General features: G+C 61.0%; 55 protein-coding genes, 1 tRNA gene and 1 pseudogene (1 of these 57 only partly in view). 29 read left to right on the top strand and 28 right to left on the bottom strand.

The window, feature by feature from the left end:
- On the bottom strand, window positions 1-1,113 hold the 5' portion of the coding sequence (locus NKI54_RS12420; protein ID WP_352691727.1) for an ATP-binding cassette domain-containing protein. 531 nt of this gene lie to the left of the window's left edge; only the first 1,113 of its 1,644 coding nucleotides appear in the window; its start codon is at window positions 1,111-1,113; its stop codon lies beyond the left edge, outside the window.
- Between the two features lie 60 nt (window positions 1,114-1,173).
- Window positions 1,174-2,817 (bottom strand): hypothetical protein, encoded by a 1,644-nt coding sequence (locus NKI54_RS12415; protein ID WP_352634077.1) that lies wholly within the window; start codon window positions 2,815-2,817, stop codon window positions 1,174-1,176.
- Window positions 2,818-3,402: 585 nt separating this feature from the next.
- Between NKI54_RS12415 and NKI54_RS12410 the strand changes: the two genes are divergently transcribed.
- From NKI54_RS12410 to NKI54_RS12390, 5 genes are all read left to right on the top strand, one after another.
- A complete protein-coding gene (locus NKI54_RS12410; RefSeq protein WP_352574890.1) occupies window positions 3,403-5,553 on the top strand; it encodes an ATP-grasp domain-containing protein in 2,151 nt (716 codons plus the stop codon).
- Between the two features lie 46 nt (window positions 5,554-5,599).
- Window positions 5,600-6,064 carry a hypothetical protein gene (locus tag NKI54_RS12405; protein WP_352457629.1) on the top strand — a complete coding sequence of 155 codons (465 nt, stop codon included), beginning with the start codon at window positions 5,600-5,602 and terminating at the stop codon, window positions 6,062-6,064.
- A 311-nt stretch (window positions 6,065-6,375) separates the two neighbouring features.
- Entirely contained in the window at window positions 6,376-8,682 is a 2,307-nt protein-coding gene (locus NKI54_RS12400) for a CapA family protein (RefSeq protein ID WP_352634075.1), read from the top strand.
- Between the two features lie 720 nt (window positions 8,683-9,402).
- Window positions 9,403-9,828, top strand: a complete 426-nt coding sequence (locus NKI54_RS12395; RefSeq protein WP_352451186.1) for a hypothetical protein — start codon at window positions 9,403-9,405, stop codon at window positions 9,826-9,828.
- A 175-nt stretch (window positions 9,829-10,003) separates the two neighbouring features.
- Window positions 10,004-11,209, top strand: a complete 1,206-nt coding sequence (locus tag NKI54_RS12390; RefSeq protein ID WP_352574895.1) for a TadE/TadG family type IV pilus assembly protein — start codon at window positions 10,004-10,006, stop codon at window positions 11,207-11,209.
- A 373-nt stretch (window positions 11,210-11,582) separates the two neighbouring features.
- Here NKI54_RS12390 and NKI54_RS12385 read toward each other — a convergent pair whose 3' ends face one another.
- Both NKI54_RS12385 and NKI54_RS12380 read right to left on the bottom strand, forming a co-directional pair.
- Entirely contained in the window at window positions 11,583-12,974 is a 1,392-nt protein-coding gene (locus NKI54_RS12385) for a UDP-N-acetylmuramoyl-tripeptide--D-alanyl-D-alanine ligase (protein ID WP_352570596.1), read from the bottom strand.
- 1,176 nt (window positions 12,975-14,150) lie between these two features.
- A complete protein-coding gene (locus tag NKI54_RS12380) occupies window positions 14,151-15,401 on the bottom strand; it encodes a tyrosine-type recombinase/integrase (RefSeq protein WP_352691604.1) in 1,251 nt (416 codons plus the stop codon).
- A gap of 242 nt (window positions 15,402-15,643) precedes the next feature.
- Here NKI54_RS12380 and NKI54_RS12375 point away from each other — a divergent pair, with 242 nt between their 5' ends.
- On the top strand, window positions 15,644-16,114 hold the full coding sequence (locus NKI54_RS12375) for a hypothetical protein (protein ID WP_352691602.1): 471 nt from the start codon (window positions 15,644-15,646) through the stop codon (window positions 16,112-16,114).
- A gap of 92 nt (window positions 16,115-16,206) precedes the next feature.
- On the opposite strand, the gene NKI54_RS12370 is transcribed toward NKI54_RS12375, so the two are convergent.
- The gene (locus NKI54_RS12370) at window positions 16,207-17,010 is read right to left on the bottom strand and encodes a DUF3800 domain-containing protein (RefSeq protein ID WP_352691600.1); all 804 of its coding nucleotides are present in this window, start codon (window positions 17,008-17,010) and stop codon (window positions 16,207-16,209) included.
- A 461-nt stretch (window positions 17,011-17,471) separates the two neighbouring features.
- Here NKI54_RS12370 and NKI54_RS12365 point away from each other — a divergent pair, with 461 nt between their 5' ends.
- Complete coding sequence (locus NKI54_RS12365) at window positions 17,472-17,777, top strand: helix-turn-helix domain-containing protein (RefSeq protein WP_352691598.1); 306 nt, start codon at window positions 17,472-17,474, stop codon at window positions 17,775-17,777.
- Here the strand turns inward: NKI54_RS12365 and NKI54_RS12360 are convergent.
- The 10 genes from NKI54_RS12360 to NKI54_RS12315 all read right to left on the bottom strand — a co-directional run bounded on the left by NKI54_RS12360 (window position 17,740) and on the right by NKI54_RS12315 (window position 25,000).
- The gene (locus NKI54_RS12360; RefSeq protein ID WP_352691596.1) at window positions 17,740-18,330 is read right to left on the bottom strand and encodes a hypothetical protein; all 591 of its coding nucleotides are present in this window, start codon (window positions 18,328-18,330) and stop codon (window positions 17,740-17,742) included. The genes NKI54_RS12365 and NKI54_RS12360 overlap by 38 nt on opposite strands.
- A gap of 2 nt (window positions 18,331-18,332) precedes the next feature.
- Window positions 18,333-19,073, bottom strand: coding sequence for a hypothetical protein (locus tag NKI54_RS12355; protein ID WP_352691594.1), 741 nt, complete (start codon window positions 19,071-19,073; stop codon window positions 18,333-18,335).
- Window positions 19,074-19,085: 12 nt separating this feature from the next.
- Complete coding sequence (locus NKI54_RS12350) at window positions 19,086-19,457, bottom strand: hypothetical protein (RefSeq protein ID WP_352691592.1); 372 nt, start codon at window positions 19,455-19,457, stop codon at window positions 19,086-19,088.
- Window positions 19,457-19,981, bottom strand: a complete 525-nt coding sequence (locus NKI54_RS12345) for a hypothetical protein (RefSeq protein WP_352691590.1) — start codon at window positions 19,979-19,981, stop codon at window positions 19,457-19,459. The genes NKI54_RS12350 and NKI54_RS12345 overlap by 1 nt, the downstream gene beginning before the upstream one ends.
- Window positions 19,982-19,984: 3 nt before the next feature.
- On the bottom strand, window positions 19,985-20,572 hold the full coding sequence (locus tag NKI54_RS12340) for a hypothetical protein (RefSeq protein WP_352691588.1): 588 nt from the start codon (window positions 20,570-20,572) through the stop codon (window positions 19,985-19,987).
- 432 nt (window positions 20,573-21,004) lie between these two features.
- A complete protein-coding gene (locus tag NKI54_RS12335) occupies window positions 21,005-23,284 on the bottom strand; it encodes a phage/plasmid primase, P4 family (protein ID WP_352691586.1) in 2,280 nt (759 codons plus the stop codon).
- 115 nt (window positions 23,285-23,399) lie between these two features.
- Complete coding sequence (locus NKI54_RS12330; RefSeq protein ID WP_352691584.1) at window positions 23,400-23,585, bottom strand: hypothetical protein; 186 nt, start codon at window positions 23,583-23,585, stop codon at window positions 23,400-23,402.
- A gap of 1 nt (window position 23,586) precedes the next feature.
- Complete coding sequence (locus NKI54_RS12325; RefSeq protein ID WP_352691581.1) at window positions 23,587-23,787, bottom strand: DNA-binding protein; 201 nt, start codon at window positions 23,785-23,787, stop codon at window positions 23,587-23,589.
- A gap of 396 nt (window positions 23,788-24,183) precedes the next feature.
- Window positions 24,184-24,260: transfer RNA gene (locus NKI54_RS12320), tRNA-Arg, on the bottom strand.
- Between the two features lie 47 nt (window positions 24,261-24,307).
- Window positions 24,308-25,000: a winged helix-turn-helix transcriptional regulator gene (locus NKI54_RS12315; protein ID WP_023677872.1), complete on the bottom strand. Its 693-nt coding sequence runs from the start codon at window positions 24,998-25,000 to the stop codon at window positions 24,308-24,310.
- A 339-nt stretch (window positions 25,001-25,339) separates the two neighbouring features.
- On the opposite strand from NKI54_RS12315, the gene NKI54_RS12310 reads away from it, so the two are divergent.
- From NKI54_RS12310 to NKI54_RS12295, 4 genes are all read left to right on the top strand, one after another.
- A complete protein-coding gene (locus NKI54_RS12310) occupies window positions 25,340-25,666 on the top strand; it encodes a DUF1330 domain-containing protein (RefSeq protein WP_023677873.1) in 327 nt (108 codons plus the stop codon).
- A gap of 121 nt (window positions 25,667-25,787) precedes the next feature.
- A complete protein-coding gene (locus NKI54_RS12305; RefSeq protein ID WP_352570595.1) occupies window positions 25,788-26,318 on the top strand; it encodes a hypothetical protein in 531 nt (176 codons plus the stop codon).
- Between the two features lie 135 nt (window positions 26,319-26,453).
- On the top strand, window positions 26,454-26,744 hold the full coding sequence (locus tag NKI54_RS12300) for a hypothetical protein (RefSeq protein WP_352451191.1): 291 nt from the start codon (window positions 26,454-26,456) through the stop codon (window positions 26,742-26,744).
- 41 nt (window positions 26,745-26,785) lie between these two features.
- Window positions 26,786-26,929 carry a glycine zipper domain-containing protein gene (locus NKI54_RS12295; RefSeq protein ID WP_198023575.1) on the top strand — a complete coding sequence of 48 codons (144 nt, stop codon included), beginning with the start codon at window positions 26,786-26,788 and terminating at the stop codon, window positions 26,927-26,929.
- 72 nt (window positions 26,930-27,001) lie between these two features.
- Here NKI54_RS12295 and NKI54_RS12290 read toward each other — a convergent pair whose 3' ends face one another.
- Entirely contained in the window at window positions 27,002-28,165 is a 1,164-nt protein-coding gene (locus tag NKI54_RS12290) for a M20 aminoacylase family protein (protein WP_352691579.1), read from the bottom strand.
- A gap of 270 nt (window positions 28,166-28,435) precedes the next feature.
- On the opposite strand from NKI54_RS12290, the gene NKI54_RS12285 reads away from it, so the two are divergent.
- Complete coding sequence (locus tag NKI54_RS12285) at window positions 28,436-29,614, top strand: D-alanyl-D-alanine carboxypeptidase family protein (RefSeq protein WP_352634324.1); 1,179 nt, start codon at window positions 28,436-28,438, stop codon at window positions 29,612-29,614.
- A 4-nt stretch (window positions 29,615-29,618) separates the two neighbouring features.
- Window positions 29,619-30,746: a CobW family GTP-binding protein gene (locus NKI54_RS12280; RefSeq protein WP_352634071.1), complete on the top strand. Its 1,128-nt coding sequence runs from the start codon at window positions 29,619-29,621 to the stop codon at window positions 30,744-30,746.
- Between the two features lie 182 nt (window positions 30,747-30,928).
- Here the strand turns inward: NKI54_RS12280 and NKI54_RS12275 are convergent, their stop codons facing one another.
- The 5 genes from NKI54_RS12275 to NKI54_RS12255 form a co-directional block, all read right to left on the bottom strand.
- Window positions 30,929-31,216: a sulfurtransferase TusA family protein gene (locus NKI54_RS12275; RefSeq protein WP_352574904.1), complete on the bottom strand. Its 288-nt coding sequence runs from the start codon at window positions 31,214-31,216 to the stop codon at window positions 30,929-30,931.
- A gap of 5 nt (window positions 31,217-31,221) precedes the next feature.
- The gene (locus NKI54_RS12270) at window positions 31,222-32,547 is read right to left on the bottom strand and encodes a L,D-transpeptidase family protein (RefSeq protein ID WP_352593937.1); all 1,326 of its coding nucleotides are present in this window, start codon (window positions 32,545-32,547) and stop codon (window positions 31,222-31,224) included.
- A gap of 212 nt (window positions 32,548-32,759) precedes the next feature.
- Entirely contained in the window at window positions 32,760-33,710 is a 951-nt protein-coding gene (locus NKI54_RS12265) for an acetyl-CoA carboxylase carboxyltransferase subunit alpha (RefSeq protein WP_023677882.1), read from the bottom strand.
- A gap of 99 nt (window positions 33,711-33,809) precedes the next feature.
- Complete coding sequence (locus NKI54_RS12260; RefSeq protein WP_352634069.1) at window positions 33,810-34,727, bottom strand: site-specific tyrosine recombinase XerD; 918 nt, start codon at window positions 34,725-34,727, stop codon at window positions 33,810-33,812.
- Window positions 34,724-34,873: a hypothetical protein gene (locus NKI54_RS12255; protein ID WP_023677884.1), complete on the bottom strand. Its 150-nt coding sequence runs from the start codon at window positions 34,871-34,873 to the stop codon at window positions 34,724-34,726. Before NKI54_RS12255 ends, NKI54_RS12260 begins: the two co-directional genes overlap by 4 nt.
- Window positions 34,874-35,030: 157 nt before the next feature.
- On the opposite strand from NKI54_RS12255, the gene NKI54_RS12250 reads away from it, so the two are divergent.
- The 4 genes from NKI54_RS12250 to NKI54_RS12235 are packed head-to-tail and all read left to right on the top strand — an operon-like array spanning window position 35,031 to window position 38,512.
- Window positions 35,031-35,633, top strand: coding sequence for a shikimate kinase (locus tag NKI54_RS12250; protein WP_352634067.1), 603 nt, complete (start codon window positions 35,031-35,033; stop codon window positions 35,631-35,633).
- Window positions 35,630-36,772, top strand: coding sequence for a 3-dehydroquinate synthase (gene aroB / locus NKI54_RS12245; RefSeq protein WP_352570590.1), 1,143 nt, complete (start codon window positions 35,630-35,632; stop codon window positions 36,770-36,772). Before NKI54_RS12250 ends, aroB begins: the two co-directional genes overlap by 4 nt.
- On the top strand, window positions 36,769-37,665 hold the full coding sequence (locus NKI54_RS12240) for an HlyC/CorC family transporter (protein ID WP_023677887.1): 897 nt from the start codon (window positions 36,769-36,771) through the stop codon (window positions 37,663-37,665). Before aroB ends, NKI54_RS12240 begins: the two co-directional genes overlap by 4 nt.
- Before the next feature lie 40 nt (window positions 37,666-37,705).
- Entirely contained in the window at window positions 37,706-38,512 is an 807-nt protein-coding gene (locus tag NKI54_RS12235) for an alpha/beta hydrolase (RefSeq protein ID WP_352634064.1), read from the top strand.
- A 3-nt stretch (window positions 38,513-38,515) separates the two neighbouring features.
- Here the strand turns inward: NKI54_RS12235 and NKI54_RS12230 are convergent, their stop codons facing one another.
- On the bottom strand, window positions 38,516-38,818 hold the full coding sequence (locus NKI54_RS12230) for a BolA family protein (protein WP_023677889.1): 303 nt from the start codon (window positions 38,816-38,818) through the stop codon (window positions 38,516-38,518).
- Between the two features lie 133 nt (window positions 38,819-38,951).
- Between NKI54_RS12230 and NKI54_RS12225 the strand changes: the two genes are divergently transcribed.
- From NKI54_RS12225 to NKI54_RS12200, 6 genes are all read left to right on the top strand, one after another.
- On the top strand, window positions 38,952-39,581 hold the full coding sequence (locus tag NKI54_RS12225) for a J domain-containing protein (RefSeq protein WP_036238769.1): 630 nt from the start codon (window positions 38,952-38,954) through the stop codon (window positions 39,579-39,581).
- Window positions 39,582-39,704: 123 nt separating this feature from the next.
- Window positions 39,705-40,691 (top strand): cobaltochelatase subunit CobS, encoded by a 987-nt coding sequence (gene cobS, locus NKI54_RS12220; RefSeq protein ID WP_352451201.1) that lies wholly within the window; start codon window positions 39,705-39,707, stop codon window positions 40,689-40,691.
- Window positions 40,692-40,702: 11 nt separating this feature from the next.
- Entirely contained in the window at window positions 40,703-42,601 is a 1,899-nt protein-coding gene (cobT, locus tag NKI54_RS12215) for a cobaltochelatase subunit CobT (RefSeq protein ID WP_352634061.1), read from the top strand.
- Window positions 42,598-43,623: an esterase-like activity of phytase family protein gene (locus NKI54_RS12210; protein ID WP_352634059.1), complete on the top strand. Its 1,026-nt coding sequence runs from the start codon at window positions 42,598-42,600 to the stop codon at window positions 43,621-43,623. The genes cobT and NKI54_RS12210 overlap by 4 nt, the downstream gene beginning before the upstream one ends.
- 201 nt (window positions 43,624-43,824) lie before the next feature.
- A complete protein-coding gene (locus NKI54_RS12205; RefSeq protein ID WP_352621707.1) occupies window positions 43,825-44,193 on the top strand; it encodes an ArsR/SmtB family transcription factor in 369 nt (122 codons plus the stop codon).
- Window positions 44,190-44,675: an SRPBCC family protein gene (locus NKI54_RS12200; protein WP_352621603.1), complete on the top strand. Its 486-nt coding sequence runs from the start codon at window positions 44,190-44,192 to the stop codon at window positions 44,673-44,675. Before NKI54_RS12205 ends, NKI54_RS12200 begins: the two co-directional genes overlap by 4 nt.
- Before the next feature lie 57 nt (window positions 44,676-44,732).
- Here the strand turns inward: NKI54_RS12200 and NKI54_RS12195 are convergent, their stop codons facing one another.
- The 3 genes from NKI54_RS12195 to rpmB all read right to left on the bottom strand — a co-directional run bounded on the left by NKI54_RS12195 (window position 44,733) and on the right by rpmB (window position 46,468).
- Window positions 44,733-45,407: a spermidine synthase family protein gene (locus NKI54_RS12195; RefSeq protein WP_352634057.1), complete on the bottom strand. Its 675-nt coding sequence runs from the start codon at window positions 45,405-45,407 to the stop codon at window positions 44,733-44,735.
- Window positions 45,408-45,409: 2 nt separating this feature from the next.
- Entirely contained in the window at window positions 45,410-46,090 is a 681-nt protein-coding gene (locus tag NKI54_RS12190; protein ID WP_023677896.1) for a queuosine precursor transporter, read from the bottom strand.
- Window positions 46,091-46,171: 81 nt separating this feature from the next.
- A complete protein-coding gene (gene rpmB / locus NKI54_RS12185) occupies window positions 46,172-46,468 on the bottom strand; it encodes a 50S ribosomal protein L28 (RefSeq protein ID WP_006328411.1) in 297 nt (98 codons plus the stop codon).
- 695 nt (window positions 46,469-47,163) lie between these two features.
- Between rpmB and NKI54_RS12180 the strand changes: the two genes are divergently transcribed.
- The 3 genes and pseudogenes from NKI54_RS12180 (at window position 47,164) to NKI54_RS12170 (ending at window position 49,552) form a co-directional block, all read left to right on the top strand.
- A complete protein-coding gene (locus NKI54_RS12180; protein WP_352457610.1) occupies window positions 47,164-47,955 on the top strand; it encodes a DUF3108 domain-containing protein in 792 nt (263 codons plus the stop codon).
- Between the two features lie 42 nt (window positions 47,956-47,997).
- The gene (gene yddG / locus NKI54_RS12175) at window positions 47,998-48,885 is read left to right on the top strand and encodes an aromatic amino acid exporter YddG (RefSeq protein ID WP_352634054.1); all 888 of its coding nucleotides are present in this window, start codon (window positions 47,998-48,000) and stop codon (window positions 48,883-48,885) included.
- Window positions 48,882-49,552, top strand: a pseudogene (locus NKI54_RS12170) (lysoplasmalogenase family protein). The gene yddG and the pseudogene NKI54_RS12170 overlap by 4 nt, the downstream one beginning before the upstream one ends.
- 4 nt (window positions 49,553-49,556) lie before the next feature.
- Here NKI54_RS12170 and NKI54_RS12165 read toward each other — a convergent pair.
- Together NKI54_RS12165 and gloB are read right to left on the bottom strand one after the other, a co-directional pair.
- Complete coding sequence (locus NKI54_RS12165) at window positions 49,557-49,985, bottom strand: cupin domain-containing protein (protein WP_352570580.1); 429 nt, start codon at window positions 49,983-49,985, stop codon at window positions 49,557-49,559.
- A gap of 11 nt (window positions 49,986-49,996) precedes the next feature.
- Complete coding sequence (gloB, locus tag NKI54_RS12160; RefSeq protein WP_352570579.1) at window positions 49,997-50,764, bottom strand: hydroxyacylglutathione hydrolase; 768 nt, start codon at window positions 50,762-50,764, stop codon at window positions 49,997-49,999.
- Between the two features lie 98 nt (window positions 50,765-50,862).
- Here gloB and NKI54_RS12155 point away from each other — a divergent pair, with 98 nt between their 5' ends.
- From NKI54_RS12155 to NKI54_RS12145, 3 genes are all read left to right on the top strand, one after another.
- A complete protein-coding gene (locus NKI54_RS12155; protein WP_352570578.1) occupies window positions 50,863-51,633 on the top strand; it encodes a class I SAM-dependent methyltransferase in 771 nt (256 codons plus the stop codon).
- A 128-nt stretch (window positions 51,634-51,761) separates the two neighbouring features.
- Window positions 51,762-53,594, top strand: coding sequence for an ABC transporter ATP-binding protein/permease (locus NKI54_RS12150; protein ID WP_352634049.1), 1,833 nt, complete (start codon window positions 51,762-51,764; stop codon window positions 53,592-53,594).
- Window positions 53,595-53,670: 76 nt separating this feature from the next.
- Window positions 53,671-54,477, top strand: coding sequence for a DUF1194 domain-containing protein (locus NKI54_RS12145; RefSeq protein ID WP_352634047.1), 807 nt, complete (start codon window positions 53,671-53,673; stop codon window positions 54,475-54,477).
- 18 nt (window positions 54,478-54,495) lie between these two features.
- On the opposite strand, the gene NKI54_RS12140 is transcribed toward NKI54_RS12145, so the two are convergent.
- Entirely contained in the window at window positions 54,496-55,521 is a 1,026-nt protein-coding gene (locus NKI54_RS12140; protein WP_352691726.1) for an RNA polymerase subunit sigma-70, read from the bottom strand.
- Window positions 55,522-55,563 lie beyond the last annotated feature (42 nt).

Here is a 55,563-nt window from a genome sequence, read left to right as displayed (position 1 = left end):
GCGGATCTGACCGGTGCGGGGCTTGAGCAAACCAATGAGAAGACGAGAAAGCGTCGTCTTGCCGGTGGCTGCACGTCCTATGACCAGCAGCAATTCCCCAGGAGCCAGAGAAAGCGACAGTTTCCTAAATACGTCTGCTCGCGATCCAGCATGCCTGAATGTAACTTGATCGAGAACTAACGAGCCTTGCGGCGTTCCAGGAAGCAGAGACGGCTCTACGTCCAACGGTTTGGCAAGCTCCGCCTTGATCTGAGAGTATCCCTCCCGCGCTTCCCTGAGGCTTCTGAGCTCCCGAACTGCCTTTTCCACCATTCTGTAAGCAAATCTGGCAATGAGCCGGGCTGCAAATACGCCTCCGAGGGACGCCGAATCGTTCAGGAACAGCCAGATGCCCGATGCCAATAGAACTATGTAAACGCAACGGTTCAGCGCCCGGATCGCTGCATCAAGGCTCGATCCTCTGGCATTAAGCCGCTCCCGCTGCAAAAAGCCATCTACTCTGTTCCTACCCCAGCGACCGGCGATCGCGTCGGCCATTGCGAAGGCGCCGACTACGTCTTTGTGCCTTTCCGCTGAAATCAATACCTCTTTCGCCTGCTTGGCAGCTTCACGTTCAGCTTGGCGGGGCTCTTGTGTGATCTTTTCTTTGAGCAGGCTCATACCTGTCAGCAAAGCCATGCCTGCCAACGCGATCAGGCCGAGAACAGGATGGATCAAGTATACACATAACAGGAAAACGGGAGCCCAGACCACGTCCAGCCAAGCAGCTAGCCCTCGCTCAACAAAGCTGGAGACTTTCTCGATGCTGGTCAGAAGCGGCGGATTGGGGACGCCTGCCGTCAATCCGGCTTTCACGGACTGGCTGGTCAAGTGGTGCTCGATCCAAACGCTCCAGCGGGAAAGCATACGACGACGAATGGCTTCCAGCACGACGCCGGTTACCAGAGCGAGCAAGGCGGCCAAGGTCAGAATAACGAGGGTTTCCACGCTGCGGCTGGAAATGACCCGGTCGAATATTTGTATAAAATAAAGCGGCCCAGCAAATCGGAGCGCATTGATACAGACACCAAAACCCACAACCGCAGCAAGGCCAGGTATCGACCTTCGCCACATTTCGCTGAGGGGGGCGCTGTACCGCCGCCTACCTCGTGTTCTCAGCAAGGACACCGTCTTTCACGCCCGTCCAAGCGGGGCATGCTGGTCGGGGTCCTCGTTGAAAATTCCCGAGAAATTCATGATCATCCCATCCAAATCGTCATGAGGGCTCAAAGCAGGTCCCGCAAGAACATTTGGCTGAAGCCGATTTGCTGCCCAAAGGCGTTCATCGTGATCAACTGCCTCGAACATCGACCAAGCTCCGCTCACGAGGTTGTACATTTGGGTGGCGGACAGGGGAGGGCACCCGAGGGCTTGGACCAGGCTGCCCAGAGATGACTTGAGGGCTCCACGGGTTTTTGCCAGCACTGCCGCTTCTATCAACTCAGCGGGCGCCTGGATCGACATAAACGCGGGGTTCGAGCTTTGCGACAGCAACTCGGGTAAGGTGACCGAGACGCTCCCAAAGGGACTGGGCCATGTCGCCCTGCTGTCACTGGCAGGCCTTCCCGGACCAGGTGTTTCTCCCAACTCTGCCTGAATCAGTTCGTGCGCAAGCTTCCCCAAAAAATCAATTCGCAGCTGGGAAGAGTAGGCTCGACCTTGGTCGAGTGCCGTCATTGGATTTGGGGAATCAGCAATACGCCGTAGATATGGATTATTGCCCTGTCCGTTAGCCAGTTTTTCAGAAGCGCGAGCCTTTAGAACGGGGCTGAGTGCCCCATCCTGGAGCTCCCATGGGGAATAGACATGCAGGCCAGTGGCTTCTTCAGCCTCCCTCACACCGAGCGGCGATCGGCCGATCCTGCCACTAATTGCAAGTACCTTGTGGCCAGCAGCGCGGAGGGTATCAACTCCATACTTTGCTCCCATCGCGTCATAGGAAGCGAAAATCGCGCCAAGAGCCATGCTCCGAAAAGATTCAGCCAGAATTAGCTCGGAAGTTTCCTTCTGCTGCAGCCCATCGGCAATCTCAATAACAGCGACGTCACATCCATTTTCAGCGGCATGGTTCAGTAGGCGGAAAGCACCCTTCTCAATCAACTCTACCGGGGCTAAATACGTCGTTGCAAATCCGGCATCTGTGAAATCAAGAACGATGTCGGCTCCGGCATCCCGCACAATCCAGGTGTCGCCACCCGAGCCAGTTCCTGTAATTTTCAGTGCCGCGACCTTCAGTCCCGCCTTTTTGAACCCTCGGACCAATGACGTTGCCGTCAATGTCTTGCCGGCGTTCATTGACGTCCCAAGCGACAGAACAATCGGCAGAGAAGGGGGTAAATCGTCTGAGCTGACCTTGTAATCCCACACGTTTAGCCGGCGGCCGAACTTGTCGCCAATCAGGCCGAGCGGGGTGATCTTGGTTGGCGCCAGCATGCGAGCATGCCTGGAAAGCTCACATGCCGCGATGCCGCCCCCCGCTACCAAGTCGCACGGCCCCAGATCGGGGCCTATTACCGCCTCGAACTGGTCAGGAGCGTACCTGTTTCCATAACAGAGGATTATCTCATCTCCGCGAAACATGATCGCCTTTCGCCCGCAGATGAGCTCCAGTCTGCTGTGATTGCCGAGTTCATCAACGCGCGCCAAAACAAGATCGCCAGCGACGGGCTGTATAGGTCCGGTAACGAGTGTGCGCATGTGAGATGCGGCGACCCGGCGGGTGGCGAATGCTCGTTTAGCTCTCTTCAGGCGCCCGCGCTTAATTCTTGAAACGGACATGAACCCCCCAACTTACATTTGGATGGCATTTAGAAGTCTTTTCTGTTCTATGTATAAGATTAAGCCCTTTTCTATACTCCTCTCCGTTTGCAATCGATTATCCAATAACCAATATGATTGGATAAATATGATTAGATAAATAGCATTAGATGCCCAAAATACATACCCAAGCTGACGACTTTTAACGGCTATTAACACTATAATGTCTGGATCTCTGCCATTCGAATGCATGACGACATCTCCCCGCGAGGCCACATACCATCCAGCTGCATTGTCCGGATCAGGCCGGCGGGAAATCCACTGGTCTTTCAAGAGAATAAGAACGCGACTTCCGGATGCTGCGGCCGTAGCGTTTAGGCTGAACGCGGGGGATCAGAGATAAAGCGTGCTTAAATGTGGTGGAATGCGCCACATCTTCGCCCCTTCACATCGGGTCTTGCCGAAGCCGCTCATGCCCATCGATGCGATGCCCGTTTCGAGATGCATTTGAAGTGGCTGCAGCGGAAGCGTGGTCAGGAAGTCTGTATTGTGGGAGACGGTCGAAAAGCAGGCGGAGCGTGAACATCCGGGGTCAAAAGTGGGGTTATGGTCAGCCTATCTGAAGAGTTTGGACAAATTGAGATTGTCAGTTTTAAGGTGCTATCGGGACTTAACGTGCATAGCACGAACACGGTGGTCAAATTAACCCTGAATATCGGGCGGCTAGCGGTTTCTTGCATCTCCGATTTTACTGCGCTGGCTCGCTCAGCGCTGTCCGAAATGTTTCCCGGTTGTGCACAAAACGCTTTGGTCCCTCGCTACATTGCCGACGCAATCCTGTCCGCTGATCTTGAGCTTCGCCGCGCGATGAATTTCTATTCGTTTTCGCCGACGGCGTCGCTAATAGGCGATCCGTCCGAAAGCCATCTTGCAATCGTTTGGGAGTCGGATGACCCGCAGATGTCGCGCGCGGCTGCTTCGGCTGTCGTTGACGCGATTGGTGAGGCGGCGCGAGGCGAGGACGGGGCAGCGAAATACGCTCAGACTCGGGAGCTAAACCTGGAAAGGGCGAAGAGACGACGTCTTTCAAATTCGACCGCTGTGCTTGTAGCTGCAGCTAAGAGAAATCACATCCCGTTCGAATTCATTGCCCGTAACCACCTTCGCCTTGGCCAAGGCAAGCACCAGAAGCAGCTGTTCTCGACGATATCGGGTTCTACATCGTTTGCGTCGGCGAAGGTGGCCTTGGACAAAAGGCTGGGCAACAGACTTTTGGCGCAAGCGGGGATCCCAGTACCCCGTCAGATTACCGTTCGCACCAAACCTGAGGCCGTCGCTGCCGCCAAACAGCTGGGTAAGACCGTCGTGGTCAAACCGGTTCAGGGAAATCAGGGGCGGGGAGTCTCGGTTAAACTGCGGGGACGCCGTGCAGTTGAGGCTGCATTCGATATAGCGCACGACGTCACTCAGTCAGAGCGGTTTGGCGTCTTGGTTGAGCAGTTCATCGCCGGCCCGGAATTTCGAGCGACAGTCGTTGACTATCATCTCGTGGCGGCGGTCATGTGTTGCCCGCCCCAAGTCGTTGGCGACGGTGAAAAAACGATAGTTGACCTGATTCATGATTTGAACCGAGAACCCGACAGAGACGGGAGACGTCTTTCTCCTGTAGAGATTGACGATGAGCTGCTACGGCACCTAGCCTTGCGTCGTCTTACGCTGGAGTCCGTCCCAATTTCCGGGCAGCCTTTGGTTCTCCGGCCTACCGGCCACCTCGCCCGTGGAGGCGTCCCGGTCGATGTTACAAACTCCGTTCATCCAGATAACAGGCAACTGTGCGAGCGCATCGTGAGAGTCATCGGCCTTAACATTGCCGGGATAGATCTCATCATGCCCGATATTGCAAGATCATACAAAGAGGTCGGGTGTACTGTCATCGAGGTAAATGCACGGCCGGGGATCGAGTTTCATCTTTGGCCGCGAGCGGGGACCTCGAGAGATGTGAGTGAGATAATCCTGGCCAATATGTACAGTGAGCCCGGCTCTTCGGAAATTGCCACCGTACTCGTCATCGGCGATCGACACACTGGTGCGGTGGCGACAGCAATCGATCATCGGTTCCAGGCGGAAGGGCGAAGAGTTGGTCTCTTGTCGAAAAGAGGCGCTTACATCAACACTGTACCCCAGGAATTTGGGCGGCGGACAACCCCGCAAATGCTGGCCAGAGACCCGTTCCTGGAAGCCCTGGTTTATGCAGCCTCTCCGGACAGACTTTGGGCGAGCGGTCTTTGTCTGGGTGCTTGCCGTGCGGTCTCGATGACTCGAACGGATGCAGACAATGGTACAGTTCTCGAAGATCTCGCTCAGCGAGTGTTGCAGTGCGGAAACCAGGGCTATTTCATTGTCAACAGCGAAGATGAATGGCCCCGCCGTGCGCTGTCGACCTTGCCGACCACACGACTAATATTGGTCAGTTCCGAGCCTGATACTGATACCGACCTACGTCGGCACCTACAGAGTGGTGGTTTGGTTCTAACTTTGAGATGGAGCACTGACGGATCGGGTGCCAAAATGGCGCTTTTGTCGAGATCTGGTGAGCTAGCCGCGGAACCCCTCGCATCTATGTCTCAGTCGCGGCCACAGCAAATAAGGTCTGCCATGCACGCAATGGCAATGTCGTATTTGGCAAAAAAGGATGGCTGGTTCGATGAAGTGGCCCCGTTTCCTTCAGTTCGGCCCGAGACGAACGACGTTCGATAGCAGTGATGAGTTTATCGATTCTGCTCAAGCTAAGGAGAGTAAGGTTATGAACACTGTTTCGCCGATTGCAACACCGAGTGTTTCGCTAAGTGATGCGGCGACACTCGTTGCTTTGACTTTGAAACGCACCACAAACAAAGCGGGACAGCCGCGAACCCGTGCAAGAATGTCGTACAAGACATTCAGGCGCCTGACTGGACGGCGTGTCGGCGGGGCGGCGTTCGTGAGAGGCTTCACGGAGGAATTGTTGAAGCTAGGCTGGCTGATGGTCCGTATGCCATCGGCTTACGGCTTCGTGCGCGCCGCCTCCCTCGACAAGTGGCGTCTCATAAAATCAAATATGGTCGCGGAAGAACTTAAGGTGATTAAGGAGGGATCTGCGGCGAAGGCATTGGAGAGCGCTCGGCAAGAGCTCGCTGGATCGGGTGAGAATAACGGTTCAGCAGGCGGCCTCAGTAAGGCAGTTCGAATAAGCGGAGAGAAGAAAAAGCCGGTCGCAAGCATCGGATAGATGTGCCTCGTCAGGAGATTGATTTGTGTAGCCCCCATCAGGGGCAGGCGAATTGAGGCCAAAACGCTGCCGGAAGCTGGGCTGCAGACTCGGATCCAGCTTCCCACCATGGAGCGAAAATGCGGCCTCAGAGCATGTTGAAGGACAATCTCCACGCCCTGTAGAGAGTTGGCCTCAGGGCAACCGACGGCATGTCCTTTCGATCAATTTCAGCACCCGTCGGCGAAAGGTTCGCAGGATTGCGGAGCGCAAGACTTGTGAATTCTTGCGTCTCAGCGTTCGCAGAAGAAGCAGTAGCTTTGGGGAAAAAGATGGCGACTGGATCTGTTTACGTCTGGGAGCGTTGCGATTCAGATTTTACTGGCGGCCGGGTGCATTCAACCGAGGTCGAACTGCCTTATCTTTGCCAAAACACGGGGAGGCAAGGGCTGCGTGGGCGGTACGTGGACGTAATCGGTCATCCAGCCACGGATGTTCACTGGCCCACGGGTGAGATGGGCGAAGCACTGCCCGACAAGCAAGGTAACTATGTTTTCAAGCCTTTCGGCGGCGGAATTCTTGGTGAACAGGAAGGTTGTGAGGCCGCGGCACGCTTCGGCCAGGTCAACGTCTACTACCACGTCTCCTTGATAGCTCATCGAGTGAACGAAGTGCTGCGTTCACTCGGCGAGGGCCCGTTGCCGAAGGTCAGAGCGATCGTTAATGCGCACCAGCCGAAACAAGGGGGAGTTAACGGGGATCTGCTTAGGTTGGTGCCGGTCAAAGGGACCAAATACCGATATCCAGCAAGAATCGAAAATCTCGATGATTTTTCGATCCCCCTCTGTGGGGAATTGCTGTTCGGCCCGGGGCGTGCAGTCACAGCGGAAGGGTGGCTTCCACGAATTTCAGGCGGTGCTTATCTGTGCGACCCCTCGCACAATGCCAGTTTCATATATCAGGCATTCGGGTTTCACGTTGTGCGCCATACCGCTGACATCCAAGCTGACAGGCTGCATGCACCGCGCGCCAGTTTCAGTAGGCCTGGTCCCCTTGAGTACGCCTTGAGCGCATACTTTGCGGCCGCGATGCTGTCGACTCCCTACGTATGGTGTTGGCACCTCCGTCATGATGCCGAGTTCGTACCATCGGATACTCTTGCCAATGATTCGCGTATGGACGACGCCGAGTTGCCACAGCCGGAGGCGCTGGTCGCGCAAGTCATAGCGGCGACAATGTGGGACCTACACAAGGCTTTTCCGGGAGACGAACTTACTTGTATTTCGTTAGTTGTAGCTGCCCTTTTGGCGCTGGGACGACTTTCTGATAGCCCGTATGCTCCTTCCGGAATTCGAACGCGTGCCCTCAGGTCACTTCCGGAGAACTTTGCCTCGTGTTTGCTTCATGCAGACCGAATGAGATTCAGCAGCCGTTACGAAACACTGATCCGAAGCGTTTTTGAGAAACGTGGGATCGGCTTTAGTTCTTCAGCGGTTGAGACATTGTTGGCACCCTCCGTTCAGCCACCCCTCTACCGCCTCAGTGAATCGGAAGAAGTCCGGCGCCATGTTGTAAAAATTCGCGAGAAGTTTTCAGAGGTCATAATTCCGGATGACATCGATCTCATCGACCCGGACCAACTTGAACAGTTCCTCTCTTCGTCCGCCAGCGCTCCGTACCATTTGGCGGCGGTCGGAGATGTGATGACCGGGATGCGGATGCGTCATCGTATCCGCAGGTTTGGCCCAGACTATGCCTTCGCCTGGGTCAGGCCGATCTTTAGACGCTGCGCTTTGATAACGGGAAACCTTGAGGGGCCGTTCTCCACCATCTCTGAGAAAGCAGGTACCACTCGGAACTACTCATACAAAGTGGACCCCAAGTCAGCCTCTGTCTTACGTCGTGCAGGCTTCGCTGCCATGACTGTCGCGAATAACCACATTCAAGACTGCGGTCGGGGTGGCGTGGTTGAGACGCTAGCCACGTTAGAGCGACAGTATATCCAACCGTACGGTGGTGGTAGGAACCAGAGCTCTGCTTACCACCCGGCGATTTTTGATGGCGCAGATATCCGCATCGGACTTCTCGGATATTACTGGAACCGTCGAACAGCGGCTCGTGGCGAACTTCCAGGCTCCGCACAAGATGTGCCCGAATTCGTCGAGCGTGATCTGGCCCAACTTCGTCCACTGGTCGATCGGATCGCCGTGATGGTACATTGGGGTTTGCCATACCAGCGCCAACCTACCGAGCAAGACCGCATGAAAGCACGGCTATTTATCGACCTGGGTGCGGACGCAGTCATCGGCCATCATCCCCACATCCTTCAGCCGATCGAGATTTATAATGGTCGGCCGATATTATACAGTGTCGGCAATTTTGCATTTGGGTCCGGAAACAGCAAAGGGGAGTCCATTCTGCCTTGCTTCCACTTTGGTGCGAAGCAGATCCGTTTAGATATTTATCCAGTTTACGCTCAAAACAGAGATCCGCGCCTCGACTACCAACCAAAGATAATGGGAGGAGCAGCCGGTCGCGCGACAATCGATCGGTTGCTGGCGTTGTCGCCTGGACTCGCCGATGTTGTCGTAGCCGTTCAAGACAGATGCCTTAGATTGGCCATCCCTGCACTGGCGTGAGGCTCCGAAGCTCATGCGTATGCCGTACGCGGATTTGCACTGGGTTCCTCGATCGCAATGGCGGCGCGAGCGATACGTGCCGACAAAACAAGGAGCCGATACCCTGTCACGCAGGACGCTGAGGTGCCGCGGAGGCGTCGCTTGCGAACATTGCGAGGACCAGACGTGGAGGAACGGACTCTTTACTGCTCAGCCGGTTTTGATTTGTTTAGCTGCCGCTAATGGGATATGTCATCCCTGCGGGATCGTCCATGGGAGCGACAGGTGCGATTTCTAATCCGTCTGTTAGGGGCAGTCGTCTTAGGCTGTAGTCTGACGTATTCAGGCCAAGTACTTGCCTGGAAGGTCGGCAAAGGTACGACCTCAGCAACTATTAACGGCATAAAGTTGACGGTATACACCTATCATCCGAAGAACTGTGCCAATCCATCGATCCTGTTCGTGTTCCATGGACTAAGCCGAACCGCCGAATCCTACCGAGACTACGCGCAGCCTCTTGCGGATCGAAATTGCCTGATAGTTATGGCGCCGCTTTTCGACCTGGAAAGGTTCCCAGGCTGGAGCTATCAGCGGGGAGGCATTGTCAACTCGGGCACAATTCAACCTCGGGACAGGTGGACTGTCTGGTACGTGAAGGGCTTGGTAAACTGGGCGAGGGCCCGAGAGGGGCTGCCGACTGCGCAGTATTACCTTTTTGGGCACTCGGCGGGAGGTCAATTCATGTCGCGTGTTGCAGCATTTGCCTTGTCGGATGCCAAGAGAGTGGTCGTAGCCAATCCGTCGACCTACGTATTGCCCTCGCTAGCAGAGGCGGCAGCCTACGGGCTGGGATGTCTCTCCTCGGGTTGCGTCTATACGCCGGATCAAGCCTCTCAGGAGTTGAAGGCCTATCTGGCTTTGCCTCTAACAATCTATCTTGGAGAAGACGACACTGGCGATGTCGATCTAAACGAAAGCGCAGCTGCTATGCGCCAAGGAGAGACGCGTTTGGATCGGGGGCAGTTCACTTTTGAGCTGGCGCAAGCTGTCGCGACCGCTAACGGGTGGCCTTTCAATTGGCGTCTCGTGATTTTGCCGGGTGTCGGACATTCGGCACGCGACTTGTTGCAGTCTGACCAGGCTCAGCAAGTCTTCGGCCTTAAGTAAAGAATTAGCACATCGCTGACTTCAAGGTCTGCCGCGTTTCACTCAGCTCAATGAGCAGCGAGACAGCTTGCATCGCCTTTTTGCCGAGCGTGAATTGCCGCTGCGTTTTGTTGTTCTAATTTAGTAAATTCTAAACCATCTTCGGTCTAAGTTGCTCTTAAGAGAGGGCTTCTGGATGCGGAGACTGAAAGATCTGCCGCCCGAAAAACGGGGGAACTTTGCCGTCGCGATGGCCTTAATGGTGGTGCCACTGGGCTTGGCCCTCGGCCTTAGCATTGACTTTACCAACGCCGCTTCCTGGAGATCCAAGCTGCAGGAGATAGCCGATTCGGCGGCTCTTGTTGCTGTCGAGAGCGATGGAGGAAACGAAGCAGCCGTCCAGGCCGCGAAGAATTGGGCGCTGGCCAATGGCTCCTTCGTGACCGGCGCTGTCGTTGGGGTGAGCATCACCACTCCTTCTGCTGGGACGCGAGAGGCGGCGGTTGAAATCTCAGCTGGAATGCCAACCGCTTTCATGAGTCTTGCTGGAATTCGGAGCATTAACCTTCACGCGGCGGCAACGGCCCGAAAAGCCGCGCCGGATTATTGCTTCTATGTCCTCGATCCTGCCTCAAATGGAGCGCTGACGGTAATGGGTTCCGGGGGGCTTTCGGTGCCAAACTGCGGTATCCAAGTGAATTCCTCCAGTCCAAGGGCACTGAGGCACGTTGGAACCGGAAAGATTGTCGCCAGAAAAATCTCTATAGTGGGCAATTACCAAGGCGGCGGTTACACCATCATCCCGAAAACCAACCAACCCGAACTTGCAGACCCCCTTGTCGATCTACCGCAGCCCGTTCCACCGAACGGCTGCGACTACAGTGATCAGATGCTGACCGATGTTACCATTCCGGCCGGCCGGGTGTTCTGTGGAAACATTGACCTCGATGGAAATGTCGTTCTTTCTCCCGGAGTTCACTATTTTCAGAACGCAACAGTGAGCATCGGCAGCCATGTGAATCTCTCGGGCGACGAAGTCACGATATTCGTTGACTCCGAGTCAAGCATTATTCAGTCAGCAGGCAAAGGTGGCGTAAGGATTTCGGCTCCCACGAGTGGCATTTACGCTGGCATCGCTATCTTCGGGTCACGCACAGTTACGCCCTCTGTGCCCACGGTCTCATTGTCCGGAAACAAAAACTACTTAATTGAAGGGGCTATCTACCTGCCCCATCATCGTTTTCGGATGAGAGGGACAACAGACCTGAAGTCGACTGCCAACTCAGGTTGGATTGTTGCGTGGCAATTTTTCTATAGTGGCAACTCGAGTGTGGCCCTGGACTGGTATGGTGCGACTCCGCCGAAAGGCCTTGGAGACTTAGGAATAGTGCTCCTTCGCTGAAGCAATACTGATGTCAGTGCTCGGCACAGGGCTAATCTTTGTTGTTGCTGCATTGGGCTCGGACCAACCAACCATTCCCGGCGGCTGCCGTTATATGCATGGCCGAAATGACCGAGCGGGCATGACTGTGCGCAGCTCTTCGGTTGGCGGCGTCCAGCCGGCGCTACCCTGGTCACCCGGAGGCAGCACAGATCGAATCAGGCGGCGAAGCACAATTTTCCGCCAAGTGCCTGAGACTGTTTGGTAGTGGAACCAGTCATGGGCGGAGCTGATCTCCGGTCAATTTTTCTGCTTTGGTCCAAAAAAACAGCGAAATTCGACGAATCTCAACGTTTCGGGCACTCCTCAAACACCGATGCTATATCGCGGCGGACTAGCGTCCAAATTGCCGGCGCAAGCGAGTTACAACTTCATGCAGACCCATGGCATTCGAAGCTTTCACAAGAAGGCGGTCCTTCGCGCGCAGGATAGTGGCGAGCTCGGGCAACACATCGTCTGCTGTCGCGAAGTGTGGGCCGAGGAGGTACTCCGGCAGGGCACGACGGAGATATGTCATCTGCGTCCCAACCGTGATCACCATATCCAGATCGGCCGCGAGAACGGGTTCCGCCAGACCGGCGTGAAATTCGGCCGATCGTGGCCCGAGTTCCCGCATGTCGCCAAGAAGGGCAAGCTTTCGGCCCCCACTTGCGCGCTTCCCCTCAGCGAGTGCCGCCAGCACGGCGGCCACCGATGTCGGATTCGCGTTGTAGGCCTCATCGACGACATGGATCTCGCCGGACGCGAGGGCGATGCGTATGACTTCGCCACGTCCGTGGATGGCCTGCACCTCCCCGAGCGCATTGGTCGCAGCTCCCAGATCAAGGCCGAGCGAATCGACAGCCGCCAGCGCGCTGAGGCTGTTGACTGCCATGTGCCGCCCTGGATTACCTAGCTTGTAGGCGAAATCCCGGCCCTTCAGGACCGCACGCACCAGTTGATCTTCGTGCGAATAGTCCACGAGCCGGTAGTCGGCCTTAGCATGTCCACCGAAGGACACGACCTTCGCCCCGAACGACAGCGCGCGGGCTCGGAGATATTCGAAATGCTCGGAATCCCGAGGCATGATCGCAGTGCCGCCCTCAGCGACATCGTACAGGCGGGCTTTCAACTTGGCGATGGCCTCACGCGAGCCGTACTCTTCGAGATGGGCGTCGCCGATCGTCGTGATAAGAGCGACATGCGGCTTGAGCGCAGATACCTCAAGGAGCCGCCGAAAAAAGCCAATCGACACCTCGACAGCGTGGATGCCATCAGGGGGAAGGTTGGCGATCAGGCCGAGCACGCCGGAGACGGTATTGAAGTTTTCGCCCGGAAAAGGTGGATAACCAGCTGCGGTGAGAATGACGTTGATCATCGCCGTGGTGCTCGTCTTGCCGACGCTGCCGCCAACCGCGATCAGGCGTCCGCCGTAAGCAGACCGCGCTCGCTCGGCGAGATACTTCATGGCGACGCGGACCGAAGCCACCCGGAGCAACGGCAAGCCTTCGAAGTTGGGCCGGTACTCTCGGTCCGCGAGGAGCGCGAGCCCCTGTCGCCTGAAGCGCCTGATCTTCCTGGGGTGTACTCCGTAACGGTAGGTGCCAACGCGCGGGATGACGAGCGCGCCGGGGCCGATCAGTGCGTCGCAGAAGGCTATGCAGTCGGTCGTCCAGGCTTCCGGCAACTCGCCTTCCCATATGCCTCCGGTGATCTCCGCAAGCTCAGCCTTCGTCCAAGGGTGCATTTCTCCCCCTGTCCTGCCGATCGACCCGAATCACGTTAACCCGCGCCCCGGCCACCTTGAATAGGTGGCCGTCCGACATCCCTGTCCTGTGGTTCGATCACTTTCAGCCAATTCCGCTCAATGTGCAATGGTTCCGGGTACCACCTGAGACCTTTGCCGGGTTCAAAGCGGCCTTCGCCAAGCCCGCTACTTTAACGACCACATCCGCAATCACTTTTGAGATCGTCTGGTTGGGACCGATCACGATCTTGGATGAGCGAAACCATCTGTTCGAACGCTAGTCACCTATTCATCGAGTTCAACGGCTCATGGTCGGGGAGACAGTGATGCAGCACCTCGCCAAGGTTTCGCTTGTCGAACGTCTGGCCACAAACGGGGCAGAACTCGAAATATCCTGCTTCGTCGTTGGCCGGCGGCCCGTGGCGCTTGCCCTTGATGCCGGTTGCGGGGTTGTTGGTTCGATCTCGTCTCACGTTGGTCGCCACCGCACGTAACTTTCATGGGGACGGGCCGACAGCCGATCGGGGGTTCCAGCGGGCCGCCGGGCCTACCGGCTGCCAGTGGCGTTGCCGGGTAGAGTCAATTGTAGGCCATTTCATGCGTCATTACTAATACAATAAAATGATAGCGTTCCGTTCCTCTAGCCGCCAGACCGGGCGCGTCCATTCCCCCTATGATGCGGACTTTGGTGGACAATCCGCCCTAAGGGGACGGATGGACACACGAGTCGAGTTCGACCTCGTGATCGATGATGCCGATGTTCGCATTCTTACTCGCCGCGGTCTCGATTGAACGACGAAGTAGCGAGACCTTTCGGCGCCGCCAAGGAGACGTCGACGCTGACGGTCGGTAGCGGCTGTCGTCCGTCGTCTCGGTGCGTCGAAAAACGGGCAAGTTGATTGGGAACAACGATTACCTACCTCGATTTAGGCATCGTAGCGCCGCGCTTCGCAGCGGTTTTGGGCCGCTTCGCCCTGGAATATGTGTGCCCAAAGTCTGAAGGTCTGCGAAATTCGCCGTACTTATTTCGCAAAAATCCTGCAAAAAAAGTGCGGCGATTTCGCGCTAAGTGCTTGAAAAACGTGGTGATCCCGACAGGAATCGAACCTGTGACCTACAGATTAGGAACCCGTAATAGGCCCAGCGTTTGTACGGCTTTGAGATGGAATGTTGCGTTTATGTTGCGTTCACAACGAGGGCAGGAAATGATCGCATAACGGCGTCCAGTTCTCCCTCGTCCTCCTTATGCTCAAACAAGTGGCCGTAAGTGTCCATCGTTAAGCCGATAGTTGAATGGCCTAGAAGCTTTTGAACGCGGGCGGGCAGCAACCCCCTGCCGCCGTCTTTTTCGCGGTTCAAACACCACGACGCAAACCAATGACGGAAGACATGAAGGCCGGTGTATTTGGGCGCGGGGATGGGCATCCCGTCCTGGTCCTTCTCGCCAGTGTCAATCGTAACTCCAGCTGCGAGCATTGTCGGAATCAGCCCGCTGCGAATGATGTTGCCATGGGCCTCGATATTGCCAAGCGTATTCGGGAAGACGAGATCCAGCTTCTTCTCGCCTTTGGGGCATTGCAGCTTCCATTCCTTCAACGCATTCACCACGAACGGCGGAAACAGGGGGATGGTGCGCTGGCTCGTTTCCGACTTTGGCATCCCGATGACATGGAAGTTGTCGGCCCGCTGGGTCACGTGCAGCTTGCTCTTTGCCAGATCAACATCGGCCCAGCGTAGGCCCCGCAATTCGGATGAGCGCAGACCTGTGAAGACTGCCGTTATCAGCAGGGGGCGGAAGCGGCCCTTTGCAGCGGCGATCAGTTTGTTGATTTCCTCCAGCGTCGGAATGTCCACACCATACCTAAGCTTCTTCTTGCGTCGCTTCTCACCCTTCGCGGTCGTACGTTTGTTACGCATGCCATGGAGCGGGTTCTGCATCATGTAGCCGCTTTCCTTGGCTTCCGAGAAAATGGAACTGAGGCTGGTGCGTACTCCTTTGACCAACGCGGGCGAGCGTGGTTCGCGGCGTAGATCGTCCTCAGGCAGGCTATCATCGCCCGCCGCCAGCGCGTCTAGGAATTTGCGGATGCGCGGCATGTTCATCCGCGACAGCTTTTCGTTCCCGATGAACGGTCTGATGTGAAGGCGCAAGTGCTGTTCGTATCCGAGATAGGTGCCGTGCTCCAATTCATTCTGCGCTCGCGTCAGCCACAGCTTACCAACGTCGTTGACCGTTTTTGACGTGCTGTCCACAACGTGCAGGCCGTCACGAACCTCCGAGCCGGCCTTCAAAGCGTAGGCATCGGCATCCTTCTTCTTGTCGAATGTCTTGGCGCGGCGCTCGCCGTTCTGATCAACATAGTCGACTAACCACGCTTCCCGATGTGCGCCGTTCTTCGTGGTCCACTTACGCTTACGAACTGACATAGCTGTGTATCTCCTGTCTCAAGAGGCACTATGTTGCATAAAATCTGTTGGTCAGCAACGAAGCCGCTATTGACTCTTTGACCAAGGGGCAGTCTGATGGTCGGCGAGCTCTCCAGCTCGTTCTCCAGTTCTTCGGTTTAGACACACTGGGGCGGAATCGCAGGTGCCAAAAGGCCTGCAGGTCCGCTGCAGTGCGTTGTGCTGCGGTCCTCGTCCCAAGCGCGCCAACAGGAGAACTACAGATGAGCATACTCGACGGAATCACGGCCGCAGAAATTGAGCAGTTGGACACCGCCTTCGCGCCCAACGCTGCGGCACGGGTCAACAGCCGAAACTCTATCGACATTCCGGCCGGCCACGTGTTGCTGCGGCAGCCGAAGTCAAACGAGAAAGACCTCCGCGTCACAATCCCTGTGGAATTCATGCAGGATTGGAAGGCTGAACCATGGAAGGGCGTGGCGATTAAGCAAAAGAAGATCCAGCTGCTTCTCGCCAACGCTACCCCCGGGCTGTTTGCCTTGAAGCCGGTCGCATCCGACTTTGAGGGCAAGGGGGTCTATAGCCTCGATCAGAACAACGATGGGAGCCAGGCTCGTTTCATGACCACGCGGTCGTATGTGATGCGCAAGCTCGACGGACCCTCGGCTGTGGTCCCGTTCAAGCTGGTGGATTTAGTAGGGTTCCTCGACCTCACCACCCTCAGCCCGCTTTAAGTCTGCCTTTGCACTTTGCTGCGCAGCTTTTCCCGTAGCTGCGCAGCATTGCAGCCCCATCCAGCGCGACAAGCGCACGCGTCGCCCAACTACTACGCTGTGCGCTTATCCGCGCTGTATGGGGCATCCCAACTCTCAGATAAAACAGGAGCAATTCTAAACGTGCTCGTTCCCTGAATCGCAGCGAGCAAGTTGGTCGGAATGCTGGGCCAGATCTTGATGGCGCGCCCGTATGTGAGGTCATCATGATGGAACATGGGTCCCATATCTTCGATGTAGCGCGGTTCGAGTAAACCAAACTCGGAAGGTTCAAACGCCTGGCCGATAGCACTCACAACGCAGTCGGCCATCTGTAAGCCGCGAAACTCGTTGTTGGGGCGGAGAAAAATCCCTTTGTTTCGAAGAAAGCTCCACTCCATTCGGTCAGTGGTAACAAACGGACTGGCAATGACCTTCGTGAGATAATCGTTCAGATTCCCGAGCTGGAGACCGCGCCGGGTGGACAGATAGACATGCATTTCGTCGTATGACCCATGGTCTCGGCACCAAATTGTTGCCTTTTCCAGCAAGAAGCGAAGCGCATAGAAATAGAGAAAGTACTTTTTGCGGAAGTTATCTTGGCGAGTAATCGATGGTTTGTGGATCGCAACGGCGATCGCGCGCATGCCGGTGTCACGCATGGCATGAATAAACCCGAGACGGATGTTATGGGAGGCATTTTGGAAATGAAAATGCCAATTGGGTTGCCTGTGCTCGGCTTTGAACGCGTCATAGGCAATCTTGGTCGCCTGGAATACTTCTTGGGAGGGCTGCAAGACGCCGCCGACGATGAGCCACTGAGAACTTGTGGGACTAAATCCTTCCTCGCCAGATTCATCGACATAGAGCACGGCCATTTTACAGGCTCCAGAAGATCAAACTAGACGCGGAGAAAGAGTAGAAACAGGACATGCTAGGCGACTCCTTTGCTGAACAGGAATCACTCTACACCGCCCTGAAATCGAACGGAACATGAACATTTCGTGATGACCGGTCTTCAATGCACCGATCCAAGCGCTACGACTGCAAGGAGATATGAAAGAGCTATCATCATGTAAGCAACTTGGAGGGAGGTCATCTGGGGCGAATCCTTGGTTGAAGATGACCCTCTACATACTCTTCCTTTTGGCGCTCATTGCCAGTTTTCTGCAAGAGTCCCCACCAAAACGACATTGATACCCGCGTTTCACAGCTAACTTGTGTACAGCCAAGGGCTTGACACGTTTTCCATAGACAACTGCCAGTCGCTCTACCAACTAGGAATGTTGTCCTAGTCTGCTTTTCGTCCAACAAGGACGTGCCAGACAGGAGACATCACATGCCCAAGAGCAAAAACGTAACAGCCGACAAGCCGCAGACCAAGAAATCGCGCGTGCAGGAAATGCTAAATGCCGGTGCTGTTAGCGTGGCAGAAATTGCCGACGCACTTTCGATTAGCAAGCAGGCCGCCTATTCGCTGATCGGCGACGTGAAGCGCAGCGGCGTTGAAATTGCCGGTGTCATGAAGGACGGCGCGATGCGCTACAGCGTCGTTGCTGCAAAGCGCGGAAAGGCCAAAGCAACCGCCTTTGGTAAGGGCGCTGTTGTCAGTGCCGCCGCTTCAAACCCGACTGTAGCCGACTGAAGTTGTTGCCAGGGGAGGGGGCGGCGGGCTTGCCGCGATATGCTGCCCCTTCCTCGCTCTGCATGAACTGCTGGACGACGCGATCAACAGGAGCGAGTCCAAGACTTGTCCGGGCGAGCACGGCGTAGGTGCCGTCATCAGATTTCTCCGCCTCAAACTCATTCCTCTTTTTCAGTATCGCCATAGCGCCTTCAACCAGCCCTTCGTGTGCCCCGGCTTTCGCGAGCGACAATTGAAGGGTCGTATTGATGGCGTCGTCACGCATCTGCTGCTTCACGGCGGCGAGCTTTGCTGGTCCCTCCACTTGAAGTTTTTCGAACTGCGCATTGAGCGACGCAATCTCAGCCTCGCCGTCCCGAATGACATCCGCGATAGCGGTGGACAGTTCGTAGCCCCGACCGGGGTCATCTTCCTCGATATAGTCGTATGCGGCACGGTAGGATTCCGGGATCGCCTCCAGCCGATCCGTTGCGATGCGTCGTGGCAGCCGCAACAGATCAGCTTGATTGTGCACTTTGACGAAATAGTTGTTGATGTGGTTTTCACCGGCCATGATCATGCCTCCTGTTGATGTGCCGCCAGCGCGCTTTCGCGCTTCGAGCGAGCAGCGATTGCGCCATTGGCGAATGTGGTGTCGGCCGCCTGCTCAACGAGCTTGACGAACGCCTTGCCGCCGGTGTCCGATGCGGCGCGCATCTTCTTGAGGCGCTCTAGACGAGCCATCTCAGCGGGGAAATATTTCATCTGGAACCGGTGCCTAAGGGCGGCGAGCTCAGTTGATTTCATGCCTGACAGCAGTGCAGGGGCGCGCAGCACGGCGCCGATCAACGTCATGTCATCAGCTTCGAATGCCTCAGCGAAAGCTTCGCCGCGTTCGTCGTGTGTCATGGTCTTGAGGGCATAAAGGATCTGCTTGTCGAACTTCTCGCCCATGTCTGCGTCCGGCGAGGGAGCGAACGTTGCCTTTTGAAGTGAAGCGATTGTGGCATCTGCCTTCTCCTGAGCAGCGAGCAAGCGGGACGCAACACGCTCGCCTGTCTTCTTGGCGGCGGTAGCCACTTGGATCGCCGCGGCAGCGGGCGTCTGCGACGCGTCCCCGTAAACAGTGTTGGCAAGGGCGACCAGCGCGTGGGCCTGCTCCCGTGCTTCCCGCATCGCTCCCGATAGGGCGACATGCTCCAGGTCGGGTTCCGGCTTATCGTTGCCCCTCTGCCTCTCGGCAAAGTGGTCAATTGTCAGTTCACTGATGCTGGGCGAGACGTGCAGTTTCAGTTCTTGTTCGGCGACGGTTGCCATGGTTCTTCTCCTTCAAAGTGGTGATCGATTTTGGACGACGAGCAGGGCAAAGCTGGCGCGGGCAACGCCGGCCTCGATCTGGACAAATCCGCCGCTCGACAACTGGCGTCGGCGTGGTTCCAGCATGATGCGCGCCACGTCGCCATCGCGGCTCATGTACGTGCCCTTGAAGCCGTCAATCGTCACTGCATCGCCGGACTCGAAAACTGGCGTCTCCACCGGGATCAGCATTTCGGCATCCTTCTGGAGTCCAGTGAAAGCGCCCTCGCTGTTTTTGCGGATCAGCTTCGCGTCCTGCCCGCCGCTGGGGTTGCCAACGAACGAAAGCACGCACCACCGCAACCCTGATCCCGATACGACGATATCGCCGACAGCTACGGTCATCAGATTTCCTCCGCGCGCGCTATGCGGCCCTGCGCTTGCGAAAAATCGATGGGCGGCTTGCCGTCCCGGTCACGCTGCATCAGCAGCGCGAATTGCCAACGCCACAAAATGAGGTGGTCTGAGCCGCCGCTGTCGCTATCATATTGCACCGCGACGAACAGGTCGTTGAAGCCCGACGCTTTGACCAACATCTTGCCGTCATGCGTCTCCGCGAAGGGGTGAACTTCTGCCGTGGCGGGCACCGCGAAATAGAGCGTGTCCTGCCGCACGAGGCTCACCGAACCATTCAAGTACGCAGCTGACGAATAGCCGACTTCAAAGTCGTTGCGCTGCCAACCCTTCCGGATGTCGCATTGGGGGCGCAGGGTGAACAACAAGACCGGGCCGGCATCGCTTTCGATAGCGCGAATCAGAAAAAAGTGACGCCCCTTGCCGAGAGCACGTTCGTAGGCGCCTTCCTCGACCGCATAGCCGATAATCCACCTGTGCCCACGCCGTGATTTTATGATGTCGCCGCTACGCATGTTTCATCGCCTCGAATAGTTGGGATAGACGATCTCGTGGAATGGACGGTCACGAGGACCGGGCTCTGTGACAGAAGGGCCGTAGCCCCTGCCTAGGCACTTCTCCATGAGCATCTTCATTTCTCCTGCATCGTTCTCCGACAGGCCGCCAACTCCGACCTCGCCCACCTTGTGGTTCAGGAGCTTGAGGCGTTGCTGTTCGTCCGGGGTGAGCTTGCTGATGTCGTACGTCTGCATTCCGTTGCTCGGAGCTTCAACGCGATCTAGTCCCAGCGTTTCGAAGGTGCGCCGGAGGCTGTTCAGCACACTCAAGTAAGCGAGCAGCTCCGGCAGGCTCGCTGTGCTTGCCTTCGCGAACTGAAGCTCCCATTGCTCAAGGACGATCGTCGCATTGGCGGCGCTCTTGATCAGAATGAACTGGCTTTGCGTGACGTGGCCGGGTCCGCCGAGGTCAGCAACGTGATTCGCAACCAGGTCGTGCAGCCGCTTTGCCCACTTGGTGCGCCCGTCCATGCCGGCCAGCAGCGTCTTGCCGTTCGTGACCCTGCTTCTGCCTTTGTACTTGCGGGGGATCGGATAACGAGCGTCCATTGTGGATCCACTATGTATCTGCTGTGTAGTTTGCGGCTTGATGAAGCAGTGCAAAGTGTAGGGCGCTAGGCCACATGCCCGCAACACGAACATTTTTGCGGTTGTTATTGTTACGTTATTTCAGTGACCCACGGAGTAAAACTCTGTGGGTCAAAAATGAGATCTAGCCCGGCTTGGATCGAGGGACGCGCACAATAAAACGCGGGCCTTGGCTCGGAATTCGTGATCACCCGAGTTTATGCAGGGTGGCGCGGGATGTGCGGCCTTCTCTCCAAGGACTTTCTTCTCAGGCTAAACAGGGGTGACGCCGCTTGCTGTGCCGGGGGTGCCGGGGACTTACTCACCTTCTACACGTAGGGGAATGTATTTTTTTTTTGCAGCGCAGCGCAGTAGCAATCGTTATTGTGTATATCCCCGGCACCCCCGGCACAGCTAAAACGGGATTTTCGGATCAATCATGTCGCCCGGGGGCATCTCACCCGAGTCCCGGTACAGCATGGCCGCCTGATTGGGCGTCAGCTTGCCGCCCTTCGGAACCATCTCCGTTAGAGTGATCCCGGCATAGTGGGGAACGTGTTTGCCCTCCAGCCGTGGTTTGGTAGCCCTGATGCCCAGTTGCAGCGCGTACAAGTCGGTCCCGATAGTCTCATCTGCCATGGCGTAATGGCCGTGGTCCCTCAACCACTCGTTCAGTTCCATATTGAACAGTTTCTTGCTGATGGTGTGGTCGGGGCCAACGGTGCACATCTCTTCGACAAAGCGCTTCACCGGGCCTGTGTTCTCATCCATGAGATCGAGCAACTCTTGACCCGACTCTGGCTGCTCAAAGCGACCGCGCGCCCGCAACCGTTTCAGCCCCTCGATCCAGACGTTGATGATACCTGGTAACTCAGCCAGCAGCTCGGACGTAAGGTTCGGGTTCTCGCGTCCATAGAATGACTCACGGAACTCGATCACAATGAACCGCGTCACGATGACCCCGGATGCGTCTTTGAGCTTCGGGATCGTGTTTGCCATCATGATGATGCGCGTATTGAGGACGCCATTCCAATCCGACTTGTACTTGCGATGGATCGATACCGGGTCCTCGCCGGTGATAGTCAGGATGTTCTCCACCGCCGCGTGTGGATTTGATCGCCCCTGTCCTCGTGCGTCGGATATGACGGCCAGCGACTTGCCGATAAGATTCTGCATTCCGAATGTTTCGCCGAAGTCCGACAGCTTGGGGTTGGCGTATCTGCCTGCGCCGACCGCCGCTCGGGCTATTCGCCCCGTGGTGCCTTTACCTGAGCGCTTCTCCCCGATGAAGGCGAAGGCCTTCTGCTGCGACGTGTCGCCGGTCATGCAGTAGCCAAAGATTTCGGCAATGCACTCGATGGACTTGGGATCGTCGGGAAATCCATCCCGCATGAACTTGTTCCATACGGGTGCTGTCGCTGCCGGATCGTAATTGCACTCAACGCCATGTAGCGCGAAGAGGCGTTGCTGGGGCGGAAGCAGCACGTATGTCCGCAAGTCTAAGGTACCGTTTTTGAAGGGGAGCAGGTCCGCTGGCGCTGGGTCGTTGCTTGTTGCGTCGATCCAGAATGGTGGCTCGGTGGCATTATGCAACTGTCTGACGCCGGCAAGTGCGGCGAGGATGTCGCCAACTGCATTGCGCGTTGACTTGAACGGGACAGGCTTGCCCTTTTCCAGCACCCTAATTTTCTCAAGCCATGGATAGAGCCGGCCCCGAAGCTCCTCGTCATCCATTTGGACCCACCAGCTTCCGGTCCAGCGATAAAAGTCGCCCCGCCAGTGCCAGACATCATCCAGCGTCTTTGCGAACTGGCGTGCGATAAAGATGGGTTCGGAAGTTGGAAAGATCCCGCGTTCTTCCTCGGGGCGCATATCGACCCAAGAGCGCAGTGTGTCAGGGTTGATATTGAGCGACTCAGCCAGTTTCGGGATGCCGGTGCACGCCTTCTGTTTATCGCCTAGACGCTTGGCCGTAGCGCTGACGCGTTTGACGGATTTCTCTATCGCCCCGGCATCGTCACCGCACTTGGTTGCCACCTTGCGGACCAGCTTTTCAACTTCCGCCTCTGTCCAACCGTGCGTTAGCAAAGCGCCAGGCACGCGAAGGCCAAGCACATTGCGCAACCCATCCTGCCAGTGCCGCATTATCAGGGATGCAAGCGCGAGGCATCGCACGCACTGGAGAAGGAACTCACCGTCTATCTCAAACGGCTGGCCCTCCTCGGTCCAGCTAAGCCGTTCCCCTGAAGGGTGGACGGAAGGCGGAAACATTGTCTGCCCGCCTGTGGACCGAAGCTCGACCAGCATCCCGTCCCTCTTGCCGTTATAGGTAAAGGGCACAGTGGCGGGCACGACCGCCCTGTAGAGCCAGTGTGCGTCGGGCGTAGCGGGGCGGCCAAATCGCGCCGCTGTTGGCGGCAGGAACTCCGCCGCGAGCGCAATTGCTTCGGCGCTGTCCAGATCCACGTCAACGAGATTGCCTGATGGCGTCCCAAGCAATACGCCCACGTTTGAACTGTTGCCGGTGAAGGCTTTATCGACATCGACCTTCTCAAGCGTCTTCTTCTGCCAGTTCTTTTCTAGGGGTGCCTTGGTCTGGTGCTGGTAGGCGATTGGTACCCAGCCCGCCTCTTTATATCGCCGCGCTGCTGATCGGGTGCTATCAATATCGATGGTAGCTGTTCGTTGAGCCATGACGCCGCAACTCCTTGTTTTATCAAGCTTTTGCGGGTATGTTGGGAGTTGGTCCAAGCGAATTTTCGCACCACTTGGCTCCATTGCTCATGCTTCTCCTGAACGCCGGTCCTGCTCATACAGGGCCGGCGTTCTTTTTTTGATAGACGATGCCCCTTGCCATGCGCATGGCATCAATCGTCTCAAGCATCGAAAGGCTATAGGCGCTGCGCAGTCGGGGGATGATCGGCCGCTCTATCGTATGCCAATTGTTGGCTAGCCATTTGGCCGCCGACCTTACGACTTCGGACTCGGCAGCCATGTCACGCTGCCTCGGTCATGCCAAACGCCTCGCACAGTTTGCTCCGCGCTATGACCCAGCGCCCGCAGACCTGCTTCGCGCCAGGGATATGGTCATTCTGCAGCATGTGCAGCGTGATGCCAGGTTTCCGGCCAATCGCTCGGGCAATGTTCTCGGCACCCCAGATGAGGCCCAGTTCATTTTCAGTAGAGTTGTCGTCCATCGGACTGCTCCAACTTAATTGGATGCACCGGTGTCGTCTCGATGGAAGAGCGTGGAGACAGAGGACGGCGCGGGTTTGATCACGCGCGGCTCCCTAGGGGAGCGGCCTGAGACATCGAGGCTGATAAGCCATCGAAGCTGGGCCAATATGATTGTGTCCCGGTGTCCGGACCTGTCTAAGATGGGCATGTTTGCACGTCCGCAAGCGTTCCACAATACCCCGCAACGCAGCGCAACATGGATATCGTTATGCTGCATTCATGTTGCGGGCACGCGCTTGCGCTGCCTTGTAACCCCTTGTGATTGCTTGTTCTGTGTTGCGGAGCAACGCAACATGAAAAAGGCTCCGAAACGAACTTGGAGCCTTTTTAAGTGATTGTATTTGCTAGCAATTTTTTGGTGATCCCGCCCCGGCTCGAACGGGGGACCTACAGATTAGGAATCTGCCGCTCTATCCTACTGAGCTACGGGACCATCGCGCCCGACACATAACCGCTTCGGGACGTTTCGCCAAGAGGCAGCTAGGCCGCTCGCTTGGGTTCGACCGCGAACGGGCTCAGGCCCAGCCAGGTCTGCATTTTACGGGCGATATCCTGGTCTCCCGTCAAGATGACTTTCGTCCCTGCCTTCTCGACGGTGATCAGCCCCATCCAGATTTCGGTCATGGTGTGCAGGTCGGTCGAGACGTAGAGATCGACATCGAAGCCCGGGTCGTACCAGCAGAGGTCGACCTCGCCGTGCTTCTCGACGATCAGCCACCATGACCGTTTCGAGGCGGGGAGCTCCTGATATAGAAATTGTATCACCGTGCGGCCGTCGGGCAGCGGCGACGCGTTGAGATTGCGCCGCATGTCCCACATCAGCAGCGACGGATCGAGGTTCTTCAGCGACAGCCGCGACTCGACCCATTTCTGCCCCCAAAAGCCCATCGCCTCGACAACGGAACGCAGATCCCTGCCTGCCTCGGTCATCCGGTATTCGAAGATGCCTTTCTCGCCGCGCACCTCCTTGCGCTCGACGATCCCGGCCAGCTCGAGCTCCTTGAGGCGTTGCGACAGAAGGGTCGGCGACATTTTGGGGACGCCGCGGCGCAGATCGTTGAAACGGGTCGAGCCTGCCACCAATTCGCGAAGCAGAACCATGGTCCAGCGGGTGCACAGCACCTCCGCGGCCATCGATAACGGGCAGAACTGTTTGTATCCGGACTGGGTCACGACGTTGCCTTCCCCTCAAACTCAGCCGGGACCATAGGCCTTTCCCGGCGGCGCGGCGAGTACAGAAACTGTACCGGCCCAGTGTGGTGGATTTGAAGTTCCTGCTTTCTGGGTGGCATCAGCGTTAGGAACTTCAAATCCAAAACCACACTGGAAATCCAAGCATTTGCTGGTGTGGCTTTTGAATCCGAAATTCGCTCGCTGCGTTGCTCCAAAGCGAATGCGAATTTCGGATTCGCCACACCAGTACAGATCGCGGACTGGCTGGCGCCGGCCTTGCCGTGCGAGCCCTTGGCCGCTGCACGGGATACCCCTGTGCACGACCAGGAGACATGACCCATGACCGCTTACGTTATCGCAGACATCAAGGTGAGGGACCCGAAGTGGATGCCGGCCTATGCCGCGTCAGTCCACGACCTCGTTCACAAGCACGGCGGCAGATATCTGTCGCGCAGCGGCAATGTGAAGACGCTCGAAGGCAAGCCGCTCGACACGACGCTGATTGCCTTGATGGCGTTCCCGACCGAGGCCGCGGCGCGCGCCTTCACCGACGATCCTGCCTACGCGCCGTTCGTTTCGGCCCGTCAGGGCGGCAGCGACAGCCGTTTCCAGCTGATCGACAACTCCGATCTGGCCGGAACCATCCCGTATCTGCCGAAGGGATGATCTTCCCCTGCATTCGTCGCATCGGGATAGGGATCTCCCAGCAACAACAGCCACAGCGCCCACCTGCCGGACCTCCTTACTTCCGGCGGCCGGCCGGGCTGTGCTTTTCAAGAAGAATGGAATGACTATGACAATCAACTTTCGCAATAGAGTTCTCGCTGCCGCGGCGCTGCTGTCGGCCTGCACTGCGCTGGCGCAGGCGCATCAGGCAGCGCCCGCGTCCGGTCCCAATCCGCTGGCCGACAAGGTACGCGCGGCCAACAGCCGCTTCGAGAATGTGGCGGCGGCGACCGCTGAGGGCTATGCGCCCATTCCTTGCGCCAGCGGCATCACCGGCGGCGCAATGGGCATCCATTACGTCAATCCGGGCTACCTCAAGGACGACGCGGTCGATGTCGCCAAGCCTGAAGCCGTCATGTACGAGCCGATGGCCGACGGCACGCTAAAACTGATCGCGGTCGAATACATCACCTCGAAAGGCCCGGCCTCGCTCGACGGACATCTGTTCAACTTCAACAGTGCGCCCAATCGCTATGGCCTCGGTCCGTTCTACGAGCTGCATGTCTGGGCCTGGAAGGGCAACCCGACCGGCGCGTTCGCCGATATGAACCCGAACGTGTCGTGTGAACCGACGACTGCTGCCAGCCAGTAAGCAGCCGAGCCAGGCGGCGCCAACGCCGCCTGGCCGCGCTGAATTGCGGGGCAGCCGGCAACGGGCGCAAAGACGGCTCAGATAGCGGAACTTTCGGGATGCCGGCGCGCTTTAGTGTCCCGAAGGAGAGACCGCATGAGCGCGACCAAAGAGTTCTTTGAAACCTGGCTGCAGGAGAATGTCGGCAATCTGCCGGCCGAGAGCGAGGTGAGCGTCGCCGTCCTGGCGCAGCAATTCGAACAGGATGCCGACGCTGCCGGCTATGGCCACGAGGTTCGCGAAGACGAGCTCGGCAATATCCAGGAGGCGATCGAGGCAGCCCTGACGAAGGCGAGGACAGGCGAAGAGCCGCAGGCTGCCGACGACAATGAGCTGGCGCCGGTCATGGAGGCGCTGGAGGTCGAGGATCCGAAGAGCGGACCGTAGCGGTTGCGGCTCTTCCCTTCCACGCTACATGACCGGGCATAATGGATGCCAAACACCTCACACTCGGCGTCGTGATCGGCGTGGCTATCGGCGTCGTGTTGGACAACATTGTTGCGGGCATCGGTATAGGTATTGCTCTGGGCATTGCCTTCGGCCTTGCCCGGAAGTCGTCCGGCCGGAAGTGACCAGCAGAGCATGTCCTGCCCGGTTTTGCCGCCCAGAGGTGCGGCGGTTGCCGCACCGCCGATGCCGAACGGCTACGCCGCCAGCGCCGTTTCCGCCAGCTTCACCCAATAGCTCATGCCGTGCGGGATGACCTCGTCGTTGAAGTCGTAGGCTGGGTTGTGCAGGCCGGCGGTATCGCCATTGCCGATGAAGATGAAGGCGCCCGGCCGCGCTTCAAGCATGTAGGAGAAATCCTCGCCGCCCATCACCGGCTGGATCGCGCGGTGCACATGGCTGTCGCCGGCGACGTCGGCCGCGATGTCGCTGGCAAAGACCGTCTCTTCCGGATGGTTGAAGGTGACGGGGTAATTGGCATTGTAATCAACCTCGATTGTCGCGCCGAAGGCAGCGCCCAGGCCTTGGCAAAGCGCGCGGATGCGCTCTTCGGCCTTCTTGGCGACCTCCTTCTTCAGCGTGCGTACGGTGCCGGCGATCTCGGCCGTCTCGGGAATGACGTTATAGGCGTCGCCGGCGTGGAATTTCGTCACCGAGACGACCACCGCCTCGACCGGATCGGTGCTGCGCGAGGCGATCGTCTGCAATGCGCCGACAAGCTGGCTGGTGATGACGATCGGGTCGATGGTGCCGTGCGGCATCGCCGCGTGGCCGCCCCGGCCCTTGACGGTGACGGTGAATTCGGCGGTCGCCGCCATGATTGGACCCGGCCTGATGGCGAACTGACCGACCGGCAGGCCCGGCATGTTGTGCATGCCGAACACCTTGGAGATACCGAAGCGCTCCATCATACCGTCCTTGACCATCTCGTTGCCGCCGCCGCCGCCCTCTTCGGCCGGCTGGAAGATGACCGCGACGGAGCCGGCGAAATTGCGCGTTTCGGCGAGGTATTTGGCGGCACCCAACAGCATCGCGGTGTGGCCGTCATGACCGCAGGCGTGCATCTTGCCGGGGACGGTCGAAGCATAGGATTTGCCGGTGATCTCGTTGAGCGGCAGGGCATCCATGTCGGCGCGCAGGCCGATGGTCGAGCCTTCGCCGTGGCGGCCGCGGATGATGCCGACGACGCCGGTCTTGCCCAAACCCGTCACGATATCGTCGCAGCCGAAAGCCTTCAGCTTCTCGGTGACGAAAGCGGCGGTCTTGAAGACGTCGAAATTCAGCTCCGGCGTCTGGTGCAAATGGCGGCGCCAGCCGGCCACCTCGTCCTGCATTTCGGCGGCTCGGTTCAGGATCGGCATGATGGTTCCATTTCGCTGTTGGAGCAGGCGGTCTTGGCCTGCTGCTTTGCAATTGTGCCTGCTGCCTTGCAACCATGCACGCTGCTTTGCATTGTGCTGCTGCTTCCACATTGTGATCGGCAGCACTTTGCCATGTTGACGTCACATAGAGTAAATAGCACCGCGACTGTGGTCCGGGAACAGAGGGCCGGACCATTATCCTGGCGATCGTGTAACGAAATCTTACGGAGCCAGGTGGGACTGCGGCAAGAGGCTATTTCGGTTTTCATGATGCGCTACAGGCATTTCCTCAAACTGTTGGTGGCGGGCACGGTGGTGCTTGCGGCGCTGGCCGGGCCTGCCTTGGCCAATCCGACAATCCTGTTCGACCTGAACAGCGGCAAGATCCTGCAGCACCAGGAGGCGTTCAGGCGCTGGTACCCGGCTTCGCTGACCAAGCTGATGACCGCCTATGTGGCGTTTCGGGCGATTGCCGCGGGCGAGGTCCAGCTCGATTCGCCGATCAAGGTAACGAAACATTCTGCCGGCGAGCCGCCGAGCAAAATGGGCTTCAACCCGGGCTCGGTGATGCGGTTGGACAATGCGCTGAAGATGATGCTGGTCAAATCGGCCAACGATATCGCCATGGCGGTCGGCGAGAATATCGGCGGTTCGCAAGCGGCTTTCGCCGAACGCATGAACGCCGAAGCGCAGAGGCTCGGCATGAGCGGGTCCCATTTCGTCAATCCGAACGGGCTCTATTCGCCGGACCAGTATACGACAGCGCGCGATCTCGCTTTGCTGGTGATGGCGATTCGCAAGGAATTTCCGCAATATGCCCCCTGGTTCTCGATCGAAGGCCTTGCCGTCGGCAAGAAGGCGATCTCCAACTACAACCTGCTGATCGGCCGCTATCCGGGTGCCGACGGCATGAAGACGGGTTTCGTCTGCTCGTCCGGCTTCAACATGATCGGCTCGGCGACCCGCAACGGCCGCACCCTGGTCGCCGTAGTGCTCGGCGAGCAATCGGCCATTACCCGCGCCGAGGCGGCGGCAAAATTGCTCGACCAGGGCTTTGCAACGCCGGCGCCGAGCTGGCTGACGGTAGCGGCGCTGCCCGCCTATGGCGACACCATGTCGGCCAACGACATGAATGACGAAATCTGCAAGAAGAAGCCGGTCGAGGAGCAGTCGGAAGCCGCACCCGCCGTCGGCGACAAGGGCAAGGACGTGCCGAAATCGCCCTATCAGGAAAAGCTCGACCATGTACCGACGCTGATCGCCGTCGGCCTCGGCGGCGCCACGGGACCGAAGCCGAAGGCGATGCTCGACGCCTCCGGGCAGGAATATGCCGACGTGCCGCTGCCGACATGGCGGCCGGACCGGGCGCCGCCGGCCGGCGCCGAGCCAGTTGTGGCCGGATCCGCCACCGCCGCGCAGGTCCAGCAGCCGGCCAAGGCGCTGAACTAGCCGCATGGCCGGTTTCCCGATCCCCGTTTCGGTGCTCACCGGCTTTCTCGGTGCCGGCAAGACGACGCTGCTCAATCGGCTGCTCCGGGATCCGGCGCTCGCCGACACCGCCGTCATCATCAACGAGTTCGGCGAGATGGCGATCGACCATCTCCTGGTCGAGCAGGCCTCCGACGGCATCATCCAGCTCTCCGACGGCTGTCTCTGCTGCACGGTGCGCGGCGAGCTGGTCGACACGCTGGCTGACCTCGTCGACCGCCTGCAGACCGGCCGCATCGACCGGCTTGCCCGCGTCATCGTCGAAACCACCGGGCTCGCCGATCCCGCCCCCGTACTGCAGTCGATCATGGCACACCCGGCCCTGGTCCAGGCCTTCCGGCTCGACGGCGTCATCACCCTGGTCGATGCCGTCAACGGCAATGCGACGCTCGATGCGCATGTCGAGGCGGTGAAGCAGGTGGCCGTCGCCGATCGCATCGTGCTCAGCAAGGCCGACCTGAACACGGATGCAGGCGATGTCGAGGCGTTGCGGGCGCGGCTCAGGCAGCTCAACCCGGGCGCCGTGGTGCTCGACGCGGGCGAGGCAAGCACCGCGACCCTGTTCGATAGCGGCCTCTACAATCCGGCCACCAAATCCGTCGATGTGCAGCGTTGGCTCGGCGAAGAAGCCGGCCACGACCATGACCACGGCGGGCATGACCACGGCGGGCATGATCACGACGGGCATGACCATGCCGACCATGATCACCATGACCACAGGCACGATTCCCGCGTGCGTTCGTATTCGCTGGTTCATGACGGGCCGGTGCCGTTTTCGGCAATCGAGATGTTCCTCGATCTGTTGCGCTCGGCGCATGGCGAGCGCCTTTTGCGGATGAAAGGCGTCATCGAGCTTGCAGAAGACCCGTCGCGGCCGCTGGTTATCCATGGCGTGCAGAAGATCCTGCATCCGCCGGTGCAACTGCCGGCCTGGCCGGACAGCCAGCGCGGCACCAGACTGGTGCTGATCACGCTCGACATGCCCGAAGACTATGTCCGGCGGCTGTTCGCCGCCTTCACCAACCGGCCGTCGATCGACACGCCGGATCGCGCAGCACTGGAAAGCAACCCGCTGGCTATTGCCGGATCGTGATCTCCCCCCTTGAGGGGGAGATGTCGCCGAAGGCGACAGAGGGGGTCGCCTCGGCTGGCGCGACCCCCTGTGGGACGAAAGAAAAGGTTGGCGCTTCACGCGCGGCAACCCCCTCTGGCCTGCCGGCCATCTCCCCCTCAAGGGGGGAGATTATCCCGCTCAGCCGCTTTCGCCCGAACGAGCTAAGTCGAGACGCAGCCGATCCCGCGCTCGACCAGGAAGCGGTGGCCGCCTGACGCCGCCGCCGTTTCGATCAGCCGATGGCCGCTCTCGGCGCAGAAGGCGGGAATGTCGATGACGGCGAGCGGGTCGGTGGTTTCGAGCCACAGCCGGCTGCCCGGCTGCATTGCGGCCAGGCGCTTTTTTGCCTTGAGCACCGGCAACGGGCAGTTCAAGCCTTTGAGGTCGTAGACGGCGGCGGGGCTAGTTGAGGGCCTGTGTTCTTGGCCCCCATCTTCTTGCTCAAGCATGAAGTTCAGCCGCCAAACATGCCGAGCAGCTTTTTCTTCAACCTTGTCGCCGTGCTTTCGGCGTCCGCAGCCTGCGTTTCGACTGCCGGGGCGGCTTCCGATGGCGCTACGGTGGCGGTGGCGACAGGCATCTCGGCGGCGGTCTTGGCAGCTTCCTTTTCGGCGAGCGCCTGGGCTTTGGCAGCTTCCTTCTCGGCCAAGGCCTGTGCCTTGGCTGCCTCTTTCGCGGCCTTGGCCGCTTCTATGGCGGCAAGCCTTTGTTCCTCGGCCTTCTGCTTGGCGGCCTTTTCGGCATCGAGCGCCGCCATCTTGCGGCCCGCCGGCGAATCGATGCGGCCCATGCGCGCCGTTTCGGCCACGGTGCCGTCCGGGTTGAGCGAGGGCGGCTCGATCGGAACGCGTTCGCCGCGCGCACGCCGTTTCGACCAGTCGGAAACGATGCTGGCTTCCTTGATCCCGGCGATGGTCGGCTTGGGTGCCGGCACGCTGGCCTTCATGGCGCCGTTGAAGGCCGCCTCATAGGTGCTTTGATAGGCGTTGATGGCGCTCTTCAGCGAATCGGGCTGGGTGGTCGCAGGGCAAGCGCCGGTCGGATTAAAGGTCGAGCCGTCGGCCGCAACCTGGTTGAAGACGTAGCGCTTCTCGCAGACGTCGACTTTCGGCGGCACCTTGGTGACTTCGAAATTGTCGTAGCCGACCTTCAGCATCTTCCAGAATTCGTAGTTCGGGTCGTTGCGGTAACGCGCCATGTTGGCGGCGGTCATGCGGAACGGAAAAGCCTGGATCTGGAATTCGGTCTGGCCGCCCTGGAAGGCGTCGCGGCCGAAGGCGTAGATCTGCTCGATCTGCGCGTCGGTCATCGAATAGCAGCCCGACGACGAGCAGGCGCCATGGACCATCAGGTTGGAACCCGTGCGGCCATTGGCGCGGTCATAGGCGTTCGGGTAGCCGATATTGAAGGACAGGTGGTAATTCGACCGCGGGTTCATCTGTGCCGGGCGGACCGTGTAAAAGCCTTCCGGCGCCTGGCGGTCGCCTTCGGTGAACTTCGGCCCGAGCTTGCCCGACCATTTGCAGATGTCGTAGCTGGCGACCAGGTCGTAGCGGCCGTTGGTCTTGGCCTTCCAGATTTCGAGCTTGCCTTCTTCCTTGAAGATGCGGGCCATCACCGAGGAGGTGCGGACCATGCCCTTGGCCTTCATCTCGGCCAGGATCTTGTCCGGCAGCGGCTTGTTGGCTTGCGGCGCAAAATCCTTCATCGAAGCATCATTGCAACCGGCGACGCCGATCGCAGCGATCAGAACTCCGGTGCGGGCAAGCTTGGCAAACATGGATATGGCTATCGTCTTCATCTCTGCACCGCGGATGCCGCGGCTGCTAAACTGACCACTGACGGACCCTAAGCCCGTTAACCTTGAAAATTCCTTACCGCAATCATGCTGGCGCGTCCCCTTACGGCAACCCCACTGAGCCGAATGCGGCGGCATTTTTGTGGCGAAACTGGTTCACGCCGCCACATTTCGGGCCGCGTGCCTGCCGGATGTTATAGATTGCGGCCCATCGCCAGGTATTTCTCGCGGCGATGCTCGCGGAAATCGGTGTTGGCGCCGGAGAATTCCTTCATCGTCCTGGCGATGTGGTCGCCGGTTGCGGCGATCACCGTTTCGGGGGCGCGATGGGCACCGCCGAGCGGCTCGGCAATGATGGCGTCGATGATCTTCAGCTCCAGCAGGTCCTGCGCCGTGATCTTCATGTTGGTCGCCGCGTCCTTGGACCGCGTGGTGTCGCGCCACAGGATCGAGGCGGCGCCCTCCGGCGAGATCACCGAATAGATGGCGTGTTCGAGCATGTAGACGCGGTTGGCGGTGGCGATCGCTATGGCGCCGCCGGAGCCGCCTTCGCCGATCACCACCGAGATCGACGGCACCTTCAGGCCAAGGCAGGCCGAGGTCGAGCGGGCGATGGCTTCCGCCTGGCCGCGCTCTTCGGCGTTGACGCCGGGATAGGCGCCGGCAGTGTCGACCAGCGTCAGCAGCGGGATTTGGAAGCGGTCGGCGAGTTCCATCAGCCGCACCGCCTTGCGGTAGCCCTCCGGCCGGACCGAGCCGAAATTATGCTTCAGCCGGCTTGCCGTGTCGGAACCTTTTTCCTGGCCGAGGATCGCCACCGGCTCGCCACGGAAGCGGGCGAAGCCGCCGACGATCGCCTGGTCCTCGCCGAAATTGCGGTCGCCGGCGAGCGGCGTGAAATCGGTAAGCAGGCCCTTGATGTAGTCGATGCAATGCGGCCTGTCCGGATGGCGCGCCACCTGCACCTTCTGCCACGGCGTCAGCGCCTTGTAGGCGTCGCGCAGCGCATCGCGCGAGCGCTTCTCGAGACGGGCGATCTCATCGCCGACATCGACCGCCTCGCCGTTCTCGGCAAGCTTCTTCAGCTCAAGGATCTTGCCTTCGAGATCCTGCACAGGCTTTTCGAAATCGAGGTAATTGTACATTCTTGGGCGGACCGGCAAGTCGGAAGGCAATGACTGACGCAAGCCTGAAAATGCAGGCTGGGCGCGGTGGAACGTCGTTCTCACATAGCGGCATGACGCCTAGTCGGCAAGCGGATGATGATCGTTGACCAGACGCACCAGCCGCTCCTCCAGCACATGCGTGTAGATCTGCGTCGTTGAAATATCGGCATGGCCAAGCAACTGCTGCACGGCCCTGAGATCAGCGCCGTTCTGCAGCAGATGGCTGGCGAAAGCATGGCGCAGCACATGCGGCGATATCTTCGCCGTGGCAATGCCGGCCCGAGCGCCAAGCCCTTTCAGCTCGCGGGCAAAGACCTGTCTCGAGAGATAGCCGCTGTCGGAGGCAGCCGGAAACAGGAACGGGCTGTCGGCAAGAGCCGGCACCGCCCCCCGTGCGGCAAGCCATGTCCGCATCGCGGTGCGCGCCTTGGCCGACAGCGGCACCATGCGCTCCTTGTTGCCCTTGCCTCGCACCATGAAGAAGCGGTCGTCGCGCTGTGCCACCGTCACGGGAAGGCCGACCAGCTCCGAAACGCGCAAGCCGGTGGCGTAGAGCACCTCGACCAGCGCGTGCAGGCGCAGCGCCGCCAGCCTGTCGCCGTCATGCATGGAGGGGTCCACCGCCTCCTGCGCCGCGCGGTCGAGCAGCCGGCCGGTATCGGCCTCGCTCATCGTCTTAGGCAGCGGCCGGCCTTTCCTCGGACTGTCCAGCGTGCCGGTCGGATCGTCACCCCGCAGGCCTTCGGCGTAGAGGAACTTGAAGAACTGCCGGATCGCCGACAATTTGCGCGCCTGCGAGGTGGCGGCAAAGCCGCGCGCGGCGATGTCGTCGAGATAGGCACGGATGTCGGCGCTGGTGGCAGCGGCAAGCCCACCGCCGATCCCGACGGAAGCGTCTTCGAGGTCGCGGCGATAGGAGGAAAGCGTGTTTTCGGCGGCGCCGCGCTCGGCGCTCATCATCTCCAGGAAGGCTTCGATGCGGGCGGCGCTGTTCATTTTTTGGGATTGAGCTTTTCCGGAGGGATACGCACGCTCATTTCCGCCTTCCTCGGCTCGACGAACATGACCAGGGCGAACATCGCGCCATAGACAATGCCGGCCAGAATCGCGAGCGTCACGACAAAGCGAAACAGTGTTGGCATTAATTTTCGCCCGTCGTCTTATTCTGCATTTCCAACCCTGTGCCCTTATGAGACGCCAATCCGGCCAATTCAAGGGTGAAGCCCATAGTCCCGGTTGCGCCGCGCTTGACGCAAACAGGCTTTTGATGTCGATACGCCGCCAAAGAGGCCTAGAAGCATGAACGCGCTACCAGCAAATCCTCCGGGCGAGAGCCATGCCGCGCTGCTCGGCCGGCTGGGCGGCCGTTCCATCGTCTTTGTCGGGCTGATGGGCGCCGGCAAGACGGCGATCGGCCGCAAGGTGGCGGCGATGCTGGCACTGCCCTTCATCGACAGCGACCAGGAGATCGAAACTGTTTCGCGCATGAGCGTCCCGGACCTGTTCGAGCGCTATGGCGAGGCGGAGTTCCGAGCACTGGAGCAGCGCGTCATCCTGCGTGTGCTGGAGCACGGGCCGCAGGTGCTGTCGACCGGCGGCGGCGCCTTCATGAACGCGCAGACGCGCGAGGCGATCGCCAGCCATGGCGTTTCGGTTTGGCTGAAAGCCGAGATCGACCTGTTGATGGAGCGCGTTTCCAAGAAACAGAACCGGCCGCTGCTGAAAAGCGCCGATCCGCGCGCCGTGCTGGAACGGTTGATGGCGGAACGCTACCCGGTTTACGCCGCGGCCGATGTCATCGTGCCGACCCGCGACGACCGCAAGGAGATCATTGCCGCCGAAGTGGTGGACGCGCTGCGCGGCCATTTCGGCGTTGCCGATATTGACGAGGTGCGGTCGTGAGCGCTGATGCAACGGTCTCTGTCGAAGTCGGGCTTGGCGAGCGTGCCTACGATATTTTGATCGGTCCCGGCCTGCTGTCACGCGCCGGCGCCGAGATTTCGCGCCGTCTGCCGGGGACGCGGGCGGCGGTCGTCACCGACGAAAACGTCGCGGCCGCGCATCTCGCGACGCTTGCGGCCGGCCTGGCAAGCGGTGGCATCCAACATGCCGTCATCACGTTGCCGCCAGGCGAAAAGACCAAGAGCTTTGCGCATCTCGAAGAGGTGGTCGACGGCGTGCTGGCCGCCAAGCTGGAGCGCGGCGACGTCGTCATCGCGCTCGGCGGCGGCGTCGTCGGCGACCTCGCCGGCTTTGCCGCCGGCATCGCGCGGCGCGGCATGAACTTCGTGCAGGTTCCGACCTCGCTGCTGGCGCAAGTCGATTCCTCCGTCGGCGGCAAGACCGGCATCAACAGCAAGCGCGGCAAGAACCTGGTCGGGGTATTCCACCAGCCCAGGCTGGTGCTGGCCGACACCGAAGTGCTCGACACGCTGCCGATCCGCGAGTTTCGCGCCGGCTATGCCGAACTGGCCAAATACGGGCTGATCGACCGGCCCGAGTTTTTCGCCTGGCTGGAAGAAAACTGGCGTCAAGTGTTTGCCGGCGGGCCGGAGCGGGCTGCGGCCATCGCCGAGGCCTGTCGTGCCAAGGCCGACGTCGTTGCCCGCGACGAGTTCGAGACCGGCGACCGCGCGTTGCTCAATCTCGGCCACACCTTCGGTCATGCGCTGGAGGCGGCGACCGGCTATGACGGCGCAAGGCTCGTGCATGGCGAGGGCGTCGCCATCGGCATGGCGCTGGCGCACCGCTTTTCGTCAAGGCTCAATTTGGCGAGCCCCGACGACGCGGCGCGTGTCGAGGCGCATCTTCGCGCCGTCGGTCTGCCCTGGCGCATGGCCGACATTCCCGGCGAACTGCCCGATGCCGAGACGCTGTTCTCCTTCATCACCCAGGACAAGAAGGTGTCGCGCGGCGCGCTGACCTTCATCCTGACGCGCGGCATCGGCCAGGCCTTTATCGCCCGGGATGTGCCGGCCTCGGAAGTGCTGGCGTTCCTCCGGGAGAACCATCCGGGTCGGCAGGAAAGCCGCCCGGGATGAGCCAGGCCGGCTGGATCGCGGCTGCCGTGCTCGCCGGCCTCGGCCTGCTGGGCTTCGTCTTGCGCCGGCGCCTGCTCGCCGCCTTCGGCTACGAGCTGCAACGCATCGAGCCGCAGCGCTCTGCGCGCGAGGAACTGCGCGGCGCCGTCGACGATTTCCGCCGCGACGGCCAGGTGGTGCGCGAGGACCGCGCCCGCATCGGCGGCCTGTTCGACCTCGAGGAGCTCGAAGTGTCGGACGTCATGGTCCACCGCACGAATATGCGCTCCGTCAACGCCGACGACCCGCCCGAAGCGGTGGTTCGCGAGATCCTGCAGAGCCCGCACACCCGCATGCCGTTGTGGAAGGGTTCGCTCGACAACATTGTCGGCGTGCTGCACGCGAAGGATCTGCTGCGCGCGCTGAACGAGGTCGGCAACGATTTTTCCAGGATCGACGTGATGAAGATCGCGTCGAAACCGTGGTTCGTGCCCGACACCACGACGCTTCAGGAGCAGCTCAATGCCTTCCTGCGCCGCAAGGCGCATTTCGCCATCGTCGTCGACGAATATGGCGAGGTCGAAGGGCTGGTGACGCTGGAAGACATCATCGAGGAGATCGTCGGCGAGATCGCCGACGAGCACGACATCGACATCCAGGGCGTCAAGCAGGAGGCCGACGGCTCCGTCGTCGTCGACGGCACGGTGCCGATCCGTGACCTTAACCGGGCGCTCGACTGGAACCTGCCGGACGAGGAAGCCACCACCATCGCCGGCCTTGTCATCCACGAGGCGCAGTCGATCCCGGACGAAAAGCAGGCCTTTACGTTTCACGGCAAGCGCTTCGTCGTCATGAAGCGCGACAAGAACCGTATCGCGCGGCTGAGGATCAAGCCGGCGATGCTTGGAGAATGACAGTGCGCACCTTGTGGCAGCCGTGGGCAGTCAGGAGTTGATGACGATCGATCGGCGAAGCCTGCTTCTGGCGTCGATGGCGGCGCTGCTGCCGGGACAGGCGGCGGCATTGCGGCTGCGTTCGCCGTCGCCCGAAACCTTCGACTATGGGCCGGCCAAGCTCGACATCTATTCCCGCGATGGCGCAAGCGGCCTGCCGGTCGTCTTCTTCGTCCATGGCGGCGCCTGGCGGGTCGGCAACCGCAACAATGTCAATTCCAAGCCTGGTTTCCTGCTCGACAATGGCTTCGGCTTCGTCTCGATCGACTACCGGATGCTGCCTGAAGCCGACGTCGCCACCCAGGCGGCAGATGTCGAACTGGCCTATCGTTACGTCCGCGCCAACATCGCCAGGCATGGCGGCGATCCGGACCGGATCGTCGCCATGGGCCATTCGGCCGGCTGCCATCTCGTCGCATTGACCGGGCTGCGCGGCGGCCTGCCCGGCGTCGCGGCGCTGGTTCTCGACGACACCAGGGCCTACGATCTGGAGGCGCTGGCCAGAAGCGGCGGCATGGCAGGGGTCTATGCCCGCGCCTTTCCCGATCCGACGCAGTGGCGCGCGCTGTCGCCTGTCACCTATGTGGAAGGCCGCAAGCACCCGCCGACCTTCATCGCCCATTCGCGCGCGAAAGCCCGCGCGGCGGACGCGCAGGCCTTCGCCGAGCGTCTGCGCGCCACCGGAACCAAGGTCACGCTGTTCGACGGCAGCGACTATTCGCACATGTCGATCAATCGCGACTTCGGCACCGAAGGCGATGCATTGACCGCAGCGGTGATGGCCTTCCTGAGGGCGAGCCTCGGCTGAAATTTACCAGCGGGTCTTTTCACCGGGCGCCACCGGCTCGATTGCCAGGGCGTGGACGCCGGATTTCAACTCCTCGGCCAGCAGATCGTTGACTGCGCGGTGACGTTCGACGCGGCTCATGCCGGCAAAGGCGGGGGCGACGATGCGGACGCGGAAATGCGTCTCGCCAGTGCCGTCGAAGGTGGCGTGATGGCCGGAATCCACATGATGATGCCCGGCATGGAGATGGCTTTCGTTGATGACGTCCAGCCGTTCCGGCGAAAACGCCTTTTTCAGCTTACCTTCCATCGTTGCCTGTATGGACATCGCCGCTTCCCTTCACCACATCTATGTCATCGCACAAAATTCGCAATTCGCCGGTTTTATGCCGCGATTCAGCGGTTAGGGCGATCATCGCGAAAATGTCAATTCTTGTTTCGCATCAGCGAACAGCCCATAAATGGGTGAGATGAAGCCGTACCCAAAATATTTCGAGAAGATTCGCATCCGCCCGGAGAAGGACGCGGAGCTGAAGTCGCGTTCGCCGATCTGCCAGTGGGATGGCTGCAAGGAGGCCGGTACCCACCGTGCCCCGGTCGGACGGATGAAGGAAGGCGAGTATTTCCAGTTCTGCTTCGACCATGTGCGCGAGTACAACAAAGGCTTCAATTATTTCTCGGGCGTTCCCGACACCGAGATCGCCCGCTTCCAGAAGGAAGCCATGACCGGCCATCGGCCGACCTGGAAAATGGGCGTCAACGGCGCCTCGACCCGCTCCTCGCCGGACTTTGCCCAGGCGCGCTCCGGTCGCGCCGGCTACTACAATCGCATGCGCGATCCGTTCGACCTGTTCAAAGGCCCGAAAGACCCGCGCGAAGCACGCGAGCGCAAGGCCAAGCCGCTTGAGGCCAAGGCACTGGAAACGCTTGGCCTTGATACAAAGGCAACTGGCAAGGATATCAAGGCGCGCTATAAGGAACTTGTGAAACGCCACCACCCGGATGCGAATGGCGGCGACAGAGGTTCGGAAGACCGGTTCCGCGATGTGCTCCAGGCGTATCGCGTGCTCAAGCAGGCAGGTTTGTGCTGAGCGACCATACGGTTCGTGTCGCTTTCCAACTTTCATAAGGTTGGAAAAGGCTCTAAGACCGCCCCCGAACAAAATCGATTGCCGGCGAAACGCGGCGTTTCGCTTGTGGAGACGTTGATAGAGATGAACAAGGTCGATCGCGACATCGCCAACCTGCCCGACACCACGGTGTCGGTGAAGGAGACATTCGGCTTCGACTCCAAGATGGTGGTGCCGGCCTATGCGGTGACGAGCGAGCATGTCCCCGACATCGATCCGGACTACCTGTTCGACAAGAACACGACCATGGCGATCCTCGCCGGCTTTGCCTACAATCGCCGGGTCATGGTGTCCGGTTACCACGGCACCGGCAAGTCGACGCATATCGAACAGGTCGCCGCCCGCCTCAACTGGCCCTGCGTGCGTGTCAATCTCGATAGCCATGTCAGCCGTATCGACCTCGTCGGCAAGGACGCCATCGTGGTCAAGGACGGGCTGCAGATCACCGAATTCCGCGACGGCATCCTGCCCTGGGCCTACCAGCACAATGTCGCACTGTGCTTCGACGAGTACGATGCCGGCCGTCCGGACGTGATGTTCGTCATCCAGCGCGTGCTGGAATCGTCGGGCCGGCTGACGCTGCTCGACCAGAGCCGGGTCATCCGCCCGCACCCGGCCTTCCGGCTGTTTTCGACCGCCAACACGGTTGGGCTGGGCGACACCACCGGCCTCTACCACGGCACCCAGCAGATCAACCAGGCGCAGATGGACCGCTGGTCGATCGTCACCACGCTGAACTACCTGCCGCACGACAATGAAGTGAACATCGTGCTGGCCAAGGCCAAGCACTACCGCGATGGCAAGGGCAAGGAGATCGTCAACAAGATGGTGCGCGTCGCCGACATGACGCGCTCGGCCTTCATCAACGGCGATTTGTCGACGGTTATGAGCCCGCGCACGGTTATCACCTGGGCCGAGAATGCCGAAATCTTCGGCAATATCGGCATGGCGTTCCGGCTAACCTTCCTCAACAAATGCGACGAGCTGGAACGCTCGCTGGTGGCTGAGTTCTATCAGCGCGCCTTCGGCGAAGATCTGCCGGAATCGGCGGCCAATGTGGTGCTGGGCTAAGTAGAGTCTCGATGGCGGGTCCGGGCGACAACACGCGAAACAAATCCAAGACCGGCGCTGAGAACGACAGCTTCAAGCGCGCCGTCACCGTCTGCATGCGCGCCATTGCCGGCGACAAGGATCTCGAGGTCGGCTTCGCCAAGGATCGGCCGGCGCTGGCCGGCAGCCGCGCCCGGCTGCCGGAATTGCCGAAGAAGGCGTCGAAGGCGGACATCGCCATCACCCGCGGGCTCGGCGATTCCATGGCGCTGAAGCGCGCTTGCCACGATGCGCGCATCCACACCAGGCTGGCGCCGGAAGGCAAACAGGCCCGCGCCATCTATGACGCAGTCGAGCAGGCCCGGGTCGAGGCGATCGGCAGCCGCGCCATGCAGGGCGTCGCCGACAATATCGGCTCGATGCTGGAGGACAAATACGCCAGGGCCAACCTCATCGACGTCAAGGACAAGGCCGACGCGCCGATCGAGGAGGCGCTGGCGCTGATGGTGCGCGAAAAACTGACCGGCCGCGCTGTGCCGAAGAGCGGCGAACGGCTGGTCGATCTCTGGCGGCCCTGGGTCGAGGAAAAGGCCAGCGCCGACCTCGACGGGCTGTCGGCAAAGCTCGATGACCAGCAGGCGTTCGCCCGCGTGGTGCGCGAGATGCTCGCCTCCATGGAAATGGCCGAGGAGCTCGGCGATGACCAGGAGACGGAAGACTCCGAAGACAACGACGAAAACCAGCCGCAAGGCGAGGAGCAGAGCGAGGAGGGCGGCGAAGACGATTCGGGCTCCGAGCAGTCGCAGTCCGAGGATACAGAGGCATCGTCGGACGACGAGCAATCGGCCGAGACAGAGGCCTCCGACGCCACCGCCGAGGATCTCTCCGACGATGACGACGCCGATGCGGAGACGCCCGGCGAGGCGCGCCGCAACGACAATCCCTTCACCAATCTGCCGAAAGAGATCGACTACAAGGTCTTCACCACGGCCTTCGACGAGACCGTAGGTGCGGAGGAACTGTGCGAGGAGGAGGAGCTCGACCGGCTGCGCGCCTTTCTTGACAAGCAGCTCGCCAACCTTTCCGGCGTCGTCGGGCGGCTGGCCAACCGGCTGCAGCGCCGCCTGATGGCGCAGCAGAACCGCTCCTGGGATTTCGACCTCGAAGAAGGCTATCTCGATCCGGCGCGGCTGGTGCGCGTCGTCATCGACCCGATGCAGCCGCTGTCCTTCAAGCAGGAGCGCGATACCAAATTCCGCGACACGGTGGTGTCGCTGGTGCTCGACAATTCGGGCTCGATGCGCGGCCGGCCGATCACGGTCGCCGCGACCTGCGCCGACATCCTGGCGCGCACGCTGGAACGCTGCGGCGTCTCGGTCGAAATCCTCGGCTTCACCACCCGCGCCTGGAAGGGCGGGCAGGCGCGCGAGAAATGGCTGAAGGAAGGCAAGCCGCCGAACCCCGGCCGGCTCAACGATCTGCGCCACATCATATACAAATCCGCCGACCATCCGTGGCGGCGGGCGCGCCGCAATCTCGGCCTGATGATGCGCGAGGGACTGCTCAAGGAAAACATCGACGGCGAGGCGCTGCTGTGGGCGCACAACCGGCTGATCGCGCGGCCGGAGCAGCGTAAGATCCTGATGATGATCTCGGACGGCGCGCCGGTCGACGATTCGACGCTGTCGGTCAATCCGGGCAATTATCTCGAGCGGCATCTGCGCGCCATCATCGAGCTCATCGAGACGCGCTCGCCGGTCGAGCTTTTGGCCATCGGCATCGGCCACGACGTCACCCGCTACTATCGCCGCGCCGTCACCATCGTCGATGCCGAAGAACTGGCCGGCGCCATGACCGAGCAGCTGGCCTCGCTGTTCGCCGAGGAAACCGTGCGCGATACGCGGCGCGGCGGCATGCGGCGCGCCGGATGATTTTTTCCCGCGGCGGCTTTTGGCAGAAGCTTTTGGCCGCCATTGCGTTGTTCGGCATCACTTTGGCGCCGGCTGTCGCTGCCGGGCCGGCCTCGGTCGAGCCGGCCGAAATCTCGGCCCGGCCCATAACCCAGTTTCGCATCGGCAATGACGAAAAACAGTTCGGGCCGCTCGAATTCGTCGGCGGGCTCGAAATGACCTCGCCGACGCGCGATTTCGGCGCGCTGTCGGCGCTTCGGTTCCTCAAGCCCGGCAGCGATTTCATCGGCGTTGCCGACACCGGTTTCTGGTTCTTCGGCACCCTCGTTCACGATGCCGACAAGCGGCCTTCCGGCATCCAGAATTTTCGCATGCAGCAGATGGTCGATGCGGCCGGCCAGCCGATCGACGAGAAATGGGCGGTCGATGCCGAAGGCCTCGCGGTCAAGGACGGCATTGCCACGGTCGGTTTCGAGCGCGATCACCGTATCGCAGAGTTCAACATCGATCCGGACGACATGAAGGCGCCGTTCAGGCAATTGGACTTCCTGATTCCGGCCTGGGAACTTCGCCGCAATCGCGGCTTCGAGACCGTCACCCGCGCCCATCCTTACGGGCAGCACGCGGGCGGGCTGGTCGTGGTGTCGGAAAAGAGCCTCGACAAGACCGGCAACATCTTTGCCGCGATCATCGAAGGGCCGCGCAAGGGCGTCTTCACCATCAAGCGCAATGGCGATTTCGACATCACCGACGGCGCCTTCCTGCCGGATGGCGACCTGTTGCTTCTTGAGCGCAGTTTTTCGATGGCCGGCGGCGTCAAGATGCGGCTGCGGCGCATCTATGGCGAAAGCGTCGAGAAGGGCGCCGTCGCCGACGGGCCGGTGCTGCTCGAAGCCGACATGGGCTACCAGATCGACAACATGGAAGCGCTCGACGTCTGGACCCGCGACGATGGCGCGCTGATCGTGTCGCTGATGTCCGACGACAACCACTCGATCCTGCAGCGCAATCTTTACCTGGAATTTGTGCTGCACGAGGATTGACGCGCGACCGGCCTGTTGGCTGACAGCATCGCTGGCGTTTCCGCGCCGTTTTGCAGCGCTGGCAATTTCCCTTGCAATTTCCCCTGGCGATTTTCTCTGGCAATGACCCGCGTCGCGGGTTTTCCAGCCGGCTTTCACCATCTGCAAAAATACTTTAGTTGTGACTTGACAATTCGTGTCATCGGCGAAATACTCAAGTCCATGCTTAAGTATTCCGAGATCGACAGCATCCTGCGGGCTCTTGCCGAGCCGACGCGCCGGGCAATCCTGGAAAGGCTGAGCCGCGGGCCGGCCACCGTCAGCCAGTTGGCGGAGCCGTTCGGCATGACCTTCGCCGCCGTGCTCCAGCATCTCCAGGCGCTGGAAGCGTGCGGGCTGATCCGCAGCGAGAAGGTCGGACGCGTGCGCACCTGCCGGATCGAGCCCGGCGGGCTCGCCCCGCTCGCCGACTGGATCGCCGCGCGCCGCACGCCGGCCGAACGCCACCTCGACCGTCTCGGCCAGATTCTGGCGGAGACGGACCAACCGGACGCAACACTCCACGACCAGGAAAAGGACGACAAGAAATGAACCAGATTGCCCCCGTGAACGACGAGCAGTCCGTCATCCATTCAAGCTTCACGATCGAGCGGACCTACCCGCAATCGCCCGAACGCGTCTTCCTCGCCTTTGCCGACAAGGCGACGGTGCGGCGCTGGCGCGTCGAAGGCGACGGCTTCACCATCGCCGAATTCACCTTCGATTTCCGTGTCGGCGGCGGCGAGGTTTCGCGGTTCAGCTACCAGGGCGGCCCGGAGATCAGGCTCGATGCGCAGTTCCAGGACATCGTCCCTGACCGGCGCATCGTATTTTCATACCGGATGGCGGTCGGGGCGCAGCCGCTGTCGGCGTCGCTCACCACGGTCGAGCTTGCACCCTCCGGCGAGGGCACCCGCCTGACTTATACCGAACAGGGTGCGTTCTTCGATGGCGTCGATTCAGCGCAAGGGCGCGAGGAGGGCACACGCGGGCTGCTGCAGGCGCTCGCCGCCGAGCTTCAGAAGGCGAGGTAGAGGCTCGTCGGCGTACCGGGCGGCGTCCAACAAGGGCCCGCTCGGATTGCGAGGGGCCTATTGCCCTTTGCTCGCGATCCAGACGACGTGCCGGGCGCCGCGCTTGCCGTGGGCCCGCACCTTGACCTCCTCGACCGTGAAGCCGGCCTGCCTGAGCCTTCGGGTGAAAGCTGCGTCAGGGCCTTGCGACCAGACCGCCAGCACACCGCCGGGTTTGAGCGCAGCGCGTGCGGCGCTGAGGCCGGCTGCGCTGTAGAGCGCATCGTTGGCCTTGTAGACGATGCCCTCGGGGCCGTTGTCGACATCGAGCAGGATCGCGTCCCAGGTCGATGCTTGCGAACGGATGAGCTGACCGACATCGGTCTCGCGAATGCTGACGCGCCGGTCGTCAAGGCAACCGTCGAAAACTTCGGCCATCGGGCCGCGCGCCCACGCCACGACCGCCGGCACCAATTCGGCAACGGTGACCTGCGGATCGTCGCCGAGCTCGGCCAGCGCCGCGCGCAAGGTAAAGCCCATGCCGAGGCCGCCGATCAGGATGTTTGGGGTCCGGCAGCCGGCAATCCTTTGACAGGACAGTTTCGCCAGCGCCTCTTCGGAACCGCTGAGCCGGCTGTTCATCAGCTCGTTGGCGCCAAGCATGATCGAGAATTCGCCGCCGCGCCGCTTCAGGCGGAGTTCCTGTCCGCCGTCAGGCGTTTTTGCCGAATCAAGCTGGACCCAAGGGATCAAGGCTAGGCCGCCAGTGCCGGCTGGCTCCAGCGGGCGGCAAGCAGCCGGTAGGGGATCAGCGCCACCACCGCTATGACCAGCTTGACGCCGAGATCGCCGAGCGCCCAGGAAATCCAGCGCATCGTCTCGACCGGCAGCACGCCCATCAGCGGCGCGGTTTCCAGCGCAAAGCCGTCATTGGGCCCGGCGAAGGCGAACGCCGCCGCGAAGGCGACGGTGAAAAACACCACCGTATCGAAAACGGAGCCGACCAGGGTGCCGACGATCGGCGCGCGCCACCAGCTCTGCCGGCGCAGCCGGTTGAACACGGTGACGTCGAGCAACTGCGCGGTGAGAAAGGCCGCACCCGACGCCGCGGCAATACGCACCAGCCGGTCGGCGGCGGTCTCGAATTCGATCAGGCCGTGGCGAAACAGCAGCGGTGGGATGACGATCGAGCAGACCACCGCTGTCATGAAGCCGACAAAGACGATCCTGCGCGCCACCGCCGGCCCATAACGGCGATTGGCGAGATCGGTGACCAGGAAGGAGAACGGATAGGTGAAGGCGCCCCAGGTCAGGATGTCGGCCAGCGACAACCCGCCGATTGCACCCTGCATCGGGAACTGCACGAGGATGTTCGAGGCCACGACGACGAGCGCCATGGCCGCCACGAAGGGCAGGTACCGCGAGAGGAAAATCATTTTTTTATCCTGGGTAATGGAACCAGCGGAACGCGATCCGGAACCCGGTCGCGCCCTGGAAGGCGGCCGCCGCCGAAAAACTCAGGCGGCCGGCTGTTCGGCGAGCTTCTTGGCGATCTGCTTCTTCAACAGGCGGGCGCGCTGCGACAATTCCTTGGCATCGGCCTTGGCCAGGAAGGCATCGAGGCCGCCGCGATGCTCGACCGAACGCAGCGCGTTGGCCGAAATGCGCAGGCGCACATTCTGGTTCAGCGCTTCCGAGATCAGCGTCACATTGACGAGATTGGGCAGGAAGCGACGCTTGGTTTTGTTGTTGGCGTGGCTCACATTGTTGCCGGACATGACTGCCTTGGCAGTGAGTTCGCAGGTGCGGGACATGGTTCTAACCTTCGGTTCTCGGTCCTGGCCAAACATTCGACCCGCGCCGGGTGGCGCGCGGTTTCGGTCAGGCGGCCTTATGGAAAAAGTTGGCGTTCCATAGTTGCATTTCGCCGATGCGTCAAGCTTGGGGTTGCTTCGGGGATGGGGAATCGCACTTTCGGAGTAGGTGTCGTCGGTGAAGCTGCTGATCGCCCCCTCAGGAGGAGATGTTGCTGTCCCGCGGATATCTCAAGACCTAGGTTCCTCGCCCACCGCGAAGCGGGGGAGAGGTGGCCGCGAAGCGGCCGGAGAGGGGCCTTTTCGTAGAGCGCGGTTCCCCCTCTCCGTCTCGGCTTCGCCGAGCCACCTTTCCCCCCCACTTTCGTGCACTTTCGTGGGGGCGAGGAACGCAAGCTGGAGTGAAGCCGCAACCCTTTCCCTCTGCCGGGCCGAGGCAGATCGGCAAATTCGTCGAGGTCGCCACATTTTGTTCTTGCTTTGTGCCGGCAGCTATGCTACTAATTTCGGTATGGTGCTAATTGGCTCCAACGACCCGCCCGCCGAGGCGGGTTTTTTATTTTGGCCGTCGACCAGCCCCAACGTTGCCTGCCGACGGCGCCTTTCACATTAAGGCCGGAATTCAGCCTATAAGCGGTCGCACAGGGACATGCCAGACCGGAGCCGCCCGTCCGGTCGACAATCAAGGACCCGCCATGCCTCGTTCTTTCCTCCATGCCCTGGTCGTGCTGATGGCCGTCGCGCTTTCGACGACGGTTTCGGCCGCTGAGCCGCAATCCTTCACGGGCGAATATTCGGTGTCGTTCCTCGGCCTCTCCGTGGCCAAGGCGAAATTCTCCAGCCATTACGAGGGTGACACCTATTCGATCGAGGGCAGCGTTTCCGCCGCCGGGCTCGCCACTTTGTTCGACGATACGCGAGGCACGATCTCGTCGAAGGGCAAGATTTCGGGCAAGCAGTTGCAGCCGCAAGCGTTCCACGCCGACTACACGTCCGGCAAGAAGGCATCGATGATCGACATCCAGTTTGCCAACGGCGTCGTCACCTCGACCAAGGTCGTGCCTGAGCCGAAGAAGCGCAATCCCGAGAATTGGATACCGCTGGTCGGCAGCCATCTCGTATCGGTCCTCGATCCGATGGCCGCCACCGTCATCCATGCCGACAGCCTCGACCAGGTCTGCGGGCGCACGGTGAAGCTCTATGACGGCGAAATGCGTGCCGATCTGAAACTGAGCTACGAGTCCAAAGGGTCGATCTCGGTGACCGGCTACAAGGGCGATACGGTCACCTGCAGGCTGGGCTTCGAGCCGGTGGCCGGCTACCGCAAGAATCGCAAGGCGCTGAACTACCTGAAGAAACGCAGCCGCATCATGGTGACGTTTGCACCGGTCGGCCAAAGCGGCGTATATGCGCCGATCCGCGCCACGGTCAGCACGCAAATCGGCCCGTTGACGATCAGCGCGGAGCGGTTCGAAGCGAACGAATAGGCGTGATGGTGCGCCGCCAACGATGGGCAGGGGGCGACGGGTATGGCGCGCGCAACACTGATCGGCTTCTCCGCGGTCGCCATGTGGGCGCTGCTGGCGCTGCTTACGGATGCTTCGGGCGCCGTGCCGCCGTTCCTGCTTTCGGCAATCACCTTTACGATCGGCACTTGCGTCGGGCTGGTTGCCCGGCTGTTCATGCCGGCAGCCGATGGCGCCGCGAAGATACCGCGCCAGGTTTGGGTGATCGGCATTGCCGGCCTGTTCGGCTACCACTTCTTCTACTTCACCGCGCTGCGCAATGCGCCGGCCGTCGAGGCCAGCCTGATCGCCTATCTGTGGCCGCTGCTGATCGTGCTCGGATCGGCGCTGATGCCTGGCGAGCGGCTGGCCTGGAACCACGTCGCCGGCGCGCTGCTCGGCCTTGCCGGCACGGTCCTGATCGTCACCAAGGGCGGCGGGCTTGCCTTCGACGCGCGTTATGCCTTCGGCTATGCCATGGCGGGCGTCTGCGCGGTGCTGTGGTCGTCCTATTCGCTGTTGTCGCGGCGCTTCCCGTCGGTGCCGACCAGCATCGTCACCTGGTTCTGCGCCGCCACCGCGGCCCTTTCGCTCGTCTGCCATCTGTTGCTGGAAGAGACGGTGCTGCCCGCCGGCGCCGGCCAGTGGCTGGCCGTGCTCGGCCTCGGTCTGATGCCGGTGGGGGCGGCGTTCTATGCCTGGGACATCGGCGTCAAGCGCGGCAACATCCAGGTGCTGGGGGCGGCGAGCTATGCCGCGCCGCTGCTGTCGACGCTGGTGCTGATATCAGCCGGCTTCGCCGAGCCGTCATGGCGCATCCTCGCCGCTTGCGTGCTGATCACCGGCGGCGCGGCACTGGCGGCGAAATCGCTGTTCCTGCGCAAGAGGGCCACGAGCGAGGCAAACGCATGATGCCGTTTCCCGGCGGCATCGATGCCAATGCCAATGCGACGCTGCTGTTTTCGCTGGCGGCGGCGGTGATTTACGCGTTCAGCCTTGGCATGCCGCCGCGCCTTTCGCGGTCGGCGGCAAGGACATTGGCGGTGGCGATGCTGGCGGTGCTGGTCGCGCAGCAGGGCGGCCCATGGCTGCTCGTCGCCGCGCTCGGCGCCAGTGCCATCGGCGACGCCTTCCTGTCGCGCGACGGCGAGAAGGCATTTCTTGGCGGCACGGCCAGTTTTCTTGCCGCGCACGTGCTTTACGTCGTGCTGTTCCTGCGTGCCGGCGGCGGCCTCGGGCTGCTTTCGGCCGAGCCGTGGCGGGCAGCGATCGTGCTGGCGATGATCGTGTCGGCGCTGGCGATGCTTTTCGCGCTCTGGCGCCGCATCGGCCCGGCCTTGCGTTTGCCGATTGGCATCCATGCCGCGGCGCTGCTTGCCATGGGCATTGCGGCGCTCACCCTGAACAGCGTCGGGGTCGTAGGCGGCGTCGTCCTGCTCATCCTGTCCGACGGGCTGCTCGCCGCGGAAAATTTCCTGCTGCCCGCCATCTCGCCGCACCGCATTTGGGTGCGCTATGGGGTCTGGGCACTGTACTACGCCGGCCAGCTGGCGATCACGTGGGTTTCCTGCTGGGCTAGGTGCCTAGGGCGTGCCCGGCAGCCAGCCTGGTTCGGCAAGTTCGAAGGCGGCGAAATCGAAGCCCGGCGCCACGGTGCAGCCGACCAGGGTCCATTCGCCGAGGCTGCGTGCCGACTGCCACCAGCCTGCCGGCACGACGATCTGCGGCCGCTCGCCCGCGGCAAGCGCCGTACCGAGGATCTCCTCGATGACGGTACCGCCTTCTCGATGTATCGACAGCGCCAGCGGCGCACCGTCATAGAAATGCCAGACCTCGGCCGCGTCCTTGACCCGGTGCCAGGCCGACAATTGGTCCTTCTCGAGGAGGAAATAGATCGCCGTCGAATGGCCGCGGGCGCCTGCCGCGCCGTCGCGAAAGGTCTCGGCATACCAGCCGCCTTCCGGATGCGGCTTCAGGCCGAGCAGGGCGATGATTTCGGCGGAACTGGTCATCGCTGTTGCGCTCAGAAATTGTCCTTGCGCTTGCGGATCTCGGCGAACACTTCGGCGTCGGAGGCGTTCTCGAGGCCGAGATGCCTGCGGATCGCCGGATCGTGCCAGCGCAGGAACGGATTGGTCGACAGTTCCTCGCCGATGGTCGTCGGCAGCGTCGGTTTGCCGTCGGCGCGCAGCGCCTCGACCTTGGCGGCGCGCTCTTTTAGCGCCGAATTGGTCGGGTCGACGGTCAGCGCGAAACGGGCATTGGCCAGCGTATACTCATGGCCGCAATAGACGACCGTCTCGGCCGGCAGCGCCGCGAGCTTCTTCAGGGATTCGTACATCACCGGCGGCTTGCATTCGAGCAGCCGCCCACAGCCGAGCGCAAACAGCGTGTCGGCGGCGAATGCCACTTTCGACGCCGGCAGATGATAGGTGACATGGCCGGCGGTATGGCCGGGTGTGGCGATGACCTCGATCCGCTCGTCGCCGAGATGGACGACCGAGCCTTGCTCGACGGTTTCGTCGATGCCGGGAATCTTCGCCTTTTCGGCTTCCGGCCCGACAATGCGCAGCTTGAAACGCTCCTTCAGCGCCAGATTGGCCTCGACATGGTCGAGATGGTGGTGAGTGGTCAGGATCATCGTCGGGGTCCAGCCGGTGCGCTTGATCGCCGCCAGGATCGGCGCCTCCTCGGGCGCATCGATGAGCGCCGTCTGACCGCTTTTCGGGTCGTGCACCAGCACGCCGAAATTGTCGCTGCGGCACATGAATTGTTCGATCTCGACCGGCATCGCATCTCTCCCTTTATTGCCGCAGACATAGGGCGCCTGCCAGCCGATGTCATCTGCCTTTGTTGAACTTGGACTGCTTCGAAGCTACCGTCCCGCGCATGCATTCAGACATTGTCGATCTCCGTTCGTTTTATTCGACCACGCTCGGCCGCCTGGCCGAACGCTCGATCACCATGGCGCTGTCCTCGATATGGGCCGTCGTGCCCAACGAGCGGCTGGTCGGCCTCGGCTACACCTTGCCGTGGCTGGAGCGCTTCGGCAGCGATGCCGAGCGCGTCTTTGCCTTTATGCCGGCAACGCAGGGCGCGGTGGTGTGGCCGGCGACGGGGCCGACGGCGACCGCCCTGGTCTTCGATGAGGAACTGCCGCTGGTCGATTCCTGCATCGACCGCATGCTCCTCGTCCATTCGCTCGAACATGTCGAGAACCCACGCGAGACGCTGAACGAGATCTGGCGGGTGCTGTCGCCGGCCGGCCGTGTCGTCATCGTCGTGCCCAACCGGCGCGGCGTCTGGGCACGCTTCGAGCGTACGCCTTTCGGCAATGGCCGGCCGTTCTCGCGCGGCCAGCTGACCGAATTGCTGCGCGAAGCGAATTTCACGCCGGCGGCGTGGTCCGATGCGCTGTTCTTCCCGCCGTCGCCGCGACGTTTCATGATGCAGTTCCACAATGTGCTGGAACGTGCCGGCCGGCGCTTCTGGCCGATCTTTTCGGGCGTTATCGTCGTCGAGGCGCAGAAGCGGCTCTATCAAGGCGTGCCGGTCGCCCAGCGCGCGTCCCGCCGCGTCTTCGTGCCGGTTCTCTCGCCGCATGGCGCGCCGACGCTTGGCCGGCTGTCGCGGGCCGAACACCCGGCACCGCCAGGATGACGCGTTCGTGATCCGAGACGTGCTTTTTCACGCCTATCTGACGATATCAGGTTTGCTGTCCGATTGAAGGCCGTGCGGCCGATCCCTATGACCGGTTTGGCATTGCTGCGAATGCAAGGATTTAACCGATGGATGATCGTCCGGATGTCGAGGCCAGCGCCCAGAAGCTTGCCACGTCGATCGAAGCCAGCAGCCTGCGTGAGCAGCTGGCAACAATCAAATTGGCACTGACCAGCTCGCCGGTGCGAAAACAATTGCTTTGGGCAGCGATCGGCATCGTCGCCGTCATCGTGGCGAGCTCGATCGGGCAGGTTCTGCTCAATCGCTGGAACCAGCCTTTCTACGACGCGCTGGCGCGGCGCGACATGCCGGCTTTCCTGCATCAGCTACTGGTCTTTGCCGGCATCGCCGGCGGGCTTGTGGTGCTCAATGTCGGCCAGACCTGGCTCGACCAGATGCTCCGCCTGAAGCTGCGCGAGGCGCTGACGCTCGACCTGATCGACGAATGGATGCGGCCGGCGCGTGCCTTCCGGCTGACCCATGCCGGCGCCATCGGCGTCAATCCCGACCAGCGCCTGCAGCAGGATGCCGGGCATCTCTCCGATCTTTCCACCGGTCTTGGCATCGGCCTGCTGCAGTCCTGCATCCTGCTTGCCTCGTTCGTTGGGGTCCTGTGGTCGCTGTCTTCCGGCTTCGTCTTCCACATAGGCGGCCATTCGCTGGCCATACCCGGCTACATGGTCTGGGCGGCGATCCTTTATGCTGGCACCGCCTCCTGGTTGAGCTGGCTGGTCGGGCGACCGTTGATCCGCTTCAACAACGATCGCTATACGCGTGAGGCGGAGCTGCGCTCCTCGGTGGTTCGCGTCAACGAGAATGTCGATGCCATCGCGCTGGCGCATGGCGAGGCCGATGCCAGGCGCCGGCTCGAATTCGATCTCGGCACGGTGCTGGGCGCCATGCGGCGCATCTACAGCGCCCAGATCAATCTTTCCTGGGTTACCGACACCTATGGCTGGATCACTGTCGTCGCGCCGATTCTGGTCGCCTCACCGGTCTATTTCGCCGGCGATATCAGCTTTGGCGGCTTGATGATGGCAGTCGGCGCTTTCAACCAGGTCCATTCGTCGCTGCGCTGGTTCATCAACAATATCGGCGGCATCGCCGATTGGCGCGCTACGCTGATGCGGGTCGCCGACTTTCGCATCGCACTTGGCGACACCGACGCGCTGCACCATACGGAAAGGCGCATTTCGTTCGGCGAAAACCCGGACGGCAGCCTGACCTTCGAGAAACTCGAGGTCGCCTCGCCGGAGGGATGCACCAAGCTTGCCGAGCCGCATGTCGAAATCCGCGCCGGCGACCGGGTCATGATCACCGGAGATCCGGGCGCCGGCAAGACGCTGTTCTTCCGGGCCATTGCCGGTCTGTGGCCATGGGGCAGCGGACGCATCGGCATGCCGGCCGGAGAAGCGCCGATCTTTGTTCCGCGTACCCCCTATTTCCCGCTCGGCAAGCTGCGCGAGGTGCTCAACCATTCAGACGGCGCGGCGGAGGCGAGCGATGCCGAGATCTCGGAGGTGCTGGCCGATGTCGGGCTGCAACGCCTGTCGTCCTCGCTCGATCGCTCGGCGCGCTGGGAGCGTGAGCTCAGCGACGACGAGCAGCGTCTGCTGGCCTTTGCCAGGCTGGCCTTGCGACGGCCGAAATGGGTGATCATCGACGAGGCGCTGGACGCGTTCGACGGCCCAACGCTGAGGCAAGTGCTGTCGATGCTGGAGAAGCGCCTTCCCGACGCCGCGATCCTCAATATCGGCCGCGGCCAGCACAATGCCCGCTTCTTCCGGCGGGCGTTGACCATCGTCAAGGATGCCGGCCAGCCGCCACTCAAGCCGGCCCGTATCAGGGCAGGTGCCATCGAACCGCCCCCGGTTATCGTTTCGGCTGGCCGAAAGAAATAGAAGGCAAGCTTTATTTCGCCGCGATCGCGGCGAAAAACTGTCGCGATCGTTTCAGATGGGAACGTTCCGATCGGCCATGCTTGACGCTCTCGCCCTGCTCGCCTGCTTTGCCTGCACCCCGGCGGCACCTGCGGCCGCACCGGCCAATGCAATTGCCGTCGATGTCGAGCTGGTGCTGGCCGTCGACATCTCGCAGTCGATGGATGAAAGGGAGTTCGCCCTGCAGCGCGCCGGCTATGTCGCGGCGCTGCGCCACCCCGACTTCATCAACGCCGTGCGTGCCGGCACCTTCGGCCGCATCGCCATCGCCTATTTCGAATGGGCCGGCACCATCCGCGACGATGCGGTCATTGCCTGGCAGGTCGTCGACAGCAAGGAGAGCGCCAACGCTTTCGCCGACAAGATCGCGGCCCGCCCGTTCAGGAGCTTTCGCGGCACCTCGATTTCCGGTGCTGTGGCTTTCGGCGCCGAGCTTTTCAACGGCACGGCCTTCACCGGCAAACGCCGCGTCATCGACGTCTCGGGGGACGGCCCAAACAACACCGGCTTGCCGGTCACAACGGCACGCGATGCGGCGCTGGCGAAGGGCATCGTCATCAACGGGCTGCCGATCCTGATCAGCCCGTCACCCACCTTCAGCCATCTCGACCGGTATTATGCCGAATGCGTTACCGGCGGGCCGGGCTCGTTCGTGCTGCCGATCTATGCTGCTTCCGAATTCGCCACCGCCACTCGCCGCAAACTGATCCTCGAGGTCAGCGGCATCGAGTATCCCAAGCTGGATCCGAGGACGATCCGCATCGACGCACCGATCGACTGCCTGCAAGGCGAGCGCGACCGGCGGTTTTTCTCGGACCCATATTTCCCGGAACTCGACCGATAAGGCTGGCCCAGGGGTAAGCTAGGCTGGTGGCAGGCCGAAGGCCGGGAACAGAGATGGCCCGAGCGGCCCTATGAAGATCGTCAAGGAAGCGATCCCGCCCTCGGCTGCGTCGAACACATGCAGGGAATGGGCCCGCCATTCAGGGCCATCGTGGCTGCGGGAATAAACCCCGACCGCCGGCTGGGCATTGGCCCGGGTGGCCAGCGTGCGGAAGCCGCCAAACCTCGGCCAGACGGTCTCGAAGAAACCGCGGATCGCTTCGCGGCCTTGATACCATTCACGCCAAGGCGGCATTGTATAGATGGCGTCCTCACGCAGCAGCTCGATCAAGCTGTCGAGATTGGCGGCCTGCCAGGCCTGCATGTAGCGTTCGAGCAGCAGGCCTTCTTCGGGGCTGGGCCGTGATCGGCTGGCCGGCCGTCCCTGAGGATAGCGCGCCGCCAGCGTTGCGCGGGCCCGCTGCAACGCGCTGTTGATCGAAGCCGTCGATCCGCCCAGCAAACGCGCCGTCTCGACAGCCGACCATCCGAGGACGTCGGCAAGCAGCAGCGCGGCGCGCTGCCTGGGCGGCAGATCCTGGATCGCGGCGACGAAGGCGAGCTGGACGGCCTCGCGGCTCTCGTAACGGGCTTCCGGACCTGGCTCGCTGCCGGCAATGTCTGGAAGCTCGGCGTCGGGGTAGGGCTCCAGCCAGGCGATGTCGGCTACCGGCCCGCCTATGGCCGCCCCGTGCGAGGGCGGCCGTCCGGGTTCCCGGAGAATGCGACGCGCCCTCGACCTCGCCTTGATGGCGTTGAGGCAAGCGTTGGTCGCGATCATGTAGAGCCAACCGCGAACCGAACCTCGCCCGTCGAACTCCGATCTTGCGCGCCAGGCGCGAAGCAACGTGTCCTGGACGAGGTCGTCGGCCTCGTGCAGCGAACCCATCATGCGATAACAATGCAGCTTGAGCTCGCGGCGATGCGCGGCCGTGACCTTCTCGAAGGGCCCCCCCGCGGGGGTGAGGGGGGCGGGGGGGGGGAGAAGGGGGGGGGGGGGGGTGATGTGGGGGTGGGGGTGTGGAGCGCAGCGTTGGTTTAACCCCCC

Source organism: Mesorhizobium sp. M0663, assembly GCF_040320585.1.
Taxonomy (GTDB): Bacteria; Pseudomonadota; Alphaproteobacteria; order Rhizobiales; family Rhizobiaceae; genus Mesorhizobium.
The sequence above is the reverse complement of the archived record's forward strand: the minus strand, read 5'-3'. Positions and strand labels throughout refer to the sequence as shown.

Excerpts from the sequence above, each read along its gene's own strand:
- NKI54_RS12415 (WP_352634077.1), bottom strand. The coding sequence starts at position 2,817 with ATGTCCGTTTCAAGAATTAAGCGCGGGCGCCTGAAGAGAGCTAAACGA.
- NKI54_RS12410 (WP_352574890.1), top strand. The coding sequence starts at position 3,403 with ATGGTCAGCCTATCTGAAGAGTTTGGACAAATTGAGATTGTCAGTTTT.
- NKI54_RS12405 (WP_352457629.1), top strand. The coding sequence starts at position 5,600 with ATGAACACTGTTTCGCCGATTGCAACACCGAGTGTTTCGCTAAGTGAT.
- NKI54_RS12400 (WP_352634075.1), top strand. The coding sequence starts at position 6,376 with ATGGCGACTGGATCTGTTTACGTCTGGGAGCGTTGCGATTCAGATTTT.
- NKI54_RS12395 (WP_352451186.1), top strand. The coding sequence starts at position 9,403 with ATGTCGCGTGTTGCAGCATTTGCCTTGTCGGATGCCAAGAGAGTGGTC.
- NKI54_RS12390 (WP_352574895.1), top strand. The coding sequence starts at position 10,004 with ATGCGGAGACTGAAAGATCTGCCGCCCGAAAAACGGGGGAACTTTGCC.
- NKI54_RS12385 (WP_352570596.1), bottom strand. The coding sequence starts at position 12,974 with ATGCACCCTTGGACGAAGGCTGAGCTTGCGGAGATCACCGGAGGCATA.
- NKI54_RS12380 (WP_352691604.1), bottom strand. The coding sequence starts at position 15,401 with ATGTCAGTTCGTAAGCGTAAGTGGACCACGAAGAACGGCGCACATCGG.
- NKI54_RS12375 (WP_352691602.1), top strand. The coding sequence starts at position 15,644 with ATGAGCATACTCGACGGAATCACGGCCGCAGAAATTGAGCAGTTGGAC.
- NKI54_RS12370 (WP_352691600.1), bottom strand. The coding sequence starts at position 17,010 with ATGGCCGTGCTCTATGTCGATGAATCTGGCGAGGAAGGATTTAGTCCC.
- NKI54_RS12365 (WP_352691598.1), top strand. The coding sequence starts at position 17,472 with ATGCCCAAGAGCAAAAACGTAACAGCCGACAAGCCGCAGACCAAGAAA.
- NKI54_RS12360 (WP_352691596.1), bottom strand. The coding sequence starts at position 18,330 with ATGGCCGGTGAAAACCACATCAACAACTATTTCGTCAAAGTGCACAAT.
- NKI54_RS12355 (WP_352691594.1), bottom strand. The coding sequence starts at position 19,073 with ATGGCAACCGTCGCCGAACAAGAACTGAAACTGCACGTCTCGCCCAGC.
- NKI54_RS12350 (WP_352691592.1), bottom strand. The coding sequence starts at position 19,457 with ATGACCGTAGCTGTCGGCGATATCGTCGTATCGGGATCAGGGTTGCGG.
- NKI54_RS12345 (WP_352691590.1), bottom strand. The coding sequence starts at position 19,981 with ATGCGTAGCGGCGACATCATAAAATCACGGCGTGGGCACAGGTGGATT.
- NKI54_RS12340 (WP_352691588.1), bottom strand. The coding sequence starts at position 20,572 with ATGGACGCTCGTTATCCGATCCCCCGCAAGTACAAAGGCAGAAGCAGG.
- NKI54_RS12335 (WP_352691586.1), bottom strand. The coding sequence starts at position 23,284 with ATGGCTCAACGAACAGCTACCATCGATATTGATAGCACCCGATCAGCA.
- NKI54_RS12330 (WP_352691584.1), bottom strand. The coding sequence starts at position 23,585 with ATGGCTGCCGAGTCCGAAGTCGTAAGGTCGGCGGCCAAATGGCTAGCC.
- NKI54_RS12325 (WP_352691581.1), bottom strand. The coding sequence starts at position 23,787 with ATGGACGACAACTCTACTGAAAATGAACTGGGCCTCATCTGGGGTGCC.
- NKI54_RS12310 (WP_023677873.1), top strand. The coding sequence starts at position 25,340 with ATGACCGCTTACGTTATCGCAGACATCAAGGTGAGGGACCCGAAGTGG.
- NKI54_RS12305 (WP_352570595.1), top strand. The coding sequence starts at position 25,788 with ATGACTATGACAATCAACTTTCGCAATAGAGTTCTCGCTGCCGCGGCG.
- NKI54_RS12300 (WP_352451191.1), top strand. The coding sequence starts at position 26,454 with ATGAGCGCGACCAAAGAGTTCTTTGAAACCTGGCTGCAGGAGAATGTC.
- NKI54_RS12295 (WP_198023575.1), top strand. The coding sequence starts at position 26,786 with ATGGATGCCAAACACCTCACACTCGGCGTCGTGATCGGCGTGGCTATC.
- NKI54_RS12290 (WP_352691579.1), bottom strand. The coding sequence starts at position 28,165 with ATGCCGATCCTGAACCGAGCCGCCGAAATGCAGGACGAGGTGGCCGGC.
- NKI54_RS12285 (WP_352634324.1), top strand. The coding sequence starts at position 28,436 with ATGCGCTACAGGCATTTCCTCAAACTGTTGGTGGCGGGCACGGTGGTG.
- NKI54_RS12280 (WP_352634071.1), top strand. The coding sequence starts at position 29,619 with ATGGCCGGTTTCCCGATCCCCGTTTCGGTGCTCACCGGCTTTCTCGGT.
- NKI54_RS12275 (WP_352574904.1), bottom strand. The coding sequence starts at position 31,216 with ATGCTTGAGCAAGAAGATGGGGGCCAAGAACACAGGCCCTCAACTAGC.
- NKI54_RS12270 (WP_352593937.1), bottom strand. The coding sequence starts at position 32,547 with ATGTTTGCCAAGCTTGCCCGCACCGGAGTTCTGATCGCTGCGATCGGC.
- NKI54_RS12265 (WP_023677882.1), bottom strand. The coding sequence starts at position 33,710 with ATGTACAATTACCTCGATTTCGAAAAGCCTGTGCAGGATCTCGAAGGC.
- NKI54_RS12260 (WP_352634069.1), bottom strand. The coding sequence starts at position 34,727 with ATGAACAGCGCCGCCCGCATCGAAGCCTTCCTGGAGATGATGAGCGCC.
- NKI54_RS12255 (WP_023677884.1), bottom strand. The coding sequence starts at position 34,873 with ATGCCAACACTGTTTCGCTTTGTCGTGACGCTCGCGATTCTGGCCGGC.
- NKI54_RS12250 (WP_352634067.1), top strand. The coding sequence starts at position 35,031 with ATGAACGCGCTACCAGCAAATCCTCCGGGCGAGAGCCATGCCGCGCTG.
- NKI54_RS12240 (WP_023677887.1), top strand. The coding sequence starts at position 36,769 with ATGAGCCAGGCCGGCTGGATCGCGGCTGCCGTGCTCGCCGGCCTCGGC.
- NKI54_RS12235 (WP_352634064.1), top strand. The coding sequence starts at position 37,706 with ATGACGATCGATCGGCGAAGCCTGCTTCTGGCGTCGATGGCGGCGCTG.
- NKI54_RS12230 (WP_023677889.1), bottom strand. The coding sequence starts at position 38,818 with ATGTCCATACAGGCAACGATGGAAGGTAAGCTGAAAAAGGCGTTTTCG.
- NKI54_RS12225 (WP_036238769.1), top strand. The coding sequence starts at position 38,952 with ATGGGTGAGATGAAGCCGTACCCAAAATATTTCGAGAAGATTCGCATC.
- cobS (WP_352451201.1), top strand. The coding sequence starts at position 39,705 with ATGAACAAGGTCGATCGCGACATCGCCAACCTGCCCGACACCACGGTG.
- cobT (WP_352634061.1), top strand. The coding sequence starts at position 40,703 with ATGGCGGGTCCGGGCGACAACACGCGAAACAAATCCAAGACCGGCGCT.
- NKI54_RS12210 (WP_352634059.1), top strand. The coding sequence starts at position 42,598 with ATGATTTTTTCCCGCGGCGGCTTTTGGCAGAAGCTTTTGGCCGCCATT.
- NKI54_RS12205 (WP_352621707.1), top strand. The coding sequence starts at position 43,825 with ATGCTTAAGTATTCCGAGATCGACAGCATCCTGCGGGCTCTTGCCGAG.
- NKI54_RS12200 (WP_352621603.1), top strand. The coding sequence starts at position 44,190 with ATGAACCAGATTGCCCCCGTGAACGACGAGCAGTCCGTCATCCATTCA.
- NKI54_RS12190 (WP_023677896.1), bottom strand. The coding sequence starts at position 46,090 with ATGATTTTCCTCTCGCGGTACCTGCCCTTCGTGGCGGCCATGGCGCTC.
- rpmB (WP_006328411.1), bottom strand. The coding sequence starts at position 46,468 with ATGTCCCGCACCTGCGAACTCACTGCCAAGGCAGTCATGTCCGGCAAC.
- NKI54_RS12180 (WP_352457610.1), top strand. The coding sequence starts at position 47,164 with ATGCCTCGTTCTTTCCTCCATGCCCTGGTCGTGCTGATGGCCGTCGCG.
- yddG (WP_352634054.1), top strand. The coding sequence starts at position 47,998 with ATGGCGCGCGCAACACTGATCGGCTTCTCCGCGGTCGCCATGTGGGCG.
- NKI54_RS12165 (WP_352570580.1), bottom strand. The coding sequence starts at position 49,985 with ATGACCAGTTCCGCCGAAATCATCGCCCTGCTCGGCCTGAAGCCGCAT.
- gloB (WP_352570579.1), bottom strand. The coding sequence starts at position 50,764 with ATGCCGGTCGAGATCGAACAATTCATGTGCCGCAGCGACAATTTCGGC.
- NKI54_RS12155 (WP_352570578.1), top strand. The coding sequence starts at position 50,863 with ATGCATTCAGACATTGTCGATCTCCGTTCGTTTTATTCGACCACGCTC.
- NKI54_RS12150 (WP_352634049.1), top strand. The coding sequence starts at position 51,762 with ATGGATGATCGTCCGGATGTCGAGGCCAGCGCCCAGAAGCTTGCCACG.
- NKI54_RS12145 (WP_352634047.1), top strand. The coding sequence starts at position 53,671 with ATGCTTGACGCTCTCGCCCTGCTCGCCTGCTTTGCCTGCACCCCGGCG.